This is a genomic window from Aminobacter aminovorans (genome assembly GCF_900445235.1).
Lineage (GTDB): Bacteria > Pseudomonadota > Alphaproteobacteria > Rhizobiales > Rhizobiaceae > Aminobacter > Aminobacter aminovorans.
In genome coordinates this window covers 453,607-510,654 of the sequence record NZ_UFSM01000001.1, presented here as the reverse complement: position 1 = coordinate 510,654, position 57,048 = coordinate 453,607, and the positions used below count along the sequence as shown (strand labels likewise).

Below are 57,048 nucleotides of genomic sequence, written 5' to 3'. Positions count from 1 at the left end.
CAGATTGCGCGGCATCGGCGAAAGGCAGCGGCATGCCCTTGCCAACGATTTGCTCAAGCGTGTCCGCCTCGACGGCCTGGGTGACAAGCCGGTATGGGAGATGTCCGGCGGCATGCGCCAGCGTGTCGGCCTTGCCCGCGCGCTCGCCGCTCAGCCCGAATTCCTTTTAATGGACGAACCGCTTGGCGCACTCGACGCCTTGACCCGCGAGCGCATGCAGACGCTGCTGCTCGATATCTGGACGCCGGGCAATCTCGGCGTGCTGATGGTCACTCACGGTATCGAGGAGGCGCTGCTGCTTGGCACCCGCGTCGTCGTCATGGCGCCCGATCCCGGCCGCATCGCCCACTCGTTCGAGGCTGGTTTCAGTCGCCGCTATGCCCAGGGCGAACCCGTCCGTTCGATCAAGGCCGACCCGGCATTTGCCGAGGCGCGGGCAGAGCTCGCCGACGCGATCTTCGAAGGAGAGCCGGCATGACACTGCTGCATGCCGAACGTGTTCGGCACGAACGGGCTGAACCCGAGATTTCGACGGTGCGCGCGCCACGCAGCGAAACACCCCGCCGCGGGCTGTCGTCGCGCAGCATCAGCGCCATCACCATCCTGGTTGCCCTCTTGACGTGGACCCTCGTCACCAGGCTCGGGCTGGTCGCGCCGCTGTTCCTGCCACCGCCGCAGGATGTGCTTGCCAAGTTCTGGACGGTGGCGTCGCAGGGTTTCGTCGACGCGACGCTTTTTCAGCATCTGGTGGCGTCGCTCGGACGCGTCTTCGCCGCACTCGTGGCGGCCACGCTCATCGGCATACCGGTCGGCCTCGCCATCGGCGCCAGCCGCATCGGCCGTGGCATCTTCGATCCCGTGCTCGAGTTCCTGCGGCCTATCCCGCCGCTCGCCTACCTTCCCCTGATCATCATATGGTTCGGCATCGGCGAAGAGGCCAAGGTGCTGGTCATCGCGATTGCCATGGTGGCGCCGATCGCGCTGTCGACGGCCTCCGGCGTGCGCGGTGTCCAGCAGGATCGCCTCAACGCCGCGCGCTCGCTTGGCGCCACGCGCCAGCAGGTCATCCGCTTCGTCGTCTTGCCCAGCGCCCTGCCGTCGATCCTCACCGGCCTGCGCATCGCGCTCGGCGCCGGCTGGACCACTTTGGTCGCTGCCGAGCTTGTCGCCGCCACAAGGGGGCTCGGCTTCATGATCCAGTCGGCGGCTCAGTTTCTCGTTACCGACGTCGTCGTGATGGGCATACTGGTCATCGCCGCGGTCGCCTTCGTACTCGAATTCGGCTTGCGCTTTGTCGAACGCAGGCTTGTGCCCTGGGCCGGCCGCGAGTAGCGGTCGGCCGAGGCTGCGGCCCGGCACTTATGCCCGCATGGTTTCGCGCATGGCGCTGCGTCCGCGCAGCATGGGTAGCCCCAGCGTCACCAGCACGAAGCCGGCTGTCACGACCTTGAGGTCGCTTGGCTGCAACCCGATCGACAGCGCCAGCGACACGAGCTGATAATAGACCATTGCACCGACGACAGGCGCCAGCAATTGCCGGGTGACGGTCTGCCGCCCGGTGATGGTTTCGCCGATGACCAGCGAGGCGAGACCGTTGATCAGGATGCCGGTGCCCATTCCGACATCGGCATAGCCCTGCAATTGCACGATGAGCGCGCCGCCAAGGGCGGTCAGGCCGGAGGCGACACCCAATCCGACGATCGTGTATGTCCAGATGCTGATGCCGAGCGATGGCGCCAGCTCCGGATTGATGCCGATGACGCGCAGCGCCGCCCCTGCCTGCGTGGCCAGGTACCAGCGCAATGCGACCAGGGCCACGACGATCAGCACGGCGAATGTGGCGACCTGCAGCCGAACGTCGGTCAGGATGGCCGGGTTGATCTGGGTGAAGATGTTGTCGGTGTTGAACAAGGCGATGTTCGAGCGCCCGAGAACGCGCATGTTCACGCTGTAGAGTGCCGTGAAGACCAGGATGCCTGCCAGCAGCGAATTGATGCGAAAGCGCAGATGCACCAGCGCGGTCGCCGCGCCGGCTCCGACACCGGCGAGCATCGCGACAACGGTTGCCAAGAGGGGCGGATATCCCGCCAGCAAAAGCGTGGCGCAGACGCAGCCGCCAAGCGGAAACGCACCTTCGCTGGTCAGATCAGGAAAGCTCAGCAAACGGAACGGGATCATGATGCCGAGCACCAGGAACGAATAGATGAGGCTTTGCGACAGCGTCACCGGCACGAGATTGAGATAGGCGTGGATCACGTCCATTGGTCAGGTTCCGAGCAGCATGCGATCATTTTCGATTCTGAACTTCTCGACGAGATCGGCAGGCGTGAGTCTTGCTTTCTCGGTGCCGCCGATGTCGTCGCGGATGCGGCCGGCATCCATCATGACGAGCCGGTTACCGGTCTCGATCGCCTGGCGCATGTTGTGGGTGACCATCAGCGTGGTCAGCGACTGCTCCGCGACGATCCGCAAGGTCGTCGCCATGATCAGGTCGGCGGTGCGCGGGTCCAATGCTGCCGTATGCTCGTCGAGCAACAGCAGCGAGGGGCGCGACAACGATGCCATGATCAGGGACAAGGCCTGGCGTTGCCCGCCGGAGAGCTGGGCCACCGGCGTCGACAACCGGTCTTCCATGCCGAGCGCCAGACCGGCGAGCAGCGCCCGGTAGCGGTCGCGCTTGGCACCGTCGAGATGACGTGCGAAGCCTCTGCGTTGCCCGCGCTGTTCGGCCAGGGCCAGGTTTTCCTCGATGGTCATGGCCGCTGCAGTACCGATCATCGGGTCCTGGAAGACCCGCGCGATCATGCCCGCCCGCCGATGTGCTGCAAGGCCGGTGATGTCCTGGCCGTCCAGGGCGATCGAGCCGCCATCCGGCTCGATCGCGCCCGCGATGGTGTTGAGCAGCGTCGATTTGCCGGCGCCGTTGGAGCCGATGATCACGACGAAGTCGCCGCGATCAAGCGCAAGGTCCACCCCGTTCAACGCCGGTCGCGCTCCGGCAAGGCCGGCGTTGAAGGTTTTGCGTAAGTCCGCGCAGACAAGCAGGGGCATGCTCACCGCTGTCACTTGAGCAGCCATGGACTGTCCTTGAGCGCTTCCGGAACCGTCAGGCCGACGGCTGCGAGACCCTTGGGGCTGACATAGGCGTCGAAGTCTTCGCCCTTGGGAACATAGGGCGCAATGTCGGCCGGCTTCTCGCCCTTGAGGATGCGGTCGGCGATATCGGCGGCATGCTCGCCATTCTTGCGATAGGAGATGGCGTGGAAACCGGCGAGCTGGTCCTTGAGGTCAGGGGCGTAGACCGAGTTGAACAGCGGCAACTTGATCCTCTGCGCCACCTGGGCAACGACCGGTACCGAGGTCTGCACCACGTTGGACTGGATGAGGAAGATGGCGTCCACCTGTCCGGCGAAGGTCTGGACACGCTGGGGCAGGTCGTTGGGATTGTCGACCGGCACGCCGACGATTTCGATCCCGGCCTTTTCGGCCGCCTTGTGGATCAGCTCCATATTGGAGGTGTCGTTGTCTTCGCCCGGATTGAACAAGGTCCCGACCTTCTTGACGTCGGGCAACACCTTCTTGATGTAGTCGAAGGAAGCATCGAAGTCGGGCAGCATGGACGCGCCGGTGCTCCAGGCCGAGCCGTGCTGCCAACTCGGCACGATGCCCGCCACGACCGGGTCGACGACCGCGCCGAACACGACCGGGATCGACTTGTCGGTAATGCCGCGCACCGCCGCCTGGTTGAGGCCGGTAGTGATGGCGAGGATCAGCGCCGGATGCTTGGCTTCCACCTGCTGCAGGATTTGCGGAACAAGGCTGCGGTCGAAATTGGCGTGCTGGAAGCCGTAGGTGACGTCCTTGCCTTCGACGTAGCCCAGTTCGCTCATCCGGGCCTTGAAGCCTTCGGCGACCTGGTTGAGCGCCGGGTGCTCGCCGAAGCTGGCGATCTCGACCAGCTTCGGGTCAGCCAGGGCTGCGCCATTCGCGGCGGTGAGCAAGGCTGCAGCGAGCAGCCACTTCATCAATTTCACGACACGCTCCTAAGGTTGGGATTACACGATGGAGGGACGCCAGTTCTGTTCGGCGACCCGCAGGAAATTCTCGCCCAGCACGCCAAGTATGGCCGTCTCCGAATAGCCATGGCGTTCCAGCGCTTCGACCAGCTCGGGCAGGACTTCGGGTTTGACATCGGCCCAGGGCGGACGCGGATAGCCGCGCAACGCCATCATCGGACCGGAGTCGTAGAGCTTGGTCATGAAGGGCTGGTAGAAAACGGTGTCGAGGCCGAGGCCGACATGTTCGGGCCCGACGAGCTGGGCGACGTAGTCGATATGGCGCATCAGCGCCGGAACGTCGGAACGGTTGTCGTCGGTCAGGAAGGCGCCGATGGAGTTGATGCCGACAACGCCGCCGCGGCGGGCGAGTGCCTTGATCTGGACGTCGTCGATATTGCGCTCGTGGTTCTTCAGTGCGCGCACGCTTGAATGCGAGAACACCACCGGCTTTTCCGATAGTTCGATGATGTCGAGCGACGTGTTGATGCCGGCATGGCTTGCGTCGAGCATCATGCCGACGCGGTTGGCCTCGGACACGAAGGCACGACCCAGCATGGAAAGCCCGGCATCCGAGGGCTCGTGGCAGCCGTCTCCAAGCGGGTTGCGGGTGTTGTAGGCCACGATCATCCAGCGGATCCCAAGCCGGTACCAGCTGTCGATCATCGCCGGCTCGTGCGCCGCCGGGCCGGCACCTTGCAGATGCAGGCCGATCGCCATCTTGCCCGACTGCTTGGCAGCGCGGATGTCGGCCACGGTTTCGATGAGCTGGTAATCGTGGGCGCGTTGTTCGAACCAGCGCCTTTGTTGGGAGAGATGCCGGAACGTCGGCTCCGGTCGGTCCCAGTCGGCGCCGATTGTGAGCGACAGGAAGGAGAACCCCGCGTCGCGATAGCGGACCAGCATGTCAGGTCCTTCATCGAGACATTCGGGAGTCCAGCCCACGGCACTTTCCCAGACGACAGCCTTGGCGATGAGGTTGTTGGCTGAAACAGTCACGTCGTCTGCACCCGCTGAGCAATGAAGTCCAAGCGGTCAGCTAATCGGCAATCTCGTCGTTGCGCTATTGGCGGGAATGGGTTTGATTGTTTCATACTTGAACCAATCAAGGCTCCGCCATGCCGACAACGCCCGATCCATTCGACCTGATGATCTTTGCGCGCGTTGCGGAAACGGGGAGCTTCAGCGCTGCCGCTGAACGGCTTGGTCTGCCGAAGTCGACAGTGTCCCGGCGTATCACCGTCCTCGAAGCCCAGTTGGGAGAGCGCCTGCTCCAGCGCAGCACGCGGCGCAACTTCCTGACCGAGATGGGCCAGCGCATTCTCATCCCCGCCGAACAGATCATCCACGAGGTGGATGCAGTCATGGCGGTCGCCGAACACCGGCAGGTGACCCCGTCGGGACGGCTGCGTGTCTCCGTTCCCGGCGACCTTGCCGCAATCTCGCTCGCACCGATGCTGGCTGAATTCAGCAAGGCATATGGCGAAATCCAGCTCGAACTGGATTTGTCGCCTCGTTATGTCGACGTCATTGCCGACGGTTTCGATCTCGCCATACGGATCGGTGGCGAAGCGCAGGACCTGAGGTTGACCACCCGGCATCTGGTCGACCTCGGTATCGGTCTTTATGCCTCGCCACAGTACAGGGATCGCGCCGGCCAGCCCGATGCGCCCGAAGCCCTCGCAGAGCATGACGTGCTGGTGCTGCTCGCCGATGGCGTTCCGGTCAACTGGGTTTTGAACAAGGACGCCCAGTCGGTTCCCGCCGATATGTCGGGACGACGGGTCTGCGCGAATTCTTACGAGTTGCTGTTCCGCCTGGCGCGCTCGGGCGCCGGCATTACGGCGATGCCCGATCTTTTCGCGCGGCCTTACCTGGCAAGCGGCGAACTCGTCCGTATCCTGCCGGCATGGAGTCTTGCTCCGGCCATGGTGCGCGCCGTCTTTCCGAGCAGGCAACTGATGCCGCGCAAGACGCGGGTCTTCCTTGATGCGCTTTTGGGCCATCTCAAGCCGCGTCCGCTGAGGACGGCGCAGCCACTCCCGGCCTAGTCGGAAATCGCCGGCACTGCAGGCGGCGTCGCAACAAGCCGTCGGCGTGCCGAAGGCGATGGCGTCATAGTCGGCGAGTTCGCTTGGTGTGGCCAGGGGCGTGTCGTCGTGCCGGATGCCCGCCTTGAGCAGCATCGCTGCTTCGTCCATCAGCTCGGGAACGCGGCAGCACCAGGATCTTGGACGTCGGAATCTCCTTCTGCCGGCCGCAGCCAGAAGAGAAAAAGTTGTTGATTGTCTGGAGGGAGACGCCGCCCGAAGGCGGCGCATTTGTTCAGGCAGTGGCGAGCCTGGCTGGAGCCGGCTTGGCCTGCTGGGCGCGCTGGCTGAGCCAGACACTGCCGAGTACAGCGACCATGCCGAAGATCTGTGCAGCGCTGAGCGACTGGCCGAGCACCAACCAGCCGAGGATCACGGCGGTCATCGGGCTGAGGAAGCCGAGTGGCGACACCACAGACGGTTCCAGCCGGGCGATGCCGCGGAACCACAGAATGTAGGTCAGTGCCGCACCGATCAGACCTAGCCAGGCGAGGCCGAGCAGGTTGGCGGTGGTCAGTGAAGGCAGTGACGGTTCTTGCATCAGGGCGATGGGGAGCAGCAGCAGGCCACCTGATGTCAGCTGCCAGGCGGTGAAGGTCAGCGGCGTGACTGGCGGCTGCCACCGCCGGCTGAGTACCGTGCCAGCGGCCATCGACACGGCACCGGCGAGGCCGGCAGCGATGCCGATGGGGTCGAGTGCCGCATGCGGCGTCAGGATCAGCAGCGCCACGCCAGCCATGCCGGCAAGGGCAGCCACGATCGAAAGCGGGCGGATCGGCGAGCCGAGCAAGGCGCGGGCGAGCAGGATGACGACCAGCGGCTGGATCGCACCGACGGTTGCCGCCACCCCGCCCGGCAGGCGATAGGCGGCAACAAACAGCAGCCACCAGAAGACCGAGAAGTTGAGCGCGCCGAGCACGAACACACGAGCCCACCAGATGCCCTGTGGCAACTGCCGGACGAGCAGCAGAAGCAGCAGGCCGGCTGGAAGCGCCCGCAGCATGGCAACCGTCAGCGGGTAGCCGGCGGGCAGAAACTCAGTCGTCACGATATAGGTGCTGCCCCAGATCGCAGGGGCGATTGCCGTCAGCAGCAGGTCGGTGTTGCGCGTCGTCATGGCTGCATCTCTCTTTACATCGAGTATCTTGATTTCAAGATAATCCATATTCTCTTGACGTCAAGAGAAATAATCGGAATGGTGAGCCATGGATCAGGTTGACGACATTCTTGCCCAGTGGAACCGCGAACGGCCCGACCTCGACGTCGCGCCGATGGGGCTTATCGGCCGCGCCAACAGAGTATCGCAGCATCTCGGCCGCGAGATGGAGAAGACCTTTGCCGCGCATGGGCTGAACTTCGCCAGCTTCGACGTGCTGGCGACGCTGCGTCGTTCGGGGCCGCCTTATGCGCTGTCACCCGGCGATCTCTCGGAGACGATGATGATCACCTCGGGCACCATGACCAACCGCGTCGACCAGCTGGAAAAGGCAGGCCTCGTCGAGCGTCGGCTCAACCCCGACGACCGCCGCAGTCTCATCGTCTCCCTGACCGACAAGGGCTTCGCCATCATCGACGCCGCCGTCACCGACCATGTCGCGACGCAGACGCGCATCGTCTCGATGCTGTCCAAGGAGGAGCGGGCGGCGCTCGACGCGCTGCTCAGCAAGTTTTTGGTCGGATTCGAGAGCGTTTGACATCAGCTACGGCCAGCCTGGAATTAACCCTCCCCACAAGGGGGTGGGAGACCAGGGTGCCGCCACAATATCTCGCCCTTTCGGGCAGGATTTGGCGGGTCACCCCGCCAGCGCCTGCTCCAGGTCGGCGATCAGGTCATCGCCATCCTCGATGCCTGCCGACAGCCGCACCAGCGAATCCGAGATGCCGATCGCGGCGCGCTTTTCCGCCGGGATAGAGCCGTGCGTCATCAGTGCCGGGTGCTCGATCAGGCTTTCGACGCCACCAAGGCTTTCGGCCAGCGTGAACAGCTGCGTGCGTTCGAGAAAGCGCTTGGTGCCGGCGAGGTCACGGTCGAGGTCGACCGATATCATGCCGCCGAAATGATGCATCTGCGCCTTGGCAATTCCATGCTGCGGATGGCTGTCGAGCCCCGGATAGATCACCCGTCCCACATCCTTGCGCCCTTCCAGCCAGCGCGCGATCTGGGCGCCGTTCTGCGAATGCCGCTCCATGCGCAGTGCCAAGGTCTTGATGCCGCGCAGCGCCAGGAAGCTGTCGAATGGTCCGGAGATCGCACCGATGGCATTCTGCAGGAACTTCAGCTGGTCGCGCAGTTCCTTGTTGTCGCCCACCACGACGCAGCCGCCAACCATGTCGGAATGGCCGTTGAGATATTTTGTCGTCGAATGCACGACGATGTCGATGCCGAGCTCCAACGGCCGCTGCAGATAGGGGCTGCAGAAGGTGTTGTCAGCGACCGAAAGCACGCCCTTGCGCTTGGCGAGCGCCGCGACCCCTTCAAGGTCGACAATGCGCAGCAGCGGGTTGGTCGGCGTCTCGACCCACAGCATCTTGGTCTCCGGCCGGATCGCCGCCTCGACGGCGGCGAGGTCGGTGAAGTCCACGAAGCTCACCTGCAGCCCGGCGGTACGCTTGCGCACCCGCTCGAGCAGGCGGAACGTCCCGCCATAGATGTCGTCGGTGGCAACGATATGCGCGCCTGCGTCGAGCAGCTCGAGCACAGTGCCGATCGCCGCCAGCCCGGAGGCGAAGGCGAAGCCGGCGGAGCCGCTTTCGAGGTCGGCGATGGCGCGCTCGAAGGCAAAGCGCGTCGGGTTCTGGCTGCGGGCGTACTCAAAACCCTTGTGCACGCCCGGGCTCTGCTGGCCATAGGTCGAGGTGGCGTAGATCGGCACCATGACGGCGCCCGTCGTCGGGTCGTGGCTCTGGCCGCCGTGGATTGTGCGCGTCGAAAATGCCAGCCGGTTCTTCTGCGTCGTCATTTTGCTCGCCTGAGATGGTTGATGAGGTCGACCCGAGTGATCAGCCCGACAAATTCCTCGCCGTCGAAGATGATCGCCACTTCGTTGCGGTCGAAGATCGGCAGCAGCGCATCGAGCGTCTGGTTTGCCTGCAGCGTGTGCAGGTCCTTTGCCATCGCCGTCGAGACGGGTGCGTTGAAGCGGTTCCAGCGGCTGTCATAGGGTCCTTCGACAACAGCCAGTATGTCGCTCTCGTCGACGATACCGACGAGCTTGCCGTCTTCCAGCACCGGTAGCTGCGACACGTCCCCACGCCGCATCCGGCCATAGGCCGTCAGCAGGCTGTCGCCAGGTCCGACGAACACCGTGCCGCCCTCGCGATGCGAGCGCGCCACCAGGTCGCTGAGATCGCCATGATGTTCGCGCTCGTCCAGCCCCTGTTCGGCCAGCCAGAAGTCGTCGAACACCTTGGATAGATACTTGTTGCCGCTGTCGCAGACGAAGGTCACCACGCGCTTTGGCGTCTTCTGCTCGCGGCAGTAGCGCAGGGCCGCCGAAAGCAGCGTGCCCGACGACGAGCCGGCCAGGATGCCTTCCTTGGCAAGCAGGTCGCGCACGGCCAGCATGCTTGCCTTGTCGTTGACCGTGTAGGCGCGTCTGACCAGCGACAGGTCGCAGTTCGGCGGCACGAAGTCCTCGCCGATGCCTTCGACGGTCCAGCTGCCTGCCTCTTCCATCTTGCCGGTCTTGACCAGCGGCGCCAGCACCGAGCCCAGCGGATCGGCCAGCACCATCTCGGTCTTGGGCGACACTTTGGCGAAGAACCGCCCGAGCCCGGTCAGAGTGCCGCCCGAGCCGACACCCACCACCACCGCATCGACATCGCCTTCGAGCTGTTCCCAGATCTCCGGACCGGTCGTCGTCTCATGTGCAAGCGGGTTGGCCGGATTGGCGAACTGGTTGACATAGAACGAACCAGGGGTCTCGGCGGCGATCTTTTCCGCCATGTCCTGGTAATATTCGGGATGGCCCTTGCCGACGTCGGAGCGCGTCAGCCTGACCTCGGCGCCGAGCGCGCGCAGGTGCTGGATCTTCTCGCGGCTCATCTTGTCGGGCACGACGAGGATGATGCGGTAGCCCTTGGGGATACCCACTTGCGCCAGTCCGAGCCCGGTATTGCCAGCGGTCGCCTCGACAATGGTGCCACCGCGCTTGAGCTTGCCCTCGCGCTCGGCCGCGGCAATCATCGAAAGTGCGATGCGGTCCTTGATCGAACCGCCGGGGTTCTGGCTTTCGAGCTTGATGAACAGCCGGCACAGGCCGGTGTCGAAACGCGTCAATTCGACAACGGGCGTTTCGCCGATCAAATCGAGCACGGACCTGAAGGGCGGATTCAAGCGGCTCATGGCGGCGTCTCCCTCGGCAGGCAGGTTCATCGGAATATCCCATGTCGGGCGGGCGGATACCAGCCGCCCGGAAGCGTGTTGCGGCCGTTTGGCCATCCTGGCCGCATTTACCGGTGCTGCCCCAAACGAACAAAGGCAGGGCTTTTCGTTTCGTACGAAAGCTTGAGAAGGAAATTCTCACGCGCCAGCTTTAGTTCCGTTTGCGGGCAATACATTTCTCTTTCCGGCTGTTGTTGACTCTCCACTTGGTGGAGCACCTAGAAGGGCTGTCATGGACGACAGGATCTACACCATCGGTGAGCTTTCCAGGCTGAGCGGCATCACCGTTCGCAAGCTCCGTTTCTACTCCGACAGGGGGCTTTTGCCCCCGACGGTCAGGGCGGAGAGCGGCTACCGGATGTATTCGGGCGTCGATCTCGAACGGCTCGGGCTCATCCTTGCCCTGCGCGATGCCGGCGTAAGTCTCGCCGACATCGGCAAGATCCTGTCCAACCGCCTCGCCATCTCGGCCGTGCTGGAGCTCAGGCTCAAGGCGCTCGAGGCGGAAATCAAGTCCAAGCGCCGTGTCGCCGCCGCCCTCAAGGCGGCCATCCGGGTTCCCGACCCGACAACAGACGACCTCAGGAGAATATGGACCGTGACAAAGCTCTCCCAGACTGAATTCCGAGCCGCCATCGAGCGCTTCTTCGAAGACGTGGCCTCTGAAGCCAATGTCTCGCCGGAATGGAAGAAGCAGATGATCGACGCTTCGACACCCGACCTGCCCGACGACCCCACGCCCGAGCAGGTCGACGCCTGGACCGAGATCATGGCCTTCGTTTCGGACAAGGAATACGCCATGGAGCTGCGCAACAGCATGTCGTCGATGTGGGACGGCGCGTTCGATCCCGCGGCCTATGCCGAGGCCTCCAACGCCATCTTCGCCCGCGTCCGCCAAGCCATCGACAAGGGCGAGACGCCGGGGTCCGAAACCGGCAAGGCGATCGCCCGAGACTGGCTGGCCAGTTCGGCCAAGGCGATGAACAGGACACCCGACAAGGCCTTCCTCGACTGGCACGACAACCAGTACCGCAAGTACCATTCGCGGTCGGCGCGCTATTACGAACTGCTGCGCATCCTCAGGGGCGACCGCCAGCCCGACACGATCAGCGAAGAGTGGAGCTGGATCAACGGCGCCATGGCCGGGGCGCTGTAGCCAACGAGCGCGTCATCGCCAACCTGTTACCGATACCGCCGGCGGCTACCGTGGTGGCTTGGAAGGCGTGGTGTGCGGCATGACTACAGCCGATACCCAGCGGACTCGAGGGCAAACAGCATCAACACACAAATCCCGAGTAGTACGAATATCGAGAAAGCGAACACTACACGATAGCTAACTCTTCGCCCAACACTGTCGTTAGACAATGTTGGATGGAGTTTTTGTGCCATCATGTTCGCTATCACGTTTAGCGCCACTATAACCACGAAGCCAAAGATCCACATTCCCCAACCGTTCATCTGGGTATCTCCCGCGATTAGCTGCAAATCCCATTAGCAGGTTGGACGGTAGACTACAGTATGCTTCAGCGCCTCGCACCTCGTCAGCGGCTGGAAATTCTCGTCCAGCAATTTGAATCACTAATCCGCACGGCGTTTCTTGATACCATCGACGACATCCGGTCATCATTCTGCGGCTCATCATCGATGGTGGTGCAACGGGCGACATGACCCGCGGGTATTGGTTGCCGCGTTATCCGAGGGGGCCAGGGGCGAACGAGGCGAGATTGTATTCCCGGTCGATGCCGAAGAACGAATTTCATCAGGTGCAGCGGTCGGGCGTAGTCGCCAGCCAAACGAAAAAGGGCCCGCGATGTGGGCCCTTTTGTTGTTCGTCGGTCTCAGGCTATTCAAACTCGCCGAGGTCGCGGACGGCACCGCGGTCGGCCGAGGTGGCAAAGGCGGCATAGGCCTTCAGCGCCTTGGTCACCTTGCGCTTGCGCACTTCCATGGGCTTCCAGCCCTTGGCGTCCTGCTCGGCGCGGCGGGCGGCGAGCGTCGCTTCGTCGACACGCAGGCTGATCGTGCGGTTGGGGATGTCGATGTCGATCATGTCGCCCTCGCGCACCAGCCCGATCGTGCCGCCATTGGCCGCCTCAGGCGAAACGTGGCCGATCGACAGGCCCGATGTGCCGCCGGAGAAGCGGCCGTCGGTCAGCAGTGCGCAGGCTTTGCCCAGGCCCTTCGACTTGAGGTAGCTGGTCGGGTAGAGCATTTCCTGCATGCCGGGGCCGCCCTTCGGGCCCTCGTAGCGGATCACCACCACGTCGCCGGCTTTGATCTCGTTGCCAAGGATCGCCTTGACCGAGGCGTCCTGGCTTTCAAAGACGCGGGCAGGGCCCGAGAATTTCAGGATCGACTCGTCGACGCCGGCTGTCTTCACCACGCAGCCGTCGCGCGCGATGTTGCCCTTGAGTATGGCGAGGCCGCCGTCCTTGGAGAAGGCATGTTCGGCCGAGCGGATGACGCCCTTTTCGCGGTCGAGGTCGAGATCGTCCCAGCGCCGGTCCTGGCTGAAGGCTGTCTGCGTCGGCACGCCGCCGGGGGCGGCGAGGTAGAAGTCGCGCACCGCCTGGCTCTTGGTCCGCGACGTATCCCAATGATCGATGGCTTCGCCGATCGTCGCGGTATGCACGGTCGGCAGGTCGCGGTTGAGCAGGCCGGCTTTGTCGAGCTGGCCGAGGATGGCAAAAATGCCGCCGGCGCGATGCACATCTTCCATGTGCACGTCCGACTTTGCCGGCGCGACCTTGCACAGCACCGGCACCTTGCGCGACAGCGCGTCGATGTCGTCCTGGTCGAAGTCGATCTCGCCTTCATGGGCCGTGGCCAGGATATGCAGCACCGTGTTGGTCGACCCGCCCATGGCGATGTCGAGCGCCATGGCGTTTTCGAATGCCCCCTTCGAGGCGATGGAGCGCGGCAGCACGCTCTCGTCATTCTGTTCGTAATAGCGCTGGGCGAGGTCGACGATCAGGTGGCCGGCCTCGACGAAAAGGCGCTTGCGGTCGGCATGGGTCGCCAGCGTCGAGCCGTTGCCGGGCAGCGACAGGCCAAGCGCTTCGGTCAGGCAGTTCATCGAATTGGCGGTGAACATGCCCGAGCACGAGCCGCAGGTCGGGCAGGCCGAACGCTCGATGATCTTGACGTCTTCGTCCGAAACCTTGTCGTCGGCGGCGGCGACCATCGCGTCGACCAGGTCGAGCGCGACGTTCTTGCCGCCGAGCACCACCTTGCCGGCTTCCATCGGGCCGCCCGAGACGAACACCGCCGGGATGTTGAGGCGCATCGCTGCCATCAGCATGCCGGGCGTGATCTTGTCGCAGTTCGAGATGCAGACCATGGCGTCGGCACAATGCGCGTTGACCATGTATTCGACGCTGTCGGCGATGATCTCGCGGCTCGGCAGCGAATAGAGCATGCCGTCATGGCCCATGGCGATGCCGTCGTCGACGGCGATGGTGTTGAATTCCTTGGCCACGCCGCCGGCGGCCTCGATCTCGCGGGCGACCAGCTGACCGAGGTCCTTCAGGTGCACGTGACCGGGCACGAACTGGGTGAAGGAGTTTACGACAGCAATGATCGGCTTGCCGAAATCGGTGTCTTTCATGCCGGTGGCGCGCCAAAGGCCACGGGCACCCGCCATGTTGCGGCCGTGGGTGGTGGTGCGCGAACGATAAGCAGGCATGGGGGCTCTCTCATACAATAGATGGCTAACAGTGGGATTGAGCCACTATCGCCCTTGCGTCAACCATTTTTCGCCTGAGCAGGTATCTGGCATGACGACAGCGGGCAGCTGCCATGCATGTCGTGCAGTGCAGGCGCGGTTTCAAGCCTTGGAATTGGCCGATTTCCGGCCCTTGCGGCCGCGTCGCAGCTCCGCCACGCCGACGGTCAGGCCCATCGCCAGCGCCATGGTGGCGGCAAGCGAGCGGAAGCCGCCGAAATCGGCTTCGGCCACCTCGAACCACACCTTGGCAAACTGCGCCAAGGGCGAAAACGCGCTGTCGGTGATCGCCACGACAGGCACGCCGTTTGCCGATAGTACCCGCGCCTCCTCGACGGTTGCCGAGGCATAGGGCGAGAAGCTGATGGCGATGACGGCATCTTTCGGTGTGGCGAAGGAAATGATCTCCGGGCTCAGCCCCGAGGCGGATTCGATCAAATGGCTGCGCACGCCGAGCTTGCCCAGCGCATAGGCGATGTAGCTGGCGACCGGGTAGGAGCGGCGGCGGGCCAGGATGTAGATCGTCTCGGCGCCGTTGAGGAGATCGATAGCCCGGTCAAGCGTCTCGTCGTCGATGTTGCGCGACATCACGTCGATAGACTTGCTGGCCGCTGCCAGGAAACCATCGACGATGCGACGATTGCTGGTGCCGTCGTCGGCATCCCCGCGCACCACGGTCAGCCGCTCTTCGTAGGACGTCGTGCGCTCGCGCAGTCGCTCGCGGAAAACCTGCTGCAGGCTGGTGAAGCCGTCATAGCCGAGATGCTGGGCAAAGCGGATCAGCGTCGAGGGCTGCACGCCGGCGGAACTGGCGATGCTGGCGGCAGTGCCGAAGGCGATCTCGTCGGGATTGTCGAGCGCATAGGCCGCCACCTGGGCGATGCGCTTGGGCAGGCTTTCCCTGCGGTCGAGGATCAGCGCCCTCAGCGCCTCGAAATCCCGTGGCAGTGCCTCCGAAACAGTGTCCGCCATGTCGTCCATTCCGCCTCCGCCTATTCCACCATAACGCCGCCACTGCGGGCTGTCCAAATAAAATGAACTGTATGTTCCATTTTAGCCAAAATTCGACTATTCAATCCGCCATGAGCATGATCCCGAAAAATGGGAACCGGTTTTTGGACAAGATCATGCTCCGGCAAGAAAGCTTGAGCCCGTTCCGAGCCTTTGGAATGCGAGCTCTATAAACCGGGAGAGCGTGAAGTGACAGGCGTAGGTCTTATCGGAACCGGCTTCATGGGCAAGTGCCATGCGCTGGCGTGGAATTCGGTGCGCACGGTGTTCGGCGACGTCGACAAGGTCAGGCTCGTCCATCTCGGCGAGGCCAATGCCGACCTCGCTGCCCAGCGCGCTTCCGAACTCGGTTTCGAAAAGTCGTCGGGCGACTGGCGCGCCGTCGTCGCCGATCCGGAGGTCGACATCGTCTCGCTGACCACGCCTAACCAGTTCCATCCGGAGATGGCCATCGCCATCCTCGAAGCCGGCAAGCATCTGTGGTGCGAAAAGCCGATGGCGCCGACATTGGCAGAGGCTGAAGCCATGGCCGCGGCTGCCCGCAAATCGGGCAAGGTAGCCGTGCTCGGCTACAACTACATCCAGAGCCCGGCCATCCGTCACATCAGGCAACTGCTCGACGAAAAGATAATCGGCGACGTCAACCATCTCCGCGTCGAGATGGACGAGGACTTCATGGCCGATCCCGAAGCGCCGTTCTTCTGGAAACACGAGGCCAAGTCAGGCTACGGCGCGCTCGACGATTTCGCCGTCCACCCGCTGTCGCTGATATCAGCCCTGTTCGGCCGCGTCGGCCGCGTCATGTGCGACATGGCCAAGCCCTATGCAGATCGCCAGGTCGCCGGCGGCGGCCGCCGAGCGGTCGAGACCTATGACATCGCCTCCAGCCTGATCCATCTCGAAAACCGCGTTCCCGGCACGCTGCTGGTCAACCGTTCCGCCTGGGGGCGCAAGGGCCGCATCCAGGTCCAGATCTTCGGTTCCAAGGGCTCCATCGTCTTCGATCAGGAGCGCTTCAACGAAATCCAGCTTTATGTCACCTCGGACCGCCCGACCGAGCAAGGTTACCGCACCATCCTCGCCGCCCCCGTCCATGAGCCCTACGGCAAGTTCATCCCAGCCCCCGGCCATGGCCTCGGTTTCAACGACCTCAAGACCATCGAATGCCGCGAACTGCTCGCCCGCATCGCCGGTCAGCCGGCGCGTGTCATCGACTTCGACGAGGGCCTTGAGATCGAGCGCACGGTGCACGCCATGGCGCAGTCCTTTGCCGAGCAGAAGTGGGTGAAGGTAAGGTAGGCAAGTCTCTCAAGACTTGGGTTCCTCGCCCCACACCGTGGGAGAGGTGTCACGGCAAAGCCGTGACGGAGAGGGGCCTTTTTCAGCGCACGCCACTTCGCCGAGCGGCGTTCGGCCATCCCACCTGCACGACATAAGCCGCCAGCAACATCGCGGCGTTCATCTCCAGCACTTCCTCGACGGCGGCGAGCGCGCGTGATGAGGCTGCGATGTCGATCGCCTGCGCCAGCCCGATGAAGCCGACATGCAGAAGGAGCAGCGCATGGCCCGACGGCCATGTCGTTGTCCCCGCCATGCCTTGCCTGATGTGGCGCAAGGCGAGCAACACCAGCCCTGCTGACAGCGCGAGTATCAGAGCGACCAGAAGCCAGGCGAGGCCGTGGCTGACATCGCGCAACATGCGGTAAGCAAGGATCAGGAGGTCGTGGAAACCGTCGAGTTGTCCGCCGCCATAAAGCCCCAGTGGCTGGAAGCCGAACAGGCGGGCGCCGAAGCTGGTCTCGTCGAGCAGCTCGGCAAACCCGATCAGGCCGGCAAGCACGACCGTAATCCTGGGACCACGTCGCAGCGTCGAAGCCGCGGCGCCAAACACGGCGGCAGCCAGGAAGAGCACCGTCCCCGTCTCGACGATACCGTCTTCCATGAGCAACAGGTGACGGATGCCGGGCGCAACGATCACCGCAAGTGCCGCAGCGGTGGTGACGGCGCCGACGAGCGCCAGCGCCACCACGAGAAACCGGATCTGGCCGCTCCGCCGCGGATCCGGCGTTGCGCCGGCAAGTATCGGATGCGCAAATTCTGCCACGGGCCCCTCCTGTCGTAAGACCGTCACCAAAGCGTCACGCTACGCTTCATTCCGGCGAAGCAAGGGCGGGGCCGATCACTCTTGGCGACCGTCTGTGATGAGCCGGCTTCATTTCGCGCAAGTGTCGGCCAGGTCCTTGCGCCACCTTTTCGGAGTGTTGCGATGTTGCCTCGCCCCGCTCCTGCCTGATATTGCCCGGCCTGCCGCGCATGCGGCGCCAAAGGCCGGAACGTAACCGATGATCAAGCTCCCCAACCTGCCGGTGATGGCGGTACTGCCGCAACTTGCCGAAGCGCTTGCGGCCGGCAATAGCGCCGTGCTGGTAGCACCTCCCGGCGCCGGCAAGACCACGCTGGTGCCGCTGGCGCTGCTCGCTGCGCCCTGGCGTGGTGATGGTAAGGTCGTGCTGCTCGAGCCGCGGCGGCTAGCTGCCCGCGCCGCCGCCCGCCGCATGGCTTCGCTGCTCGGTGAGGAGCCGGGTGGCACAGTCGGCTACGCCATGCGCATGGAAAACAAAGTCAGCGCGAAGACGAGAATCCTTGTCGTCACCGAGGGGGTGCTCGCCCGCATGATCCTCGAGGATCCCGAGCTGCCGGGTGTCGCCGCCGTCTTGTTCGACGAGTTCCACGAGCGTTCGCTCGACGGCGATTTCGGCCTCGCGCTGGCGCTCGACGTGCAGGGCGCGCTGCGCCCCGATCTCCGGCTGATCGTTATGTCGGCGACGCTCGACGGTGCCCGCGTCTCGAAGCTGCTCGACGGCGCCGAGGTGATCGAAAGCCAGGGCCGCAGTTTCCCGGTCGACATCCGTTATGACGAGCGCCCGGCGGGCGTTGCCATCGAGGACGCCATGGCCAAGGCGATCCGTGACGCGCTCGCCGACGAACCGGGCAGCGTGCTTGCCTTCCTGCCTGGCCAGCGCGAGATAGAGCGCACCGCCGAGCGCCTCGATGGCCGTGTCGGCGCGGATGTCGACATCGTGCCGCTCTATGGCATGCTCGACGGCAAGGCCCAGGACGCGGCGATCAAGCCAGCGCCGGCAGGCCGCCGCAAGGTGGTGCTGGCGACCGCAATCGCCGAGACCTCGATCACCATTGACGGCGTCCGTGTCGTCATCGATTCCGGCCTGTCGCGGCTGCCGAAATACGAGCCGGCGAGCGGCCTGACCCGGCTTGAGACGGTGCGCGCCTCGCGCGCCGCCGCCGACCAGCGTGCCGGCCGTGCTGGTCGCACCAGCCCGGGTGTCGCCGTGCGCCTGTGGCGTGCCGAGCAGACGGCGGCACTGCCGGCCTTCTCGCCGCCCGAAATCCTCGAGGCCGATCTCTCCGGCTTCCTGCTCGATTGCGCCGCCTTCGGCGTCGCCGACCCGACGACGCTCGCCTTCCTCGACCCTCCGCCGGCGCCCGCTTTGGCCGAGGCGAAGGCGCTTCTCGTCGAGCTCGAAGCCATCGACGCCGATGGCCGCCTGACGGCGTCCGGCCAGGCGATGCGTAAGCTGGCGCTGCCGGTTCGGCTCGCCCACATGGTCGCCGAAGCGGCGCGTCAAGGCGCGGCGCTTGAGGCAGCGCAGCTTGCCGTGCTGATGACCGAGCGCGGTCTCGGCGGCGACAGCGCCGATCTCGAACGCCGCCTGCAGCGCTTCCGCAACGAGCGTTCGCCCCGCGCCAATGCGGCGCGGCAGCTGGCGGAGCGGCTGGCGCGGCAGGCAGGCACTGCCGGGCAGCCGTCAGATGATGCACCCACCCCTGGCGTCCTTCTGCTCTTCGCCTGGCCCGATCGTGTCGCCAAGGCGCGCGGCGAGCGCGGCCGCTTCGTGCTGGCCAATGGCAGTGGTGCTGCCGTCGACGCCGCCGATCCGCTCGCCGGCGAACAATATCTCGTCGTCGCCGATCTGCAGGGCAAGGCGCAGAACGCCCGCATCTCGTCTGCCGCCGCAGTCTCCGAGGCCGACATCCGCACTGTCCTCGGCTCGCATCTTGAGCGGAAGAGCGAGGTCAGTTTCGATAGGGAAAAGCGTTCCGTCCGTGTTCGTGAAACCGTCCGCATCGGCTCAGTCACCCTGTCCGAACGCATGCTGCCGGCGCCCAAGGGCGAAGAAGCCGACCGCGCCATCCTTCAGGCCTTGCGCGCTCACGGCCTTGGCCTGCTCGACTGGGGCAAGGAGGCCGAGACGCTGCGCCAGCGCCTCACCTGGCTGCATCGCGGCCTGGGCGATCCCTGGCCCGACATGTCCGACGGGGCACTGCTCGACAGCCTTGAGGATTGGCTGCTGCCCTTCCTGCGCGGCGAAGCGTCCTTTGCCCGCGTCGGCACCGGCGTGCTTCACGATGCCCTTCTGTCGCTCGTCCCCCATGACCTGCAGCGCAAGATCGGCTCGCTCGCGCCGACCCATTTCAGTGCGCCCTCGGGCAGCCACGTGCCGATCCGCTATGACGGCGAATGGCCGGTCCTTGCGGTGCGGGTGCAGGAACTGTTCGGCATGGACAAGCATCCCTCGATCGCCGGCGGCACGGTGCCGCTGACGCTCGAGCTCTTGTCGCCGGCGCACCGGCCGATCCAGACGACGCGCGACCTGCCCGGGTTCTGGCGCGGCTCCTGGGCCGATGTGCGCTCCGACATGCGCGGCCGCTACCCCCGGCATGTCTGGCCCGACAACCCGCTGGAGGCGCAGGCGACCGCCCGCGCCAAGCCGCGCGGTACCTGAAACATGATCCCGAACCGAAGGTCGGCGTAGCGAAAAGCGGATGCCGGTTTTTGGCCGGGATCAGGCTCAAGCAACTGAAGCATGATCCCGAAAAGTGGATACCGGTTTTCGGACATGATCATGCTCAAACGACAAGCCAGGGCTTGGCGCGGGCGCGCCTTGCAGCGCATATAGCTGGCATGAACTCACTGATGCGCGCCCCCGACCTCCAGCAGAGCCACCGGCTCCGGCTCAACACGCTGATCCGCCTGCGTTGGCTCGCCATCGTCGGCCAGAGCTTTACCGTCGTCGTCGTCGCCTACTGGCTCGAATTTCCGCTGCCGGTCAGCCTGTGTTTCGCGCTCATCGCCAGCTCCGCCTGGCTCAACCTGTTCCTCGCCTTCCGCTATCCGGCGGCGCACCGGCTCAACCCCTTCGCCGCTTTCGGCATCCTCACCTTCGACAGCCTGCAACTGGCCGGGCTGCTGTTCATGACCGGCGGACTGACCAATCCCTTCTCGCTGTTGATGACGGTGCCGGTCGTCATTTCGGCGACGTCGCTGCCGCTGCGGTTGACCGCCATGCTGGCGGTCGTGGTCATCGTTATGGTCAGCCTGCTCGCCTTCTTCCACCTGCCGCTGCCCTGGTATGACGGCATCGTGCTGGCCATGCCCTTCATCTACACAGCCGGCATCTGGATCGCCGTCGTCTGCTCGATCGCCTTCACCGCCATGTATGCCTTCCGCGTCGCCGACGAGGCGCGACTGCTCGCCAATGCCCTTGCCGCCACCGAGCTGGTGCTGCAGCGCGAGCAGCATCTGTCGGCGCTCGACGGCCTCGCCGCCGCCGCCGCCCATGAGCTCGGCACGCCGCTTGCCACGATCACGCTCGTCGCCAAGGAGATGGAGCGTGCCCTCGGCAACGATCCGAAATTCGGCGAGGACGTCACGCTGCTGCGCAGCCAGAGCGAGCGCTGCCGCGAAATCCTGAAACGCCTCACCAGCCTGTCGTCGGAGGGCGAGGAGCATCTTGCCCGGCTGCCTTTGACCTCGCTGGTCGAGGAGGTCATTGCCCCGCATCGCGATTTCGGCATTTCGATCAAGCTCGACCCCGGTGATCGCATCGGTCCCGAGCCGGTCGGCCACCGCAATCCGGGCGTCATCTACGGCCTCGGCAATCTGGTCGAGAACGCCGTCGATTTCGCCCGCAGCCGCGTCACCATCCGCTGGAGCTGGGACGACGAGGACGTCAGCTTCGTTATCATGGATGACGGTCCCGGCTTCCCGCCGGAGATCATCGACCGCATCGGCGAACCCTACATGTCGACCCGCCAGGGTGCCGAACCCGGCGGCGGCCTGGGGCTCGGCCTGTTCATTGCCAAGACGTTGCTCGAGCGATCGGGTGCGGAGATCAGCTTCACCAATTCGAGCGGCCCTGGCGAGGGCGCAGTGGTCGAAATCTCCTGGCCACGCGCCGCCTTCCTGAGCCGGCTGCCGGCCGGCACGACGATGTTCGACACCGCCTGAACGGAGGCCGCGACGGGTGCTCCAGAGCGCTGGAGCCCTTGCGGCAAAACGGTTGCGATCGTCGCAGGAAGGGTCCCGCCATTGGACATCGGCGCTTTGCACCTATATCTGCATGGAAAAACGATAAGAACGACTGGGATCAACGACAAAAAGGATCAAAGGCGATGACCACCCAGGACATTGCATCCGGGTTGCCGGGCGAAGACCACTCACTGCTGCTCGTCGATGACGACAAGCCCTTCCTGACCCGTCTGGCCCGCGCCATGGAAAGCCGCGGCTTTGCCGTCGATACCGCCGAAAGCGTCGAGGAAGCGGTCGCCAAGGTGCGCTCGAATCCGCCGGCTTACGCCGTTGTCGACATGCGGCTGGGCGATGGCAACGGTCTCGATGTTGTGTCGGCCATCCGAGAGCGCCGCGAGGACACCCGCACCGTCATCCTGACCGGTTATGGCAACATCGCCACTGCCGTCACCGCCGTGAAGCTGGGCGCCATCGACTATTTGTCCAAGCCGGCCGATGCCGACGACGTTTATGCCGCGCTGACCAATTCTTCCGGAGAGCGCGCGGCACCCCCGGAAAATCCGATGTCGGCCGATCGCGTCCGCTGGGAGCACATCCAGCGCGTCTACGAGATGTGCGAGCGCAACGTCTCCGAAACCGCGCGCCGTCTCAACATGCACCGCCGCACGCTCCAGCGCATCCTCGCCAAGCGGGCGCCGCGGTAAGCAGACAAGGGAATAGGGGAGTAAGGGAGTAAGGGAGTAAGGAATAGTAAGGCCCGAAACCGATCTCCCTACTCACCTATCACTCGCTTTCCCCCTCCAGCGCCGGCACCGAAACGCCGGCCAGTTCCGCCGCCAGCAGGCGGGCAGCGCCGGCGCGGGCGATGCGCAGCATCAGCGCCTTGCGTGTCGCTGCCACCATCCTGTGCTCGGGCGCGTCGCGCATGATCTCCGCGCCATAGCCGTCCGACAGGATGAAGCCGCATTCATCGGGAAAGATCCCGGCCGGCACCTCGGGATGGGTGGCGAAGAAGAAGCGGTCGGAATGCAGCCGGTAGTCGGGCCATTTGCGGTCGACGCGGAAGTCCTCGATCGACGACTTGATCTCGATGATCCAGATGTCGCCCTGGCGCGTCAGCGCCACGAGGTCGGCGCGGCGGCCCGTCGCCAGCGACAGTTCGGGCAGCACATGGGCGCCCATCTGCATCAGCAGACGCTGCACGCCGCGGCGCACCAGCATGGCCCGCTCGGACTGGCGACCATCGATGAGAGGGTTGGAAGCAAGAGGTGAAATGATCGGCATGGACCAATCATCGCATCATTTGTTCACGTTTTGAACCCGTCAGCTGGATTATTCCAGCCACGCTCCCGCCACGCGTCCGCAAATAGCTACAGGTTGCATCATTGCGGCCTGTCGTTGAATCTGTTGGATTTTCCCGCGATGCGTGTTGCCGAAATGCCATAACCCGTCCCTTACGTTAACCCGGGGGCGGCTTAACCGGCACGCGAGGCTTGGCAAGCAAAACGCCTGCCCGGTAAGAATGGTGGCCAAAATGAGGCCGAATCGGTCCGGATGCGCTCTTGCTTGGGAACCCCTAGATGCAATTGAAGTCTCTTGCCATTGTCGCCGCCCTGGCGCTGACCACCGCTCTGGCGGGCTGTTCGACCGACGGCGTGTCGCGCATGTTCTCCAACGACTATGGCGGTCGCGTCGATGCCGGCTACCAGCTGCCGACGATTCCGATCAGCAAGGTCCCGCGCCAGTTCCATCGCCAGATCGTGCGCTACGAGACCGACGAGCAGCCCGGCACCATCGTTGTCGATACCGCGCAGAAGTTCCTCTACCTCGTCCAGCCCGAAGGCAAGGCCGTGCGTTACGGCATCGGCGTCGGCCGCGAAGGTTTCGAGTGGCAGGGCACGGCCCGGATCGCGGTCAAGCGCGAATGGCCGGTGTGGACGCCGCCCCCCGCAATGATCAAGCGCCAGCCCGAGCTCGCCAAGTGGTCGGGCGGCATGCCCGGCGGCCCCAAGAACGCGCTCGGCGCCCGCGCCCTCTATCTCTTCAACAAGGGTGGCGATTCCGGTTACCGCCTGCATGGCACGCCGGAATGGAGCTCCATCGGCAAGGCCATGTCCTCGGGCTGCATCCGCCTGATGAACCAGGACATTATCGACCTCTACAATCGCGTCGAAGTCGGCGCCAAGGTCATCGTGAAATAACAGCGAGCCGTCCAGGCAACACGGACGACGCAAACGAAAAACCGGGCACTTTGGCCCGGTTTTTTGTTGTCTGATACAAGGCTTCTTGGCTCAGGAAACCTGTTCGACCTGCTGCACCTCGGGCACGAAGTGGCGAAGCAGGTTCTGGATGCCGTGCTTCAACGTCGCCGTCGACGACGGGCAGCCGGCGCAGGCGCCCTTCATGTGCAGGAAGACGGTGCCGTTCTCGTAGCCGCGGAAGGTGATATCGCCGCCGTCCTGGGCAACCGCCGGGCGCACGCGCGTGTCGAGCAGCTCCTTGATCGTCACGACGATCTCGGCGTCGGCCTTGTCGAAGAATTCGTTCTCGTCGTCATGATGACCGCCGCCACCGGCGGCCTGGCCGGCCATAACAGGCACGCCCGACATGAAATGCTCCATGATCGAGCCGAGGATCGCCGGCTTCAGGTGCTGCCAGTCGGGGCCGTCCTTGCTCACGGTGATGAAGTCGTAGCCAAAGAACACGCCTGTGACACCAGGAATGTCGAACAGCCGGCCCGCAAGCGGCGAAGCCGCACGCGCGCTGTCGGCGTCGCGGAAATCGGCCGTGCCTTCGAGTAGGACTTCCTTGCCCGGCAGGAACTTCAGCGTCGCCGGATTGGGGGTCGCTTCGGTCTGGATGAACATGGACGTGTCTCCGTGCCCGCGCGCGCGGGATGTCTCAGTTTGGAATAGTTCTAATTAGGCTTTGCACGGCCGACATTCAAGCCGCTGGCGCGCCACCGCGCCAATATGTTGCGCCCAGTCTATTAGGCCAGGGGTTTATCAAGGCCAGAGGTTCAGGCCAGGCTGTCGATGTCCTCGTCTGACAGGTTCTGTGGCACTACCGTCACCGGGATCGGGAAAGCGGCACCCTTGCCGGCGATCGAGGCGACGAGCGGGCCGGGGCCTTCCTTGCCGGCGCCTGCCGCCAGGACCAGGATAGCGATATCCTGGTCGTCTTCAATCAGCTTGTGGATCTCTTCGGCCGGCCGGCCTTCGCGTACGACGAGCTCCGGCTCGATGCCGAGATTCTCGCGCACCTTGGCGGCATGGCCGTCAAGCGCCGCGTTGGCCGTAGCGGTGGCTTCTTCCCGCATGATCTTTTCGACGCCCAGCCAATGCTGGAAGTCGTCTGGTTCGATGACATAGAGCAGCACCAGCACGCCGCTGGTGCTCCTGGCGCGCTTGGAGGCGTAGGCGACCGCGCGCTCGCATTCTGGCGTGTCGTCGATGATCGCCAGGAACTTGCGCCGGTGGCCGGCTTCCTTGCTGAGGCGTTTGGAGACCATGTGCTACCCGTGTTGCGCAATGTTCCAGAGCATGATCCCGAAAAGTGGAACCCGGTTTTCGGACAAGATCATGCTCCAACAAGAGAGCCCCATTCCGAACTCTTCGGATGGAACAGGCTCCAATCTGCCACCGGCGCCGGCCGCCCGCAAGCAGCCAGCGCCGAGGTTGCTGTCAGTCGCCGAGCAGGCCGATGATGTTGCGTACGTCCTTCATCGTCGTTTCGGCGATGGCGCGGGCGCGGTCACCACCGTCGCGCAACACGGCGTCGATGTGGCCGGGGTCGGCCATCAGGCGGCGCATCTCGCCGGCGATCGGCGCCAGCTTGTCGACAGCGAGGTCGGCAAGGGCCGGCTTGAACACCGAGAATTGCTGGCCGGCAAACTGGCGCAGCACCTCTTCCTTGGTCGTGTCGGCCAGGCCGGCATAGATGCCGACCAGGTTTTCCGCTTCGGGGCGTTCCTTCAATTCGTCGAGCTCGCTCGGCAGCGGCGCCGGATCTGTCTTGGCCTTGCGGATCTTCTTCGAGATCGTGTCGGCATCGTCGGTCAGGTTGATGCGCGACAGGTCTGACGGGTCCGACTTCGACATCTTCTTCGAACCGTCGCGCAGCGACATGATGCGCGCCGCAGGCCCCCCGATGATCGGTTCGGTTATCGGGAAGTAGCCATTGACCGTCTCTTCGCCCACCTGCATCTCGACGCCGATGCCGAGATCGGCGATGCGCGCCGAGAAGTCGTTGTTGAACTTCTGGGCGATGTCGCGGGTCAGCTCAAGATGCTGCTTCTGGTCTTCGCCGACCGGCACGTGGGTGGCGCGATAAAGCAGGATGTCGGCAGCCATCAGACTCGGATAGGCGAGCAGGCCCAGCGAGGCGTTCTCGCGGTCCTTGCCGGCTTTGTCCTTGAACTGCGTCATCCGGTTCATCCAACCGATGCGCGCCACGCAATTGAAGATCCATGCAAGCTCGGCATGCTGCAAAACGCGCGCCTGGTTGAAGACGATGTGCTTCTTCGGATCGATGCCCGAAGCCAGGAATGCGGCGGTGATCGAGCGCGTCTGGCTCTGCAGGTCGTCATGGACGAGCTGAGCGGTCAGCGAGTGCAGGTCGACGACGCAGTAGATGCACTCGTTGGTGTCCTGCAGGGCGACGAACTTTCGGATGGCGCCGAGATAGTTGCCGAGATGGAGATTGCCGGTCGGCTGGACGCCGGAGAAGATGAGCGGTTTGAAGGCGGTCATGATGGATCCCGTGGCTTGTGGAGGGCCGTTTCGCGCGCGGCGAAATTCGAGTGGCGCTTATGAACGATGGCGCCTTTGCTATCAAGAGGGTCGGCGCCAGCTTCGAATCAGGTTTTCAATATGCAGGCCGAGCAGCTTGGCCCGACCGGCGAGGCGCGCCAGCATTGGATCGTTGGGCGATGTCCATCCATCATGGGCCGTGCGGATCGCCTGTTCGAGCGCGGCCCGCAGTTCGGCGCTGTCGCGCCGTTCGAATAGCTCCTTGAGCTCGGTGACGCGTTCCTCGGGCTTCCAGTCGGTGCGTGCCGGCGAAGCGATATGGATCGAAGTGGCTTCCAGCCCCGATCCAAAGCGCAAGCCCGGCTGGCGCAAGAATTTCCGCCACATGAACTGGTCAGTATAGCTCTCCGGCGGTGCCGGGCTCCAGCCTACCGGAAGGGCGCGGTAGGCGCTCATGCGGTGGCCGCCGACGGTCAGGCCGAAGAAGGCCTTCTGGCCATCCCGCACCTTTTGCCAACAGCCGGGCTCGGCGAAACTGCCGCCATAGACCACGAACTCGTTTCTGCTATGTACGTTGATCTGCACCATATGGCCGAAGTCGTACTGCTTCAGCAGTTTGGCCATGCTGGCCAGATGTCCGCGCAGCCAGAGGTCGTCATCGCCGCAATAGGCGACGATCTCACCGCGCGCTTCCTGCAGGGCGGCGTGCCTGTGAGCCTCGCCGTGACGCTGGCCTTTGGGAAAATCGAAATAGCGGATGCGCGGGTCGTTCCGGGCCAGCGCCTTGACGACGTCGCGTGTCTCTGCCGAAGCGCCGTCGCCGACCACGAACAGCTCGAAATCGGAGAAGTTCTGATCCTGGATGCTGCGTATCGAATAGCCGATCAGATGCGCATGGTTGTGCGTCGGCATCAGCACGGTGGCGAAAGGCTTCCTGCTCACTCGGGTAGCCCCGCCATGCGCCTGATGTCACAGACGCGCTCGACGATCAGGGCGCCTTCGGTGACCGAGCTCATCGGCGCTGGCCCGCCGCTGAGATGGCGCAGGAAGGCTGCGAGTTCCGCCTCGAGCGGCATATAGTTTCGAAAGGGCACCTTGATCTCCGGCGCGTTCAGATTGTCCGGGCTTCCCTGGCGCAAGATCAGATGTTCGTCGAGGCTGCCGTTCAGCGTGACCGTGCCGTCGGTGCATGCCAGGATCACCGACCGCCGGTTGACTGGGTGATGCGCCGAGGTTTCGATCACCACGCGCGGTCCGCCGTCGCGCTCGAGCATGGCGACGAGGCCACTGGACGCCGGCCCAAGCCCGTCGGCGAACGCCGTTGTCACCGGCGGCACGTCTCCTAGAACATGCAGGCAGATCGACAGATCGTGTGGCAGCAGGTTCCAGATCGGGTCGACCTCGTTGTGGGTCATTGACCAGCCGAGCCGGTACAGCCTGAGTCCCAGAACGTCGCCGATCTCACCGCTTCTTGCATATTGGGCGATGCGTTCGATGCCGGCGTGGTAGCGCCACTTGTCCATGACGAAGATGCGGTCCGGTGCCGTCCGGGCGAGCAACTGGGCGGTCACACGGTCGGATGTCAGCGGCTTTTCGACGAACAGCGGAATGTTCCGCGGCAGAAGGCTAAGCAACACGTCGCCATGGCTGTCGCTCGGGGTGGCGACGACGGCACCTTCGACCTGCGGCAATTCATCCAGCGTTGAGACGATGAGGTCGGCGCCGTTGGCCACGGCGTTGGCACGTGACTTCTCGCTTGGTGCCACGCATGTCACCCGAGTACCTAGCGCCTTCAGGTCGCGCAGGATCAGCTTGCCCCAGCCGCCGCAGCCGATCAGCCCGACATGCGGCGTATCAATCACGGTCAGCCCTCATTTGCTCACGCACGGTGAGGTACTGACGCGTCATTTCGGCGGCGCTGCCCGGCGTCGTGTCGCGCGGCGAAAGCGCGGGATCGCGAACCTGCCAGTCTAGATCGAGCGCCGGATCGTCCCAGCGGCAGCCGATCTCGTCCACCGTGTTCCAGTAATGCGACACCGAATAGCAAAGGCTGGAAACCTCCGGAAAATAGAAGCCATGGGCGACGCCGGGCGGAATCAGCGCTGCCTGCATCTGCGACCCCTTGAGCGTCACCGTCGTTGCCATGCCATGCGTCGGCGATTCAGGCCGTATGTCCGAAAGCGCGAGCACCAGCGTGCCTTCGAGGCAGACCAGATAGTCGGAGTGGACCACGTGAACATGCACGCCGCGCAGCACGTTGGCTTGGCTGCGCACGAAGTTCCACTGCACGGGCTCGATGCCGGCGTCCCATTCCTGACGGAAGATTTCGGTCAGGTTCCCGCGATCGTCATTGTGGGTCGTCAGGTCGCGAACAACACATCCAAGCGGCAGTCTCATCATCGAATACTCCCCCCTGCGCCTGGCGCAGGCCTTGTCATCCCCTGCCGCGCTTGGCGGCTGCCAGCGCCTGTATCCGTCCGGTCGCCGCAGAAGGCAATGCTGAATTGGACAGCCGCTGTGGAGATGCGAGATCCGGTACCGAAAGCACCGAGACCTTTGGCCAGTTCCCGGCCCCGGCTGTAGGCCTCTTTTCCGTCGCTCGCGCTTCAAGCATCCGCCATGGGTCGAGGTCAGGTGTCTGCGTCACGACACTGCGCCTCGTTGCTGGTGCCGGTTGCGCCTTCTTCCTGCCCGGCAGGCCGACAAACCTGCATCAGGTGCCCATGCCGGAGACGAAGAACAGCAGGGGCAGCCGCCAGACACGCGGAAACATCATCACCAGAGACAGCTCGGGACTACGCTCCGGGCTGCTGACCAGCCAGGAAAGATCGGGGAAGAAGGCGACGGAAGAATGATACAGGATCAGGATGGCAAAGGCTGAGACCCGCAGCCAGTCGATATAGTGAAGCCTCATGCCTTGTTGCATCGGGCCCAAGCCCCATGTCACTGCACACTATGCACGGCCGAAGTCGTTCACATGTCAATATTGCATCCACAGAACGTATCGCCCGCGAAAGCTTAAGAAATCGGCCAAGACGGCACGGCAAATCGTCAGTCGGGTTCGACCGCGGTGGGGCTGGCGGTGGCGCGATTGCGCCTGATGTTGCGCCGGATCATGCCGGCATCCGCGCCGCCGATGCCGAAGACAACCCCGAAATAGACGATCATCGCGCCCGTCACCAGCACGGCGAGCGCCACTGCCTGGGTGTAGACCGGAGCCGCCGACCCAAGCCATTGATCGGCCTGGCCTGTGGCGAACCACAGTCCGCCGGCCATGACGGCGGAGGCGACGACAAGACGCGGAATCCGCTTCATCAGCGCTGCGTCGCGGTCCCACTGGCCACGCCAGACAAGCGTGCCGAGCAGCATCGCCGCATTGACCCAGCCGGCGACGGCGGATGCCGCGGCAATGCCGGGGGCGCCCCAGGACGGAAACAGCGTCAGCGCGACCGAGATATTCACGGCGACCGAAATGGCAGCGAAATACATCGGCGTGCGGGTGTCCTCGCGGGCGAAGAAGCCTGGGGTGAACGCCTTGATCAGCACGAAGGCCGGCAGGCCGAGGCCGAAGATGGCGAGGATCGATGCCACGACCGGCGTGCTGTTTGAGGCAGCGAAGGCGCCGCGCTCGTAGAGCACGCGCACGATCGGCTCTGAGATGACCATCAGGGCTGCGGCTGCCGGCAGTGTCAGGAACAGCGTGAACTCGACCGAACGGTTCTGCAGGTTGGCCGCCTCGACCTTGTTGCCCGACTTCAGCGCCCGCGACAGCTCCGGCAAGAGCACGATGGCGACAGCAACGCCGACGACGCCGAGCGGCAACTGGTAGACCCGGTCGGCAAGGTTCAGCGACGACACGGCACTGTCTTGGCCAGAGGCGATGGCCGTGCCGATCAAGGTGTTGATCTGGGTGATGCCGCCGGTGATCGCGGCGGGCAACGCCAGCCACAGCAGCCGCTTGACGTTGGGCGTCAGCTTCGGTCGGCGGAAGCCGATCGATATGCCGGCATGGCGCACCGCAATCCAGACGATGATCAACTGCACGAGACCTGCCGCCAGCACGCCCCAGGCGAGCGCATAGCCGACCGTCAGTCCGTCATGGCCGCGATACCAGGCATTGCCCAGCACGCCGACGAGGATGATGTTGAGGAACACCGGGGCGATCGCCGCGGCGAAATAGCGGCGCAGCGAATTCAGCATGCCGCTCATCATCGCTGCCAGCGACATGCAGATCAGATAGGGGAACATGATGGTGGCTAGCGCCACCGTCAGGTCGTATTTCTCGTGATTGTCGGCGAAACCCGGTGCCACGACGAAGCGCACGATCAGCGGCATCGCCAGTTCCATGGCGATCGTCAGTACCAGAAGTGCCGAAAACAGCACGCCGAACACTTCCTCCGAAAAGCGCTTGGCACCCTCGACGCCATTGGCCTCGATCTCCTTGGCGAACAACGGCACGAAGGCCGCGTTGAATGCGCCTTCGGCAAACAGCCGGCGGAAGGTGTTGGGAAACTGGAACGCCGCATAGAAGGCGTCGGCCACCGGCCCGGTACCTAGCGCTGCCGCCATCAGCATCTCGCGCGCAAAGCCCAGCACCCGGCTCATCAGCGTGCCCGAGGCAACGGTCGCAAATTTCTTGATCAATGACATGGCGCGCGACGATGCCTTGCGGATGTGGGCGGGATCATGGCTGGCGTCATTCGGCGGCCGCAGCCCTGGCCTTGGTCCGCTCGGCGGTTGCGCCCTCAAGGGTCGCGATCAGCCGGCTGCGGATGTTTTCGAGCCGTGTCGGGTTGTCGATCTTCTGGCCGGTCAGGTCGGTGACGTAGAATGTGTCGATCACCTTCTCGCCGAAAGTCGTGATGTGCGCCGAAGCGATGTCGAGCGACAGGTCGGACAGCGCGCCGGTGATCTCCGACAGGAAGCCTGGGCGGTCGAGGCCCTCGACCTCGATCACCGAAAAACGGTTCGATAGTGCATTGCGGATTTCGGCGCGCGGCTGGATGCGGAAGGTCTTCTGGCCGCGCTTCGGCTTGGCCCGCTTGGCGATCATCTCCGGCAGCCAGGCCCGGCCAGACAGCACGTCCTCGATCAGCTGGCCGACACGCTCGGCGCGTCGCCGCTCGTCCTCGTCGCGGTCGAATTCGCGCGAGATCAGGATGATGTCGAGCGCCCGGCCGTCGGCGGTGGTGAAGATCTGTGCGTCGACGATGTTGCCTCCGGCCGCCGCACAGGCGCCTGCAATCACCGACAGCAGGCGCGGATGGTCCTGCGCCAGGATGGTGATCTCGGTGACCGCCTCGAATTCGTGGGTCCGCACCATCGTCGACAGTTGCTTGCCGGCCGCGTCGGCGCCGCGGATGAACTCGGCGTGGCGCTTCTGGTCTTCCAGGTCGACGGTCAGCAGGTAGTTGTCATAGTGCAGCTTGACATATTTCCGCCGCGCCGCCTCGGGCCAGTCGGCCAGCGCCTCGGCCAAAATCTCGCGTGCCGCCGCCGTGCGTTCCGCTCGCGACAGCTCCGAAAAACCGCCGGTCAGCAGCAACTCGGTTTCGTAATACAACGTGCGCAGAAGCTGGCCCTTCCAGCCGTTCCACACTCCGGGCCCGACGCCGCGGATATCGCAGACGGTCAGGATCAGCAAAAGCTTCAGTCGCTCGACCGACTGCACCACGTCGGCGAAATCGTCGATGGTCTTGCGGTCGTTGAGGTCGCGCGTCTGCGCCGTCATCGACATCACAAGGTGGTTCTCGACCAGCCAGGCGACGGTTTCGGTATCGGTCGGCGACAGCCCCATATGCGGGCAGATGCGGCGGGCGATCTTGCCGCCGGCCTCCGAATGGTCCTCCGGCCGGCCCTTGGCGATATCGTGCAGCAGCACCGCGACATAGAGCACTTCGCGCTGCTTCTTCAGGCCGCCGATCAGCGAATGGCTGAGTGGATGGATCTTGGCGCCGTCGCCATGCTCGATCTCGGAGAGCACGCCGATGCAGCGCAGCAGATGCTCATCGACGGTATAGTGGTGATACATCGAGAACTGCATCATCGCGACGATCTTGCCGAAATCGGGGATCAGTCGGCCGAGCAGTCCGGCCTCGTTCATGCGCCGCATGTTGAGCTCGGGGCTGCGGTCCGAGGTCAGGATTTCAAGAAAATAGCGATTGGCCTCCTCGTTGCGCCGCAGGCCCTTGTCGACCAGCCCGAGCGAGCGGGTCAGAAGCTTGAGCGCATTGGGGTGCAATTCCAGCCCGTGCCGATCGGCGAACCAGAAGAAGCGCAGCATATTGACCGGGTCGCGCGAATACACCTTGTCGTCGGCGACGTTGATGCGCTGGTTGTCGATGATGAAGTCGCTGGTGCCGGCAAGCTTTCGCCGCCGCCTGGAGAAGCCCTGCAGCAGCCCGTGGAAGCCCGGTGCGTCCTTGGCCTGCTCCTCTTCCAGCGCCGCACAGAAGATGCGGGTCAGGTCGCCGACTTCCTTGGCCACCAGGAAGTAGTCCTTCATGAAGCGCTCGACCGCCGATAGCCCCGGCTGGGTGGTGTAGCCGAGCCGCTGCGCGATTTCGCGCTGGATGTCGAAATGCAGCCTCTCCTCCGGCTTGCCGGTCAGAAAATGCATGTGGCAGCGCACCGCCCAGAGAAAATCCTCGGCCTCGACGAACTGGCCGTATTCGCCTTCGGTGAACACGCCCTTGTTGATCAGCTCGGCGCCGGTGCGCACGCGGTAGTAATATTTGGCGATCCAGAACAGCGTGTGCAGGTCGCGCAGCCCGCCCTTGCCGTCCTTGATGTTGGGCTCGACAAGATAGCGGCTTTCGCCTGCCTTGGCGTGGCGGGCATCGCGCTCGGCGAGTTTCGCCTGCACGTATTCGGGGCCCGTGCCCTTCACCAGCTCCTTGTCGAAGCGGTCGATCAGCTCGTCGCAGAGCTTCTGCTCGCCCCAGATGAAGCGCGCCTCCAGAATCGCCGTGCGGATGGTGATGTCGCTGCGCGACAAGCGGATGCACTCGTCGATGTTGCGGGTGGCGTGGCCGACCTTCAGCCCCATGTCCCACAGCATGTAGAGCATGTACTCGACGATCTGCTCGCCCCATGGCGTCTGCTTGTAGGGCAGCAGGAACAACAGGTCGATGTCGGAGCCCGGCGCCAGCGTGCCGCGGCCGTAGCCGCCGACGGCCACCACCGCCATGCGCTCCGCCGAGGAGGGGTTCTTGGCGCGGTAGACGTGGGTGACGGCGAAGTCGTAGAGGACGCGGATGATCTCGTCCATCAGGTGCGAGATCCGCACGGCACAGCAGGTGCCGCCGCCATCGTCCATCAGCATGTTCTCGGCGATCTTCTTGCCGGCGGCGATGTGTTCCTTGAACAGCTGCAGCGCCTTGGCCCGCACCGCGGGGTCGGTGCCGTCGCCATCGCGGGTCTGCGCCGTCAGTTCGCGGCGCAGTGCGTCCGCGTCGATCAGCTCTTCGAGTTTGAGCGGAACTTTGTTCATCTGCCTCGGCTGGCCTCGCCCTTGTGGCGGCGTCTATAGCGCGAATTGTCTGCCATGGGTATGGCCGAGATCGGGGCGCCGCTCAACCGGCAGCAATGCCTTGCTTGGCCATGGCCCGCGCTTGTGCCGCCTGCAGGATCTTTTCCCAGCGCCCGGCGATCGCCGTCTCGTTAAGGAATTTTCGCGAGTTCTCCGTCAGCGGGCTTTGCGCGAAGAACGCCTCGAAGAGGGCCGGGTTACGGTCGGCCGCGACCGTGCGCCGCGCCACCGAAATCAGCGTCAGCGGCGTCGCCAACTTGCGCATGAAATGTGACCGCGCCAGCGGCTGCCAGCCGAATGCAAGTCTGTCGCAGATGCGCTTCTCATGGGCATGCCAGTTGATGAAGCAGCGCTCGTCGAAGTCTTCGGCGACCCGCGGGTTGCCCCAGTAGATCGGCACGCTGCCGGCGAGCATCGCATCGACGAGCTTCTCGGTGGTGTAGCCCGCCGCGCTGCTGTTTTCGAAGGCGATGGTGAAGCGCCTCTTCCTGAGGAACGCCAGCTTGTCGTCGCGGGAGTTGCCGATTGGGGCACAATTGCGCTGCACCCGCCCGGGCGCGTCGACCCTGCGGTAGAGGGACAGCCCCCGGAACAGCCAGCGGCGGAGCTTGGCGCGCTTGTTGCCGTAGATGAAGGCGCAGAAGTGCGGCCGGGCCGCGCGCTGTTCAGGCGTTTCGGACGGCAGTCCCGCCAGCCAGTGCAGGATCGAATCGCCGCCGCTGCTCCAGACATAAAGCGGGTAGCGCATGTAGCGCTCGTTGCCGATATCGGCCTCGTAGTCGAAGGCCAGCGCCCATTCGCAATGGTCCATCAGCGGTGTCGCGTTCTCCCCCGTCAGGAAGACGCGCTCATAGTCGCCGGCCGCTACGTCGGGCATGCGGGTGCCGGCGACATTCTGGTTCTTGGGCGCGAAAGGCCCGATCAACACGAGGTCGGCCTTATCAAGCTCGTCGCAATATTCGATGGCGATGCCGCATGCCCGCGCCCAAGGCGCGACATACGTTTCGACGGCGCGGCGCGGCGGCATGTCCTGCCAGAAGTGGCAGCAATGGACATTCACCACGACCTGGCCGGGCAGGGACGTCGTGCTGGTTACGGCTGCTTCAGTCATGCTGCATCTACTCACGTAAGCCGTCCCGGCATAGCGCAGCCGGACGGCATTCCATCCCGTGGAAGCCTTGACCTTCCAGCAGGTGGAACGTCTACCTTGCTGGCTCGTACCGCTGCATATACTGGATTTTTTCAGATGAAACACACCGAAGATCATGCCGGTCATGCCCATCACGGTCGCGAACTCGCCGCCGAAAAGGTGGTTCGCGACCCCGTCTGCGGCATGACCGTCGACCCTGCAGCCGGCAAACCGTCGCTCGAACATCAAGGCCGCCTGTTTCATTTCTGCAGTGCTTCGTGTCGTGACAAGTTCCAGGCGGCGCCCGACACATATGTGAGCGCCAATGACCCGGTCTGCGGCATGGAGGTCGCCCGCGACACCGCCAAACACTTTCTCAAGCATGAAGATGCCGGCTACTATTTCTGCTCGTCGTCCTGCGAGGGAAAGTTCACCGCCGAGCCGGCAAAATATCTCTCCGGCAGGCCGGCCGCGGCACCCGCGCCCAAGGGCTCGCAATATACCTGCCCGATGCATCCGGAGATCGTCAGGGACAAGCCCGGCTCCTGCCCGATCTGCGGCATGGCGCTGGAGCCGATGATGCCGTCCGCCGACGACGGTCCCAATCCCGAGCTCGTCGATTTCACCCGGCGCTTCTGGGTCAGCGCGGCATTCTCCGTTCCGCTCCTGGTCATCGCGATGGGGCCGATGGTCGGCTTGCCGGTGCGCGACTGGATCGGCGAGCCGCTCGCCACATTGCTCGAGCTTTTCCTGGCAACGCCAGTCGTGCTCTGGGCAGCACTGCCCTTCTTCCATCGCGGCCTGGATTCGTTCCGCAACCGAAGCCCCAACATGTGGACACTGATCTCCGTCGGCGTCGGCGCGGCCTATCTCTTTTCGGTCGTCGCCACTCTGTTCCCCGACCTGTTCCCGCACCAGTTCCGCGGCCATGGCGGCTCGGTTCCGGTCTATTTCGAGGCGGCCAGCGTCATCGTCGCATTGGTCTTCCTCGGCCAGGTGCTGGAGCTCAGGGCGCGCGAGCGCACCGGCTCGGCCATACGCGCCCTTCTCGACCTTGCGCCCAAGACGGCGCGCCGCATAACTGACGACGGTTCTGAAGCCGAGGTGCCGCTGGAAGACGTGGTCAGCGGTGACCGCCTGCGCATCCGCCCTGGCGACGCCGTTCCTGTCGACGGCATCGTGCTCGAGGGCCGCTCCTCGGTCGACGAATCGATGATCACGGGCGAACCGGTGCCGGTCGAAAAGGTCGAGGGCGAACGTGTCACCGGCGGTACGCTCAACAAGAACGGGTCGCTGATCATGCGTGCCGACAAGGTCGGTGCCGACACGGTGCTGTCGCAGATCGTCGACATGGTTGCCAAGGCACAGCGCAGCCGCGCGCCCATCCAGGGCCTCGCCGACCGGGTCTCGTTCTACTTCGTGCCGGCGGTGGTGCTCATTGCCATCGTTGCCTTCGTCGTCTGGGCAATCTTCGGCCCCGAACCGAGCATGATCTTCGCCACCGTCTCGGCGGTGTCGGTGCTGATCATCGCCTGTCCCTGCGCGCTTGGCCTTGCGACGCCGATGTCGGTCATGACCGCCACCGGACGTGGCGCTCAGGCCGGCGTGCTGATCAAGGATGCCGAGGCGCTGGAGCGCTTTGCCAAGGTCGACACGCTGATCGTCGACAAGACAGGCACGCTGACCGAAGGCCGGCCGCAGCTGACCGACGTGGTCGCCGTAGACGGCACAGCCAGCGACGACCTGTTGTCGCTTGCCGCCGGCCTCGAAAAAGGGTCGGAGCATCCGCTCGCCGAGGCCATCGTCGACGGTGCGGCCAAGCGCGGCGTCACCGTTCCAGATGCGCAGGATTTCGAATCGATCACCGGCAAGGGTGTTTCGGGCACCGTCTCCGGCCGCAAGGTGGCGCTCGGCAACGCCGCCATGATGGCCGATCTCGGCCTTGATCTCGCCGAACTTGCTTCCCGCGCCGACACGCTGCGCGGCGACGGCAAGACGGCGATGTTCGTTGCCATCGACGGCAAGCCGGCCGGCATCGTTGCCGTCGCTGATCCGATCAAGGCGTCGGCTGCCGCCGCCATCCGCGAGTTGCACGACCTCGGCCTCAGGATCATCATGGCAACGGGCGACAACGCCCGCACCGCCAGGGCCGTCGCCGAAAAGCTCGGCATCGACGAGGTTCGCGCCGACATGCTGCCGGAAAGCAAGAAGGCGCTGGTCGACGAATTGCGTGCCCGGGGACAGGGCGTCGCCATGGCCGGCGACGGCGTCAACGACGCACCTGCCCTTGCTGCCGCCGATGTCGGCATCGCCATGGGCACCGGCGCCGACGTCGCCATGGAAAGTGCCGGCATCACGCTGGTCAAGGGCGACCTCGGCGGCATCGTCCGGGCCCGCAAGCTGGCCCGGGGCACAATCCGAAATATCAAGGAAAACCTGTTCTTTGCCTTCGTCTACAACGTGTTGGGTGTTCCCGTGGCCGCGGGCGTCCTATATCCGGTCCTCGGCGTGCTCCTGTCGCCGATGATTGCCGCCGCCGCGATGAGCCTGTCGTCGGTGTCGGTCATTGCCAACGCGCTGCGGCTCAGGGCGATCAAGCTCTGAGGCCCTCGTCATCAAAAAGGACGTTTGAATGCTGAGAAAGATCGTGCTCGCCCTGATGGCGGCTGGAATGCTGGTGGCCGTCCTGCTTGAGACGGCACCGGTCTAAGTCGGCCATGCTAAAAGCACAGTACGGCGAGGAGCAGCTGACGACCCGCTCCTCGCCGACAGGTGAGCGCCCTCAGAACTGGGTCGTCAGCCCCACGGTGATGGTCCGCCCACGCCCGGTCTTCTCGCCCATTTCACCTGACACAGCCGGGCTGTAGGCCACGTTGGTCAGGTTCTCGATGTTCATGAACGCCGCGCCGTTCCTGTTGAACTTGTACGAGGCACAAGCGTTGAACAGCGTATAGGCTTCCTTGGTTTCTGTATCTCCGAAGCCGATTGCGTAGCGGCTGCCGCCGATGTGGTTCATCGTCGCGCCGACGGCCAGCGCTTCCGCGAACGCCCGGATTCCCACATCGACAGTGACCTTGGCCGCGACCCACAAGCGCATGCGGACGGCCATATCCGTGACATCCAGCGTGCCTGAGACACTTGCCGAAGACGGACGTATCGGCTTTGTTTCCGTAACTGAGCGGCATCGTTCGTCATCCTGCAAAGCGGCGTGAAAAGACGCGCATCGTCGACGCTGTAGCCAACGGGCCCCGGTGCGGTAAGCTGACACAAACCACCGAGGAGACCGCCATGACTTCACCGTCCGCAACCACGACGCTGCCCTCGGGCGAAGCCGTGCCGACCCTCGGACAGGGCACCTGGATGATGGGCGAGGACCGCAGCCGCGTCGCCGACGAGGTCGCCGCACTTCGGCTTGGGCTCGATCTTGGCGTCACCTTGATCGACACCGCCGAAATGTATGGCAGCGGCGGTGCGGAAAAGGTGGTGGGCGAGGCCATTGCCGGGCGCCGCGACGAGGTGTTCCTCGTCTCCAAGGTGCTGCCGTCCAACGCTTCGCGCAATGGCGTCATCCGCGCTTGCGAGGCGAGCCTCAAGCGCATGCACACGGACCGGATCGACCTCTACCTGCTGCACTGGCGCGGCGGCGTGCCGCTGTCGGAAACCATCGCCGTCTTCGAGGAGCTGCGCCAGTCGGGCAAGATTCGCCACTGGGGCGTCAGCAATTTCGATGCCGATGACATGGAAGAGATGAGCCGACTGTCCAGGGGCGGCAATGCCCAGTCCAACCAGGTACTTTACAATCTCACCCGGCGTGGCATCGAGTTCGACCTCCTGCCATGGAGCCGTGAGCGCGGCTTGCCCGTCATGGCCTATTCACCGGTGGAGCAGGGCGCGCTCGCCGGCAACAAGGGCCTCGCCGGCATCGCTGTCCGCCATGACGCGACCGCAGCGCAGATTGCGCTCGCCTGGGTCATGGCGCAACCAGGCGTCGTCGCCATTCCCAAGGCGACACGCCTCGAACATGTCAGTCAAAACGCCGCCGCGCGCGACATCGCACTGACGGCACACGACCTGGCTGAGCTCGACGGCCTTTTCCCGCCACCGGTCCGCAAGCGTCCATTGGAAATGATCTGAGCCTCAGCTCGCCTTGACGGTGCAGATGCCGTTGGCGCCGCCCTTGCCGCTATAGGAAACGCTGGGCGAGCCATCAGGGTTGATGCTCAGCGAGATCGTCACCCCGACGCCCTTGATCTCGAAGTAGGTGTTGTTGAATTTCTTCAGCGTGCCTTCCTTGCCGTTGATGTAGACCGGCCCGCCCGCGTCGGCGTGGACCTCGATCGCGCCGGGGCAAGTGGCATTGAGCAGCGGGATCGACGCATGCGCCTGCGTCGTAAGTCCAAAAGCGGTCGCAAAGACGGCCATGCCGGCGACAGTCCTGGTATTTCAGCTTCCCCATGTCGGCACGATGCGCGGGCATTGTCGCGCCGCTTTGCCCGTTCGGCAAGCAAGCCGGATCAGCTCGCCAGCGCCACGTCGGGCGTATCGATTCTCGCTTCGAAGCTGCGGCTCTTGATGCCGACATAGTGCTCGCCGAATGGTCGCGGCCTGGCGATGCCAAAGCCTTGCGCATAGTCGACGCCGATATCGCGCAGCACCCTGGCGATGTCGTCGTTCTCGACGAATTCGGCGATGGTGCGCTTGCCGGTCACCTCCCCGATATGCTGGATCATCTCGACCATGGCGCGGTCGATGCGGTCGACCAGCATGTCCTTGACGAAGCCGCCGTCGATCTTGAGGTAGTCGACGGGCAGGGCTTTGAGATAGCTGAACGACGACATTCCGGAGCCGAAATCGTCGAGCGAGAAGCGGCAACCATGCTCCTGCAGCGTGGTGATGAAGCGTGCCGCCCGGTCGAGGTCGGCGATCGCGCTGGTCTCGGTGATCTCGAAGCAGATCGTATCAGGCGAAATGCCGGTGCGGGCGAACTGCTCCAGCACGAAGTCGGCGAAGCTGTCGTCGCCGAAGCTCGTGCCCGACAGGTTGATGGCGCAGGTCGTGATCGGCGTCGAATCAGCACTCTGCCTGGCCAGGATGCCGAAGGCCTGGCGCACCATCCAGCGGTCGATCAGCGGCATCAGTCCGTAGCGCTCGGCCGCCGGAATGAATTCGCCGGGTGCGATCAGCTTGCCCTCGGCGTCCGCCAGCCGGACCAGCAGTTCGATATGAGCGCCGACCGCGGCATCACCATGCAGCGGCACGATCTCCTGGGCAAAGATGCGGAAACGGTTCTGCTCCAGCGCTTCGCGCAGGCGCTGCACCCAGGCCATCTCGCTCAGCCGCTGCTCCACCTCCATGTCGCCGATCTGCTGGATCTGGATGCGGTTGCGGCCACGTTCCTTGGCCATATAGCAGGCGACGTCGACGCTGCGCAGAATCTCTTCCAGCGTCATGCTGGCGTCCGACATGCCGACGACGCCGATGCTGACGCTGATCTTGAAGGCGCGCCCGGCCCAGACGAAGTTCAGCTCGTCGACGGACTTGCGCAGGCCCTCGGCGGTGTCGGCTGCGAGCTCCTCCGGGCAGTTCTCCAGCAGGATGCCGAATTCGTCGCCGCCCAGTCGCGCCAGAAGGTCGGTTGGGCGCAACTGGCCGTGCAGTGCTGCCGAGACCTTGCGCAACAGCTCGTCGCCGGCCGCATGGCCGCAGGTGTCGTTGACGATCTTGAACTGGTCGAGGTCGAGATACATCAGCGCGTGCACCGCCGGGCGCTTGGCCAGGGCTGCGAGCGACGCGTTCAGCCGCGCCTCGAATTCGCGGCGGTTGGCCAGCGAGGTCAGCGTGTCATGGGTCGCCTGCCACGACAGCTGCGCCATGAATTCCTGTTCCTTGGTGCGGTCATGGAACACCAGGACAGCGCCCGCCACCTTGCCGTCGACATAGAGCGGTGCCGCCACCAGCGACACTGCGACGCTCGAAAGGTCCGGCCGCATCAGCTGCTGCGGTACGCCGCTGCCGCCGATCGCCTCGCCTGCAAGCACGCGTGCGATGAAGCCATCGTCTTCTTCGTCGCTCTCCTCGCTGACCAGCCGGAACAACTGGTCGAGCGGCTTGCCCTTGGCACTGGCGCCATGCCAGTCCAGCATCGTCTCGGCCGCCTCGTTCATGTAGTCGAGTCGGCCGTCGGCATCGGTCGCAACGACGGCCTGGCCGATCGAGGCCAGCGTGATCTGGGCGCGTTCGCGCTCGGCGTTCAAGGCGCTTTCGAAGGCCCGGCGCTGTTCGAGAAGATTGCCGGTGCGCCGCATCGCCAGCAGGATCAGCGCCGCCGCCGTCACCACATTGACGCAGAGCAGCAGCACGGTGATGTCGCGCGACCCGCGCCCGAGCGAGACGGAGAAGGCCTCGGCCAGCGGTGCCGTTTCCTCGTGCAGGCGATGGATGTCGTCTTTCCACGCAGCCAGCTGTTGCTCGGAGGCCTTGTCGGTCGAGATGCCGTCATGCATGGCCTCGCCAAGCGCGGCGATCTCCAGGATCTTCGGATCGGCGTCGATCCAGCGGTCGACCGCGTTGGACAGATAGGGCACGTGGCGGAAGTTCTTGAACAGCCAGATCAGGCCGGGATTGTCATTGGGATGGTTGCCGCCGCGAATGAAGCCGTCATAGGCCGCGTCATAGTCGAGCAGCGGCTTTTCCATCGCCAGCCGGGCATCGCGGTCTGCCAGCGGCACCGCGATGGCATTTCGAAACCGTTCGAAATACGCCGCATCGCCGGAATCGGCATAGAGCGTCAGATAATAGATCGCGTCCTTGTGGCCTTTTGACCATGCGCTTTCGCCGGCGGCGTAGGCACGCACGGCCGACAGCGTATAGAGGCTGGCACCGGCAATGACGGTCTGGATCAGGACAACGGCGATGAAGGGCCATAGCAGCCCAAGGAGCTGGAACTTTGATCTGATGTCGCGTTGTCTTGTCACATGTTCGGCGAACGAACTCGCCCCCCAGCTTGTTCTCCTCGCGTTTCCGGCGCGAATAGTTGCAATAGCTATATGAGCAAGCTTTAAAATTCCTTTCCCTGTAATGTTCAAAGTAGATTTCAGAATAATGACGTTGCGGAAGGTCGACTGCCCGAGCGACGGCAGTCCTTCGATCAATAGCCGAGGCAGATGGCGCCTGCGGCGACAACGGCACAGGCGATGACGCGCCGCAATGTCAGCCTTTCGCCGAGCAACAGCCAGCCAATCAAGACCGCAAAAACCACGCTTGTCTCGCGCAATGCGGTGATCGGGCCGGCTGGCCCGAGCGCGAATGCCGCCACAACCGCAGCGTAGCCGACAAGGGCGACAATCCCGCCCGCCAGTGTCTTCCATGTTTCCGGGGATCGAAGATCGACCACGAGCCTGCCGCGCATCAGCATGAAGGTTATGGGCAGCAACAGGCCATAGAGGAGCAGCACCCAGGCTGTATAGGCGCCTGAGTGGCCGGCAAGGCGCACGCCGACGGCATCGACGGTCGCATAGCTGGCGATGATTGCACCCGTCGCCAGGGCCAGCAGGATCGATGATGCGCCGGCTCTGCCCTCGCCTGACGACAGGCTGATGATGCCAGTCGCCACGAGCAACACACCCAGCGTTTGCGATACGCCGAGGCGCTCGCCGGCGAGCATCTGTCCGCCAAGCGTCACCAGCAACGGCACCGAGCCTCGGACGATGGGGTAGACCTGCCCGAGTTCGCCATATCTGTAGGCGGCGACAAGAACGACGCTGTAGCCAACCTGAAGGCAGGCCGAGAGCACGATGTAGAGCCAGGCCGGAGACGCCGGCATCGGATAGGCGAGGGCAAACGGCAGCGCGACAACAGTGCCGGCAAAGCTCATCACCGTGATGGTCCAAAGCCTGTCAGTTCCGGTTCGCAGGAAGGCGTTCCAGCCTGCATGCAGGATCGCAGCGAACAGCGCGAGACCAACGACGGCCGCGCTCATGACGGCGCCGTCGAATGGGCGAAAAGGCCCAGCGCCGCCTTGCGGGCATCCCTGATCGCGGTTTCACCTTGTCCCATCTGTGCCAGCAGTGTTGCGCCTTCGATGAGCATGAGCAGTGCCGCCGCCAAAGTTCCGGCGCGCTCATCGGCCAACACATCGCGGACAATTGCGTGGATGCGCCGCTTCAGGCTGTCCTTCTGGTCTGTGGCAGCCCTGAAAACCGTATGGGCGGGGTCGCCATATTCCGCCAGAGCATGGGCAAACAGGCAGCCGTGAAAATCGGGGCTTTGGAACCAGCGTCCATACCAGTCGAAAATCCTCTCGATCTTGGCTTCAGGCGTGCCGCCGGTCTCGGCGAGTTGATCAAGCTGGTGCTCGAAGCGCTCCATCCGCCAGCCGAGCACTTCGACGATGAGATCGTCCTTGCTGGGAAAATGACGATACATCGTCATCTTGGCCACGTCAGCCTCGGCGATGATCCTGTCTATGCCAGTAGCGTGGAAGCCGTCGCGCTTGAACAGCCCGTAGGCCGTTTCCAGAATGTGCTGGCGCTTCTCGCGATTGCCGTAGGGTGCGGGCATTTGCCGGCCTTTCACCGAAGAGGTGAGACAGGTCTGTATCATTGGGTTTGCAAAGTCAATACGCAAGACTGCTTTCGCCCTGTTCGCTGGCGGCAGGTGTCAACCTTTGTTGACAAGCGTAAGAACGTCAACTAACGTTGACACATGGTTGACCTGAATGCCCTCCATTTGCCCGACGATCCAGACGAAGCGCTGGCCGCGGTGGTTGCCTTGCGGCGGCTGGCCGACACGCTCGAACGGCGTGCCGTAAGGTCGGCCCTCGCTCAGGGATGGTCATGGGCGCGGATCGCCCAGGCGCTCGGCGTCAGCAAGCAGGCAGCACACAAGCGGCTGTCCGACATTGGCGACGGGTCAGAGAGCTAGGAGACAAGAATGTTCGGCCGCATCAAGGCGCGCTTCAACGACATGGGTACTATAGGCACGCTGTGTACCGGGGCTGAGCAGCATGCGCTGCGGGACCAGCAGCGCGAACCGGGTGCGGAGCATTTCCTGCTTTCGGCGCTCGACCTGCCCGACGGCACGGCGCGAAGGGCCTTCGAGGGCGTCGGCGCGAACCCCGCCGCGTTGGAGGATGCCATCGCCCGCCAGTATAGCGACGCCCTTGCCGCCATCGGGCTGGACGTCGGTCCGCCATCGGACGCTTCGACCGGACCGGCGCAACTGGCCACCCGGCCGGGCGCATTCAACGCGTCGGCTTCAGGGCAGGAGGTCATGCAGGCGCTGGCGGCAGATCGCAACGCCCACGGCCCGCTGCTCGGCGCGCATGTCGTCGCCATCGTTGCCGGCATGCCGCACGGCGTCGCTGCCCGCGCATTGCGGGCGATGGGCGTCGACCTCGGCCAGCTCAGGTCCGCCGCCGAGGCTGTCGCCAGGGCCGATACGCAGCGCTGAGCGGAGACGTGTTCACTTCGCCCGGTGAAGTCTCAGCGGTTTGGTCGCCTCGCGCTGGATGATGCCTTGCGCTTCGAGGTCGAGCTGGGCTGCCTTGAGCCACCAGCCGGCCTTGTCGCCGCCGGGAAACAATTCCTCGGACAGGATTGGCAGAACCGCCGCCTTTGTTTCCGCCACCGTCAGGCCCGGGGTCGTTGCCGGCAGCACCTCAAGCAGCGCGTCGCGCATGGCGGTGTATTTCGCCTTGTCGACGCGCACGACATGGTTGGGCGAGACGATGTTGCGGATCTCGATCTTCTCAGCCGCCTTGGACATCGAGCTCTCCCTTTACGTATTCGACCTTGGGGGCGCGAAAACCCATCGCCGCCCAGGCCGTCAACAGCCGCCACATGAAGCGGCCGGAATGCTTGGCATAGCTCGGCAAGCTGTCAGAGAACTCGACGCCCGGCCGGCGGTCGGCGGTCATCGTGCGCATCTCGGGAGGCGGACGATCGGCAGGGTCGATGCGCTCGCGATAGACCGACAGCCAGTGGCCGCCCTTGAACTCCAGGAAAACAGGCGAATTGCAGCATGTCGCCACCACGCGCCGGGTCGGTGCTGTTGGGCTCAGCCGGTGTTCGCGCAAAAGCTCGGCGCCGTGCACGCAGCGAATCCGGTCCTTGCGGTAGAGTGTGTAGTTGGTGCCGCCGTCACCTTCGAGCACCGGCGCCCCGCCGGGCAGCGCGGCAAAAATCCCGCCCGCCTTCTGGCAGCTGGAGCAATAGCAGATCGCGCCGACGATCGGCGCGCCGCTCGCCTCGAACGCTACCTGTCCGCACCTGCAGGCGACCCGTCGCATGTCCTTGTCAGCCATGTCATCACCTCGTCCATCAATTCGAAAATAGACTGGACCGTCCAGTTTGATCTGTCAACGATGTCGGTCTATCCTCCTGCCAGTGGACAGGGACACAGGCCAGTGACATAGGAAAGTGCATCGATGACTGCGAAAACACGCCAGGAACGGACACGCGAAACGATCCTCGATGCCGCCGCCGGCCTGTTTCTCCGCAACGGCTTCCTCGGTGCCAATATGGACGAGATCGCCGCGGTAGCGGACGTCTCGAAACAGACGGTCTATGCCCATTTCCACAGCAAGGAGGCTTTGTTCCTCGACGTCGTCAGGGGGCTGACCGGCGTTGCCGGCGACGTCCATCAGGAGCAGGTTGCAGAGCCGTCGGACGATCGCCCCATCGCCGACTACCTCCAGGAATTCGCCGAACTCCAGCTGACCATCGTCATGACGCCGAAGCTGATGCAGCTGCGGCGGCTGGTTATTGGCGAGGTCGAGCGGTTTCCCGAGCTCGGCAGGGCGCTGCATGCGCTTGGGCCGCAGCGCTCGATCATCCGCCTGTCGCGCGCCTTCGAGCGCTATCGCCGGCTGGGTCAGATCGAGGCCGACGATCTCGAGGCCGCGGCATCGTTCTTCAACTGGCTGGTGATGGGGGCCCCGGTCAACGACGCCATGCTTCTGGGCGACGCCGCCATCCTGCCCGCCGAGGCCTGCCGCGGCCACGCCGCCGAAAGCGTGCGCATCTTCCTCGCCGCCTTCGGCCCCCACGCCAGGCATCATACCTAGGTTACGGCGCCGGCTGGTGGCCGGCGCCGGGCAGGGTCATTGCTCCGGAACCATTAGGTCGCGCACCAGCGCATCCTTCACCAGCCCGATCAGCGCGGCATGCAGTTCGCCGCGCGGCCTGCTCGCCTCGTCCGAACAGATCGGATCGAACTCGCCAAACGACTTGAGCATCTCGGCCGCACCCTCCTTGCACTCCGGCAGGAAGCTGAAATGCGTGGCACCCGCCACTGTGGCGTAGGTCCCTTTCGGTGTAAGCTTCGCCAGCCGGTCGGAGATCACGGCCAGCGGAATGGTGTCGCCCTCGCCGAGATTGATGAAGTGCATCGGGATCGCGATCTGCTTCAGGCTGGCGGCGTCATAGGCCTGGGCGAGCCCGGGATCGGCCAGCACCGCCGTCTTGATGCGGCGATCAAGGTTCGACTGCTCGAAGCGCACCCGATCGATGCTCCTGAGGTCGAGCTTTTCCACGTCCACCTTCTCGTCATCGACGTAGCCTGTGCCGCTCGCAAACCAGGCGCAGTCCCATTTCTTGTAGCTGTCGCAATAGCTGGCATAGGCACCGAGATTGGCGCGCGCGCCCGAAAGCTCCATGGCCGTGGCCCCGCCGAGCGAGAAACCGACGACGCCGATCCTGTCGGCATCGATGACGCTGCTCCACGCCGGATCCCCGGCCAGCGCGTCGATGACGGCCGACAGATCGCCCGTGCGCTGCCACAGCTTCGGCGTTTCGGCCGGGGTGGAAAAACCGCTGGTCGTGCCCGGATGGTTGGGACCGGCAACGACGAAGCCTGCCTTGGCAAGCTCGGTGGCGAGCCAGCCCATCGCCTGCACGCGGCTGCCCGAACCATGCGACAGCAGCACCAGCGGATGGCGCCCCGGCACCACAGGCGCATCGACGCTGGCTGGCGCGCCCTTGAACACCTTGTTGTCGCCGACGACAGTCGGCTTGCCACCCGGGGCGGCCGGATACCATACGGTGACGGCAAGGTCGCGGCCGGACTGCGGCACCGACATCTCTTTGACGCCCGCTTCCGAAGCGAAGCAGGCGGACACGAAGCCGATGAGGGCGGGAATGGTGGTGAGTAGCTGGAGCACGGGAACCTCGCTCTGTTTGCGAATGAAGACGAGCAAGCAATGGCGAAATCGCGCTACATCTTCGTCCTCGATCGTGATTCAGGTCGTGCTCGATCGCGATGCAGGCCATGATCGGCCTTCATCTCCTCCGGTGGGTTAAGCCTTGATCTTCGTGCCCTTGTCCTTCGTCGCCGCCCTGTTGCTGGTCATCCTGCTCGTCGCCGCTTTGCGTGCCCGCGAAACCACCGGCGGCAATACGGCCTTCCTTGTCCTTGTCGCGCTCTGCGCCGTGCAGTCGGTCGTCGTCGGTCTGCGCTGGGGCTATCATGTCGAGGCGGCGCGCTATATCCAGCCGATCCTGGCAAGCTGCCTGCCGCCTTTGGTGCTGTTCAGTTTCCGCACCTTGCTCCAGCGCGACGACTTCGCGGACGGTCGCCTGCGTTGGCTTCACGCCTTGCCGCCTCTGGTGATGACCGCGATCGTCTTGTATGCGCCTGCCCTCATCGATGCAGCACTTGTCGTGCTGTTCGTCGGCTATGCGATCGCCGTGTTGAACCTCGGGCGCAGCGGCCCCGACGCTTTGGTCGAGGCGCGCCTGGACAGTGCGGTCGCGGCCCACCGCGCGCTGGTCATAGCCGCCGTCGCACTCTGCCTGTCGGCCCTGTTCGACCTCGGCGTGCTGCTTGCCTTCGAAAGATGGCAGGGCGCAAACGCCGCCGTCATCGCCAGCAACGCCAATCTGCTTGGCCTGTTCTTCATCGGCCTGACCGCCTTCGTCGCCTCGCGTGCCCATCCTTCCGCGTCGACCCAGCCCAATCAGCCAGAGCCGTCGCCGTCAGAACAGGACCGCGAGGTCCTCGACCAGGTCCAGCGCCTGCTGGTCGAGCAGAAGCTCTACCGCGACGACAATTTGACCCTGTCCAGGCTGGCCCGCCGCGCGGGCGTGCCGGCGCGGCAGATCTCGGGTGCCGTCAACCGTCTCGCCGGCAAGAACGTCTCGCAATACATCAACGACGTCAGGATTTCGGAGGCTTGTCGCCTGCTCAGGGACACCGACATGTCGGTCACATCGGCCATGCTCGATGCCGGCTTCCAGACCAAGTCCAACTTCAACCGCGAGTTCCGCCGCGTCACCACGCTGAGCCCCGCCTCCTGGCGCGAGAAGAACCGGCCCCAGGCTGCGTAGCTGCCTGAGGCCGGCAATTTTGGCGGGTGCTTCGCACCGTTGGAAAGCGTGGAGGTGGCGTCTTGTTCGCCACCTCACGCAACCTAGCTCCGCAGACCGGCAAAGAAGGCCGCGACCTCTTCCGCCCAGACCTCCGGCACTTCCATGGCGGCGAAATGGCCGCCGCTGGTGAGTTCCGTCCAGCGCAGGATGGTGTTGCCGTCTTCGCCATAGCGGCGGATGGCGACCTCGTCGCGGGCGAAGACGGCAACGCCCGTCGGCACACCCGAATTCGGCTTCGGCGACCACGCCTCGGGATCATGCGCGTTCTCGTAATAGAGCCGGATCGACGAGGCCGCGGTGCCGGTGAACCAGTAGACCAGTACATTGGTCAGGAACCGGTCCAGCTCGACCGCATCAGGGCTGTCGCCGAAGCCGGCAAACATGTCGCCCAGCCAGGCGATGAGACCGGCCGGCGAGTCTGAAATGCCATAGGCCAGCGTCTGCGGCCGGCTCGACTGCAGCGCGTTGAAGCCGAAGCGCTCGGCCATGAACTGCTGCAGTCGCTGCAGGCGGCTCTTCTCGGCATCGCTGAACGAGGCGATCTCGCTCGGCTCGATCGGGCCGAGCGGAATGAAGCCCATGGTCGCCGCATTGACATGCACGCCGATGACACGGTCCGGCGCCGCGCGGCCGATGGCGGGCGCGATGATCGCACCGGCATCGCCGCCCTGGACGCCGAAGTGCTTGTAGCCGAGGCGAGACATCAGCTCGAGCATGGCGCCGGCGATGCGGCCGTCATTCCACCCGGCCTCGTGCGTCGGGCCGGAGAAACCGAAGCCGGGCAGCGACGGGATGACGAGATCGTATCCCGCCGCAGTCAGCGGCCCGATCGCACCGAGGAACTCGACGAACGAGCTCGGCCAGCCATGCAGCAAGAGCAGCGGCACCGCATCGGCAACAGGCGACTTCACATGCAGGAAGTGGATCGTCTGGCCGTCGATCTCGGTGACGAATTGCGGGTGGGCGTTGATCGCGGCCTCCTCGGCGCGCCAGTCGAAGCCGTTCTTCAGTCGATCGATCGCACGGGTGACGAAACCGGATGCCATGCCGTAGCTCCAGCCCGCGCCTGCAATTTCGTTGGCAAGGCGCGTGTTGGCGAGACGTGCCTTGAGGTCGGCCAGCTCGGCCTCGGAAATGGTGATCTTGAAGGGGGTGATGTCAGACATTGCCGCGTGTCCATCCTGGTCTTGTGCCTGGTCCCAAACGAAAATCTCTGCGATTTCAGGGCAAGCACGGGGTTGAAAGTGCATCCTTTCTAGCCGGCGGCACGGGTTCAGGGATTGAAGATTTCCGACAATTTCAGCGGCGGGCCTGCCCGGGGGTGACGCCCATGATCGCCTTGACCGAGCGGATCATGTGCGGTTGGTCGGCATAGCCGAGCGCAAAGGCGACGTCGGCCGCCGGCCGGCCCTGCTGCATCAGCGCCACCGCCTTCTGAGCGCGCTCGATCTGGGTGAAGGTCTTGTAGGTGACGCCTGTCGTCTTCAAAAAATGCCGCTGCAGCGTGCGCTCCGACATCGCCATCGGATGCCCCGAGACGATCGACGCAACGACCCGGTTGTCCTCGACGATGGAGTTGCGCACCAGCTTGCGCACGAAGCCGTCGACCGTGTCCAAGGTCGGGATCTCCAGCACGTCGGACCCGAGCCGGAAGCGGTCCTTGCCGATCAGTTCCAGCACCACGCCCTGGTCGCGCATCACCTCGCCCGGCATCAGCGGCATGAAGCTGCTCGGCTTGAAGGCAATCGCCAGGATCTCGTCGCCGGCGGCATAGTCGTGGGTGACGGCGGCGGTGGTCAGGCCGGTGCGCAAAACGGTGGTGGTGTCGGCATTCCTGAAAATGACGACGTCCCAGCAACCGTCCGGCTGCATCCGCATGCTGCCGCCGCTGGCAAACCTGGTCCGCGTCACCTGTTCGACAAACGGCGACGTCCAGCCCTCCAGTGTCACGACCTCATGCATCTTTGCCGCCAGTCTCCCCGCTGGCCAGTCTCGCCGGAGTTGCGGGGGGATGCAATGGTGCCTGGCTGCGAGGGCCGGCTGGACCACAGGCGAATGGTCCGCTTTCAAGTTGGACGGGCTTGAAAGCGGACCAGCGGGTTCGGTGTGGCAACGTCAGCTTCGCGCCTCGGCAGGCCTTGTTTCCTGAAGCATCCATTCAGCCGCGATCAGCCGGCAAGTCGGCCGCGAAACAGGGTGGTGCCGTCCGTCAGGCGGGACCTGGAGATGTCGACCAATCCGGCCTCGGTCATCCACGCGCGATATTGGCCTTCAGTGTACGCCTCGCCGTGGCGATAGAGGTTCAGGAAGGTGAGATTCAGAAAGACGCCCTCGGGCGGGCCGAGACGGTCGTCATCGACGACGCCCCACCCGGCAATCGCGATTTCGCCACCTGATGTGAGGCAACGCGCCGCGTTGAGGATCGCACGGCGGGCCTGATCTGGCGGAAGGACCTGGACGACGGCCTTCAGGATCGCCAGGTCGTGACGACCGATCGATGGCGCGACGGTGATGTCGCCTTCTTCGACAACCACGTCGTCGGCACCATATTCCGACAGGATATCGGGCGCGACCGCTGCCACCGTCGGCAGTTCCATCAGCGTCGCCGCAATATGCGGCCGTCCCTCGCGCAGGCCGACGAGAATCGTTCCCGGCCCGCCGCCGATGTCGATCACCGAACCGACCGCCTCAAGATCGATCTCCTGGGCCAGCTGTCGGCCGAATATCAGGCTTCCCGGTGCGAGCATGCGGCTGAAGGCCGCCGCGGACTCGGGGGTCGCGTCGGAAAAGTCGTGCAGCGCAGCCGGCCGGTTCTGTCGCAGCGATTCCGCTGTCAAAAGGTCGGCGCCCCAGAGCTCGCGCAGCAACGCATGATCGCCGCCGCGATAGGTCGGCTTGGACGCGTCGAGAAAGGCCGCCGCTTCGGCGCCGTTGCGAAACTGGCCATCCTCGACGTCGAGCAGACCGATGCTGGCGAGCGCGTAGAGCAGCCGCGCAAGACGATCGGGAGCGATATCGAGCGCGGCCCCAAGGCTGTGTGCACTCGCCGCGCTGCCGCCAAGTCGGGTGAAGATGCCAAGGTCCAAGCCGGCGCGAAGCGCCAAGGCAGGGGGCACCGCTGCGATCAGTCTGTCGATCCGATCCGAATCCACCATGCCACGGCCCCTTTCGCGATCCGGCGCCGACTTGAGCAGTTCGGGAGAGCGGATTCAACCGGGACGCTGCGGGCAGGGTAACAGGCCGCGCTATTTCTCTCGCTTTTCGGTCTTCAGGTTCGGAAGGTCGGGTCTCCTGGATTTCACCCCGGCCTCCTTCAGGGCGGTGTAGCCTACCTTTTTGAGAAGCTTCTCCGTTTTGGCGCGCTCCTTGTCGAGAGCGCTCTGACCTTTGACCTTGGGCATGCGTCCTCCATCCGGTTGGTTGGCTGGCAAGATTGCCGGCGCGTGCGATGTCAGCATTGGCGCCGCGGCAGAGACGACGTCAATGACCCAAATGGGCCGCCTGCTGCCATCGGTGGCAAATTTGCCCAAGTCGCAGCCTTCGAGGCGGTTCAAACCGCGGATGCCCGGTCGCGCCGGCAAGCTGTTCCGGCAGAACGCCGGCGCTCGAGTTGTGAGGGGCGTCCGGCGCCCGGCTAGATGGCCTGGTTGAACACCGCCTCGATAGGATGCCCGTCAGGGTCGATCACGAAGGCGGCAAAATAGTTCGGGCCGTAATGCGCCCGCAGACCGGGCCCGCCATTGTCTTTGCCGCCATGGGCAAGTGCTGCCGCATGGAACGCCGCGACTGCCTGCCGGTCAGGTGCGGCGAAGGCAAGGTGGAAGCCGGGACCGGGCGGGCGCTGGCCTTTGCTGCGCTGCTTGAGCGCCAGCTTGTCACCGCCGCCTGTTACACCGTAGCCGACGGCCTGGTCGTCAGCGCCAGGCAAGAGGTCGTCCCAGACCCTGACATAACCGAGCGGGGCAAGGGCCGCGTCGTAGAAGGCCGCGGCGCGTTCGATGTCTGAGACGCCAAGCGAGATGTGGTGAAGCATGCCGTCTCCGTTCCTTGTCGCTGCCGGCTATCTAAGCCGTCAACCCTTTGAGCCGGTACAGCGCGTCGAGCGCCTCGCGCGGTGTCATCTCGTCGGGGCTCAGCCCCTCCAGCGCCTTGGTCAGCGCATCGTTGGCGACCGGCCTGGCCGCCTCGCGCTTCACCGCGACGGAGAACAGCGGCAGGTCATCGACCAGCCGGTTGGCTTTACCCGATGTTTCGCCTTCCTCGAGCTGGTGCAGCACCTCCTTGGCGCGCGCCACCACCGCATCCGGCAGGCCGGCGAGGCGGGCCACCTGCACGCCATAGGAGCGGTCGGCCGCACCCTTGCCGACCTCGTGCAGGAACACCACTTCGCCTTCCCATTCCTTGACCCGCATCGTCACATTGTGCAGGCGTTCGAGCTTGCCCGAAAGCGCCGTCAGCTCATGGAAATGGGTAGCGAAGACGGCGCGGCAGCGGTTCTTCTCATGCAGATATTCGACCGCCGCCCAGGCGATCGACAGGCCGTCGAAGGTCGCCGTGCCGCGGCCGATCTCGTCGAGGATGACAAGCGAACGCTCGCTCGCCTGGTTGAGAATGGCGGCGGTCTCGACCATCTCGACCATGAAGGTCGAGCGCCCGCGCGCGAGGTCGTCGGAGGCGCCGACGCGGGAAAACAACCGGTCCACCACGCCTATGTGCGCACGCTCGGCAGGGACAAAAGAACCCATCTGGGCAAGGATGGCGATCAGCGCGTTCTGGCGCAGGAAGGTCGACTTACCGCCCATGTTCGGGCCGGTCAGAAGCCAGATCGCGCCGTTGCGCCCATTCTGCGCCGGCGACAGGTCGCAGTCATTGGCAACGAAGGGGGCTGCCGCGGCACGCCTCAGCGACTGCTCGACGACCGGGTGGCGCCCGCCCACGACCTCGAAGGCCAGACTCTGGTCGACCTGCGGCCGGCACCAGGCTTCGCCCGCCGCAAGCGCTGCCAGGCCGGCAGAGACGTCGAGCACCGACAGTGCGTTGGCGCCGGCGCGGATCGCGTCGGCATGGGTGACAGCCTCCTCGACGAGTGCGTCGAAGGCGGCGAGCTCGATGGTCAGCGCCCGGTCGGCGGCGTTGGCGATCTTGGTCTCCAGCCCGGCCAGCTCGGTTGTGGTGAAGCGCATAGCGCTCGCCATGGTCTGGCGGTGGATGAAGCGCGCCTTGGCCCCGTCGCTGCCGTTCAGCGCCGCCTGATGATTGGCCGTCACCTCGATGTAGTAGCCGAGCACGTTGTTGTGGCGGATCTTCAGCGAGCGGATGCCCGTCTCCTCGATCAGGTCGCGTTCCATGCCGGCGATCACCCGGCGCGACTGGTCGCGCAGCGCCCGCATCTCGTCGAGCTCGGCATGGTAGCCGCCGCGGACAAAACCGCCGTCGCGCTTGAGCAACGGCAGCTCGTCGCCGAGCGCCGCATCGAGATGCCCGGCAAACGCTTTGGGCAGGGCAGAGATCGCCTCCAGCGCTGTGCCGAGTTCACGCGGCACAGCCATGTCGGCGAACAGCCCGGCAATCGTCTGCGCCGCCGAGAAGCCCGAGCGCAGCGCGCCGAGATCGCGCGGCCCGCCACGGTTGAGCGCCAGCCGCGACAATGCGCGCGGCATGTCGGCAACGCTCTTCAGGCTGAGCCGCAGCGCGTCGGCGAGCCTGGTCTCGCCCATGAGGAACGACACCGCATCGAGCCGTGCGCCGATCGCCTCGGGATCGGTCAGCGGCGACATCAGCCGGTCGGCGAGCAGGCGCGCGCCACCGCCGGTCACCGTGCGGTCGATGGCGCGGAACAGCGAGCCGTCGCGGCCGCCCGACAGCGTGCGCAACAGTTCGAGATTGGCGCGCGTCGCCGGATCGATGAACAGGGTCGAGCCTTCCTGCTCGCGTTCGGGATGCGACAGTGGCGGTCGCTCGGCCTTCTGGGTCTTCTCGACATAAGCGATGACGCCGGAGATCGCCGACAGCTCGGCGCGGCTGAACGCGCCAAAACTGTCCGGTGTCGCCACCTCGTAGAAGCGGGCAATGCGCCCCGGCGCCGAGGTCGAATCGAACATCGACGGCGGCTGCGGATTGACGATGCGGCCGACCAGTTCGAAGCTCGGCCTCAGCTCCTCGTCATGGAATGCCGGCTCGGCGACGATCAGTTCGCGCGGATCGATGCGGAATATGTCGGCGGCGAGCTTGTCCGGCGTCGTCTCGGCGACGCGGAACACACCGGTCGAGATCTCGATCCAGGCGAGCGCGAGTGCCGCTTCGCCAGCACCCTTCACCCGCCCCAGCGCCATCAGGAAACTCGATTCCTGCGGTGCCAGCAGCTTGTCTTCGGTTATTGTACCAGGCGTCACCAGGCGGACCACGTCGCGCTTGACCACCGATTTCGAGCCGCGCTTCTTGGCTTCCGCCGGATCCTCGATCTGCTCGCACACCGCGACGCGGTAGCCTTGCCCGATCAGCTTCTGCAGATAGTCGTCGGCGGCATGGATCGGCACCCCGCACATCGGGATGTCCTGGCCCTGGTGCTTGCCGCGCTTGGTGAGCACGATGCCGAGCGCACGCGAGGCCTTCTCGGCGTCGTCGAAGAACAGCTCGTAGAAGTCGCCCATGCGGTAGAACAGGAGCGAATCCGGGTTCGCTGCCTTGATCTCGATATATTGTTCCATCATCGGCGTCGGTGCGGCATGCACAGGCGCTTCGGCCCGGCTTTCCCCCTGAGGTTCCGCAAAGTCAGCTTCCGCAGCGATTATCGGTCGATCGTTCACGCCTGAACCTTCGAAAAAAGGAAATTCCCTCGTCTGCTTGGCGGTTTACAGCGCCGATGTGTAGCCTTAATCCAAAACGCTCCACAAAAAGAAATTTAAGGGACAGGAACGCTTCTCGCCATGGCAACACCAAGGAAACCCGACAATTCCGGCCCCTCTGTTTCCGCAGAGGAGGCGCTCGAGTTCCACGCCATGGGTCGGCCCGGCAAGCTGGAGGTGGTGCCGACAAAGCCGATGGCGACGCAGCGCGACCTCAGCCTCGCCTATTCGCCCGGCGTCGCGGTTCCGGTGAAGGCCATCGCCGAGGATCCCTCACGCGCCTATGACTACACGACCAGGGGCAACATGGTCGCCGTCATCTCCAACGGCACCGCAATCCTGGGCTTGGGCAATCTCGGCGCGCTTGCCTCCAAGCCGGTCATGGAAGGCAAGGCGGTGCTGTTCAAGCGCTTCGCCGATGTCGATTCCATCGACCTCGAGGTCGACACCGAAGACGCCGATGAGTTCATCAACTGCGTGCGTTTCCTGGGCCCCTCCTTCGGCGGCATCAACCTCGAGGACATCAAGGCGCCCGAGTGCTTCATCATCGAGCAGCGCCTGCGCGAGCTGATGGACATCCCCGTTTTCCATGACGACCAGCACGGCACCGCCATCATCGCCGCAGCCGGCCTGATCAATGCGCTCGCCATCACCGGCCGCGACATGAAGACGGCCAAGCTTGTCTGCAACGGCGCCGGATCCGCCGGCATCGCCTGCATCGAGCTGATCAAGTCGATGGGCTTCACGCCTGACAATGTCATTTTGTGCGACACCAAGGGCGTGGTCTACCAGGGCCGCACCGAAGGCATGAACCAGTGGAAGTCGGCGCATGCGGTGAAGACCGAGGCGCGCACGCTGGCCGACGCTATGGACGGCGCCGACATCGTCTTCGGCCTCTCCGCCAAGGGCGCGCTGACACCGGCCATGATCCAGTCCATGGCCAAGAACCCGATCATCTTTGCCATGGCCAATCCCGATCCGGAGATCACGCCCGAGGAGGTCGCCGAGATCCGCACCGACGCCATCATGGCGACCGGCCGTTCGGACTATCCGAACCAGGTCAACAACGTGCTCGGCTTCCCCTATATCTTCCGCGGCGCGCTCGATGTTCGTGCCACCACCATCAACGACGCGATGAAGGTCGCCGCCGCCAATGCGCTGGCCGAGCTCGCCCGCCAGGACGTGCCCGACGACGTCGCCGCCGCCTATCAGGGCAACCGGCCGAAATTCGGCCCCAACTACATCATCCCGGTGCCGTTCGACCCGCGCCTGATCTCGGCGATCCCGATCGCTGTCGCCAAGGCCGCCATGGAATCGGGTGTCGCCGGACGGCCGATCCTCGATCTCGACAAATACGCCAACGAGCTTTCCGCCCGCCGCGACCCGATCGCATCGACGCTGCAGCGCATCTATGACCGCGTCCGCCGCCAGCCCAAGCGCATCGTCTTCGCCGAGGGCGAGGAAGAGCAGGTGATGCGGGCCGCCGTGTCCTACGTCAACCAGAAGCTCGGCACCGCCATCCTTTTGGGCCGCGACGACATCATCAAGGAAAACGCCCGGCACGCCGGCATCGACCTCAACAAGCCGGGCCTCGAGATTATCAATGCCCGCCTGTCGCGCCGCAACGGCATCTATGCCGACTTCCTCTACGAGCGCATGCAGCGCAAGGGCTACCTTTTGCGCGACTGCCAGCGCCTGATCAACAATGACCGCAACCACTTCGCCGCCTGCATGGTCGCCCTTGGAGATGCCGACGGCGTGGTGACAGGCGTCACCCGCAACTACTCGACCGTGCTCGAAGACGTCCGCCGCGTCATCGACGCCAAGCCC

General features: G+C 64.5%; 52 protein-coding genes (2 of these 52 cut by a window edge). 17 read left to right on the top strand and 35 right to left on the bottom strand.

Features of this window, described 5'->3' with window-relative positions; genetic code table 11:
- Window positions 1–478, top strand: partial view of a taurine ABC transporter ATP-binding protein gene (locus tag DY201_RS02500; protein WP_115729839.1) — the 3' portion only. The gene continues 296 nt to the left of window position 1, outside the view; 478 of the gene's 774 nt are visible here — the last part of the coding sequence; the start codon falls outside the window, past its left edge; its stop codon occupies window positions 476–478.
- A complete protein-coding gene (gene tauC / locus DY201_RS02495) occupies window positions 475–1,332 on the top strand; it encodes a taurine ABC transporter permease TauC (protein ID WP_115729838.1) in 858 nt (285 codons plus the stop codon). The genes DY201_RS02500 and tauC overlap by 4 nt, the downstream gene beginning before the upstream one ends.
- Before the next feature lie 27 nt (window positions 1,333–1,359).
- On the opposite strand, the gene DY201_RS02490 is transcribed toward tauC, so the two are convergent.
- From DY201_RS02490 to DY201_RS02475, 4 genes are read right to left on the bottom strand one after another with little or no spacing between them, the layout of a single operon-like run.
- A complete protein-coding gene (locus DY201_RS02490; RefSeq protein WP_115729837.1) occupies window positions 1,360–2,262 on the bottom strand; it encodes an ABC transporter permease in 903 nt (300 codons plus the stop codon).
- Window positions 2,263–2,265: 3 nt separating this feature from the next.
- A complete protein-coding gene (locus DY201_RS02485) occupies window positions 2,266–3,051 on the bottom strand; it encodes an ABC transporter ATP-binding protein (RefSeq protein WP_115729836.1) in 786 nt (261 codons plus the stop codon).
- Window positions 3,052–3,062: 11 nt separating this feature from the next.
- Window positions 3,063–4,025 carry an ABC transporter substrate-binding protein gene (locus DY201_RS02480; protein ID WP_115729835.1) on the bottom strand — a complete coding sequence of 321 codons (963 nt, stop codon included), beginning with the start codon at window positions 4,023–4,025 and terminating at the stop codon, window positions 3,063–3,065.
- Window positions 4,026–4,055: 30 nt separating this feature from the next.
- On the bottom strand, window positions 4,056–5,054 hold the full coding sequence (locus DY201_RS02475) for a dipeptidase (RefSeq protein WP_115729834.1): 999 nt from the start codon (window positions 5,052–5,054) through the stop codon (window positions 4,056–4,058).
- 119 nt (window positions 5,055–5,173) lie between these two features.
- Between DY201_RS02475 and DY201_RS02470 the strand changes: the two genes are divergently transcribed.
- Window positions 5,174–6,106 (top strand): LysR family transcriptional regulator, encoded by a 933-nt coding sequence (locus DY201_RS02470; protein WP_115729833.1) that lies wholly within the window; start codon window positions 5,174–5,176, stop codon window positions 6,104–6,106.
- A 274-nt stretch (window positions 6,107–6,380) separates the two neighbouring features.
- Here DY201_RS02470 and DY201_RS02460 read toward each other — a convergent pair whose 3' ends face one another.
- Window positions 6,381–7,262, bottom strand: a complete 882-nt coding sequence (locus DY201_RS02460) for an EamA family transporter (protein ID WP_207904363.1) — start codon at window positions 7,260–7,262, stop codon at window positions 6,381–6,383.
- Window positions 7,263–7,350: 88 nt separating this feature from the next.
- Between DY201_RS02460 and DY201_RS02455 the strand changes: the two genes are divergently transcribed.
- Window positions 7,351–7,839, top strand: coding sequence for a MarR family winged helix-turn-helix transcriptional regulator (locus DY201_RS02455; RefSeq protein ID WP_115729831.1), 489 nt, complete (start codon window positions 7,351–7,353; stop codon window positions 7,837–7,839).
- 99 nt (window positions 7,840–7,938) lie between these two features.
- Here the strand turns inward: DY201_RS02455 and DY201_RS02450 are convergent, their stop codons facing one another.
- Together DY201_RS02450 and DY201_RS02445 are read right to left on the bottom strand one after the other, a co-directional pair.
- Window positions 7,939–9,105 carry a cystathionine gamma-synthase gene (locus tag DY201_RS02450; protein ID WP_115729830.1) on the bottom strand — a complete coding sequence of 389 codons (1,167 nt, stop codon included), beginning with the start codon at window positions 9,103–9,105 and terminating at the stop codon, window positions 7,939–7,941.
- Entirely contained in the window at window positions 9,102–10,490 is a 1,389-nt protein-coding gene (locus DY201_RS02445) for a pyridoxal-phosphate dependent enzyme (RefSeq protein WP_115733543.1), read from the bottom strand. The genes DY201_RS02450 and DY201_RS02445 overlap by 4 nt, the downstream gene beginning before the upstream one ends.
- Window positions 10,491–10,761: 271 nt before the next feature.
- Here DY201_RS02445 and DY201_RS02440 point away from each other — a divergent pair, with 271 nt between their 5' ends.
- On the top strand, window positions 10,762–11,685 hold the full coding sequence (locus tag DY201_RS02440; protein WP_115729829.1) for a MerR family transcriptional regulator: 924 nt from the start codon (window positions 10,762–10,764) through the stop codon (window positions 11,683–11,685).
- 687 nt (window positions 11,686–12,372) lie between these two features.
- Here DY201_RS02440 and ilvD read toward each other — a convergent pair.
- Window positions 12,373–14,214, bottom strand: a complete 1,842-nt coding sequence (gene ilvD / locus DY201_RS02430; protein ID WP_115729827.1) for a dihydroxy-acid dehydratase — start codon at window positions 14,212–14,214, stop codon at window positions 12,373–12,375.
- A 141-nt stretch (window positions 14,215–14,355) separates the two neighbouring features.
- The gene (locus tag DY201_RS02425) at window positions 14,356–15,234 is read right to left on the bottom strand and encodes a MurR/RpiR family transcriptional regulator (protein ID WP_115729826.1); all 879 of its coding nucleotides are present in this window, start codon (window positions 15,232–15,234) and stop codon (window positions 14,356–14,358) included.
- A 219-nt stretch (window positions 15,235–15,453) separates the two neighbouring features.
- Here DY201_RS02425 and DY201_RS02420 point away from each other — a divergent pair, with 219 nt between their 5' ends.
- A complete protein-coding gene (locus DY201_RS02420; protein WP_115729825.1) occupies window positions 15,454–16,563 on the top strand; it encodes a Gfo/Idh/MocA family protein in 1,110 nt (369 codons plus the stop codon).
- Between the two features lie 82 nt (window positions 16,564–16,645).
- Here DY201_RS02420 and DY201_RS02415 read toward each other — a convergent pair whose 3' ends face one another.
- Entirely contained in the window at window positions 16,646–17,368 is a 723-nt protein-coding gene (locus tag DY201_RS02415) for a hypothetical protein (protein ID WP_115729824.1), read from the bottom strand.
- Window positions 17,369–17,606: 238 nt separating this feature from the next.
- Here DY201_RS02415 and hrpB point away from each other — a divergent pair, with 238 nt between their 5' ends.
- The 3 genes from hrpB (at window position 17,607) to DY201_RS02400 (ending at window position 22,299) form a co-directional block, all read left to right on the top strand.
- On the top strand, window positions 17,607–20,069 hold the full coding sequence (gene hrpB / locus DY201_RS02410; protein WP_115729823.1) for an ATP-dependent helicase HrpB: 2,463 nt from the start codon (window positions 17,607–17,609) through the stop codon (window positions 20,067–20,069).
- 179 nt (window positions 20,070–20,248) lie between these two features.
- Window positions 20,249–21,574: an ActS/PrrB/RegB family redox-sensitive histidine kinase gene (locus DY201_RS02405; protein ID WP_115729822.1), complete on the top strand. Its 1,326-nt coding sequence runs from the start codon at window positions 20,249–20,251 to the stop codon at window positions 21,572–21,574.
- 164 nt (window positions 21,575–21,738) lie between these two features.
- Complete coding sequence (locus DY201_RS02400; RefSeq protein WP_115729821.1) at window positions 21,739–22,299, top strand: ActR/PrrA/RegA family redox response regulator transcription factor; 561 nt, start codon at window positions 21,739–21,741, stop codon at window positions 22,297–22,299.
- Window positions 22,300–22,378: 79 nt separating this feature from the next.
- On the opposite strand, the gene DY201_RS02395 is transcribed toward DY201_RS02400, so the two are convergent.
- Window positions 22,379–22,879, bottom strand: a complete 501-nt coding sequence (locus tag DY201_RS02395) for an MmcB family DNA repair protein (protein ID WP_115729820.1) — start codon at window positions 22,877–22,879, stop codon at window positions 22,379–22,381.
- 296 nt (window positions 22,880–23,175) lie between these two features.
- Between DY201_RS02395 and DY201_RS02390 the strand changes: the two genes are divergently transcribed.
- Complete coding sequence (locus DY201_RS02390) at window positions 23,176–23,796, top strand: L,D-transpeptidase (RefSeq protein ID WP_115729819.1); 621 nt, start codon at window positions 23,176–23,178, stop codon at window positions 23,794–23,796.
- Window positions 23,797–23,886: 90 nt separating this feature from the next.
- Here DY201_RS02390 and DY201_RS02385 read toward each other — a convergent pair whose 3' ends face one another.
- From DY201_RS02385 to DY201_RS02340, 10 genes are all read right to left on the bottom strand, one after another.
- Complete coding sequence (locus DY201_RS02385; RefSeq protein WP_115729818.1) at window positions 23,887–24,462, bottom strand: NifU family protein; 576 nt, start codon at window positions 24,460–24,462, stop codon at window positions 23,887–23,889.
- A 152-nt stretch (window positions 24,463–24,614) separates the two neighbouring features.
- On the bottom strand, window positions 24,615–25,106 hold the full coding sequence (locus tag DY201_RS02380; RefSeq protein WP_115729817.1) for a universal stress protein: 492 nt from the start codon (window positions 25,104–25,106) through the stop codon (window positions 24,615–24,617).
- Window positions 25,107–25,278: 172 nt separating this feature from the next.
- Window positions 25,279–26,346, bottom strand: coding sequence for a tryptophan--tRNA ligase (trpS, locus tag DY201_RS02375; protein WP_115729816.1), 1,068 nt, complete (start codon window positions 26,344–26,346; stop codon window positions 25,279–25,281).
- 81 nt (window positions 26,347–26,427) lie between these two features.
- Window positions 26,428–27,288, bottom strand: a complete 861-nt coding sequence (locus DY201_RS02370) for a glycosyltransferase family 2 protein (protein WP_115729815.1) — start codon at window positions 27,286–27,288, stop codon at window positions 26,428–26,430.
- Window positions 27,285–28,208, bottom strand: a complete 924-nt coding sequence (locus DY201_RS02365) for a Gfo/Idh/MocA family protein (RefSeq protein ID WP_165916086.1) — start codon at window positions 28,206–28,208, stop codon at window positions 27,285–27,287. The genes DY201_RS02370 and DY201_RS02365 overlap by 4 nt, the downstream gene beginning before the upstream one ends.
- Entirely contained in the window at window positions 28,201–28,746 is a 546-nt protein-coding gene (locus DY201_RS02360) for a dTDP-4-dehydrorhamnose 3,5-epimerase family protein (protein ID WP_115729813.1), read from the bottom strand. The genes DY201_RS02365 and DY201_RS02360 overlap by 8 nt, the downstream gene beginning before the upstream one ends.
- Before the next feature lie 313 nt (window positions 28,747–29,059).
- Window positions 29,060–29,260, bottom strand: coding sequence for a hypothetical protein (locus DY201_RS02355; RefSeq protein WP_245431870.1), 201 nt, complete (start codon window positions 29,258–29,260; stop codon window positions 29,060–29,062).
- A 137-nt stretch (window positions 29,261–29,397) separates the two neighbouring features.
- A complete protein-coding gene (murJ, locus tag DY201_RS02350) occupies window positions 29,398–30,996 on the bottom strand; it encodes a murein biosynthesis integral membrane protein MurJ (protein WP_115729812.1) in 1,599 nt (532 codons plus the stop codon).
- Window positions 30,997–31,042: 46 nt separating this feature from the next.
- Window positions 31,043–33,838, bottom strand: a complete 2,796-nt coding sequence (locus tag DY201_RS02345) for a [protein-PII] uridylyltransferase (protein ID WP_115729811.1) — start codon at window positions 33,836–33,838, stop codon at window positions 31,043–31,045.
- Window positions 33,839–33,920: 82 nt separating this feature from the next.
- The gene (locus DY201_RS02340; RefSeq protein ID WP_165916085.1) at window positions 33,921–34,988 is read right to left on the bottom strand and encodes a glycosyltransferase family 10 domain-containing protein; all 1,068 of its coding nucleotides are present in this window, start codon (window positions 34,986–34,988) and stop codon (window positions 33,921–33,923) included.
- Window positions 34,989–35,123: 135 nt separating this feature from the next.
- Between DY201_RS02340 and DY201_RS02335 the strand changes: the two genes are divergently transcribed.
- Window positions 35,124–37,610: a heavy metal translocating P-type ATPase gene (locus tag DY201_RS02335; RefSeq protein ID WP_115729810.1), complete on the top strand. Its 2,487-nt coding sequence runs from the start codon at window positions 35,124–35,126 to the stop codon at window positions 37,608–37,610.
- A gap of 178 nt (window positions 37,611–37,788) precedes the next feature.
- Here DY201_RS02335 and DY201_RS02330 read toward each other — a convergent pair whose 3' ends face one another.
- Window positions 37,789–38,115, bottom strand: a complete 327-nt coding sequence (locus tag DY201_RS02330; protein WP_245431869.1) for a TonB-dependent receptor — start codon at window positions 38,113–38,115, stop codon at window positions 37,789–37,791.
- A gap of 179 nt (window positions 38,116–38,294) precedes the next feature.
- On the opposite strand from DY201_RS02330, the gene DY201_RS02325 reads away from it, so the two are divergent.
- Complete coding sequence (locus DY201_RS02325; protein ID WP_115729809.1) at window positions 38,295–39,140, top strand: aldo/keto reductase; 846 nt, start codon at window positions 38,295–38,297, stop codon at window positions 39,138–39,140.
- 3 nt (window positions 39,141–39,143) lie between these two features.
- Here DY201_RS02325 and DY201_RS02320 read toward each other — a convergent pair whose 3' ends face one another.
- From DY201_RS02320 to DY201_RS02305, 4 genes are all read right to left on the bottom strand, one after another.
- Window positions 39,144–39,428 (bottom strand): hypothetical protein, encoded by a 285-nt coding sequence (locus DY201_RS02320; protein WP_115729808.1) that lies wholly within the window; start codon window positions 39,426–39,428, stop codon window positions 39,144–39,146.
- Between the two features lie 92 nt (window positions 39,429–39,520).
- Entirely contained in the window at window positions 39,521–41,980 is a 2,460-nt protein-coding gene (locus DY201_RS02315; RefSeq protein ID WP_165916084.1) for an EAL domain-containing protein, read from the bottom strand.
- A gap of 173 nt (window positions 41,981–42,153) precedes the next feature.
- Window positions 42,154–42,984: an EamA family transporter gene (locus tag DY201_RS02310; RefSeq protein WP_115729807.1), complete on the bottom strand. Its 831-nt coding sequence runs from the start codon at window positions 42,982–42,984 to the stop codon at window positions 42,154–42,156.
- Window positions 42,981–43,565, bottom strand: a complete 585-nt coding sequence (locus DY201_RS02305; RefSeq protein WP_115729806.1) for a TetR/AcrR family transcriptional regulator — start codon at window positions 43,563–43,565, stop codon at window positions 42,981–42,983. The genes DY201_RS02310 and DY201_RS02305 overlap by 4 nt, the downstream gene beginning before the upstream one ends.
- A 144-nt stretch (window positions 43,566–43,709) precedes the next feature.
- Here DY201_RS02305 and DY201_RS02300 point away from each other — a divergent pair, with 144 nt between their 5' ends.
- The gene (locus DY201_RS02300) at window positions 43,710–43,928 is read left to right on the top strand and encodes a helix-turn-helix domain-containing protein (RefSeq protein ID WP_115729805.1); all 219 of its coding nucleotides are present in this window, start codon (window positions 43,710–43,712) and stop codon (window positions 43,926–43,928) included.
- Window positions 43,929–43,937: 9 nt separating this feature from the next.
- Window positions 43,938–44,456, top strand: a complete 519-nt coding sequence (locus tag DY201_RS02295) for a Clp protease N-terminal domain-containing protein (RefSeq protein WP_115729804.1) — start codon at window positions 43,938–43,940, stop codon at window positions 44,454–44,456.
- A gap of 12 nt (window positions 44,457–44,468) precedes the next feature.
- On the opposite strand, the gene DY201_RS02290 is transcribed toward DY201_RS02295, so the two are convergent.
- Together DY201_RS02290 and DY201_RS02285 are read right to left on the bottom strand one after the other, a co-directional pair.
- Entirely contained in the window at window positions 44,469–44,771 is a 303-nt protein-coding gene (locus tag DY201_RS02290) for a DUF6958 family protein (protein ID WP_115729803.1), read from the bottom strand.
- Window positions 44,755–45,309, bottom strand: coding sequence for a GFA family protein (locus DY201_RS02285; RefSeq protein WP_245431868.1), 555 nt, complete (start codon window positions 45,307–45,309; stop codon window positions 44,755–44,757). The genes DY201_RS02290 and DY201_RS02285 overlap by 17 nt, the downstream gene beginning before the upstream one ends.
- 123 nt (window positions 45,310–45,432) lie before the next feature.
- Here DY201_RS02285 and DY201_RS02280 point away from each other — a divergent pair, with 123 nt between their 5' ends.
- A complete protein-coding gene (locus DY201_RS02280; RefSeq protein WP_115729802.1) occupies window positions 45,433–46,071 on the top strand; it encodes a TetR/AcrR family transcriptional regulator in 639 nt (212 codons plus the stop codon).
- 36 nt (window positions 46,072–46,107) lie between these two features.
- Here the strand turns inward: DY201_RS02280 and DY201_RS02275 are convergent, their stop codons facing one another.
- Window positions 46,108–47,166 carry an alpha/beta hydrolase family protein gene (locus DY201_RS02275; protein WP_115733539.1) on the bottom strand — a complete coding sequence of 353 codons (1,059 nt, stop codon included), beginning with the start codon at window positions 47,164–47,166 and terminating at the stop codon, window positions 46,108–46,110.
- A 151-nt stretch (window positions 47,167–47,317) separates the two neighbouring features.
- On the opposite strand from DY201_RS02275, the gene DY201_RS02270 reads away from it, so the two are divergent.
- On the top strand, window positions 47,318–48,331 hold the full coding sequence (locus DY201_RS02270; RefSeq protein ID WP_342635210.1) for a helix-turn-helix domain-containing protein: 1,014 nt from the start codon (window positions 47,318–47,320) through the stop codon (window positions 48,329–48,331).
- Between the two features lie 83 nt (window positions 48,332–48,414).
- Here DY201_RS02270 and DY201_RS02265 read toward each other — a convergent pair whose 3' ends face one another.
- From DY201_RS02265 to mutS, 6 genes are all read right to left on the bottom strand, one after another.
- Window positions 48,415–49,539 carry an epoxide hydrolase family protein gene (locus DY201_RS02265; RefSeq protein ID WP_115729800.1) on the bottom strand — a complete coding sequence of 375 codons (1,125 nt, stop codon included), beginning with the start codon at window positions 49,537–49,539 and terminating at the stop codon, window positions 48,415–48,417.
- Between the two features lie 133 nt (window positions 49,540–49,672).
- A complete protein-coding gene (locus DY201_RS02260; protein WP_115729799.1) occupies window positions 49,673–50,335 on the bottom strand; it encodes a helix-turn-helix domain-containing protein in 663 nt (220 codons plus the stop codon).
- A gap of 206 nt (window positions 50,336–50,541) precedes the next feature.
- Window positions 50,542–51,528, bottom strand: a complete 987-nt coding sequence (locus DY201_RS02255) for a methyltransferase (RefSeq protein ID WP_115729798.1) — start codon at window positions 51,526–51,528, stop codon at window positions 50,542–50,544.
- Between the two features lie 90 nt (window positions 51,529–51,618).
- Complete coding sequence (locus DY201_RS28900; RefSeq protein WP_165916083.1) at window positions 51,619–51,774, bottom strand: hypothetical protein; 156 nt, start codon at window positions 51,772–51,774, stop codon at window positions 51,619–51,621.
- 233 nt (window positions 51,775–52,007) lie between these two features.
- Window positions 52,008–52,406 carry a VOC family protein gene (locus tag DY201_RS02250; protein WP_115729797.1) on the bottom strand — a complete coding sequence of 133 codons (399 nt, stop codon included), beginning with the start codon at window positions 52,404–52,406 and terminating at the stop codon, window positions 52,008–52,010.
- 31 nt (window positions 52,407–52,437) lie between these two features.
- Entirely contained in the window at window positions 52,438–55,083 is a 2,646-nt protein-coding gene (gene mutS / locus DY201_RS02245) for a DNA mismatch repair protein MutS (RefSeq protein WP_245432097.1), read from the bottom strand.
- Window positions 55,084–55,299: 216 nt separating this feature from the next.
- On the opposite strand from mutS, the gene DY201_RS02240 reads away from it, so the two are divergent.
- Window positions 55,300–57,048, top strand: partial view of an NADP-dependent malic enzyme gene (locus DY201_RS02240; RefSeq protein ID WP_115729795.1) — the 5' portion only. Its footprint extends 540 nt past the window's final position; only the first 1,749 of its 2,289 coding nucleotides appear in the window; its start codon is at window positions 55,300–55,302; its stop codon lies beyond the right edge, outside the window.

Coding starts and splice junctions, on each gene's coding strand:
- DY201_RS02400 (WP_115729821.1), top strand. CDS start 21,739: ATGACCACCCAGGACATTGCATCCGGGTTGCCGGGCGAAGACCACTCA.
- DY201_RS02440 (WP_115729829.1), top strand. CDS start 10,762: ATGGACGACAGGATCTACACCATCGGTGAGCTTTCCAGGCTGAGCGGC.
- DY201_RS02355 (WP_245431870.1), bottom strand. CDS start 29,260: ATGAGGCTTCACTATATCGACTGGCTGCGGGTCTCAGCCTTTGCCATC.
- DY201_RS02380 (WP_115729817.1), bottom strand. CDS start 25,106: ATGGTCTCCAAACGCCTCAGCAAGGAAGCCGGCCACCGGCGCAAGTTC.
- tauC (WP_115729838.1), top strand. CDS start 475: ATGACACTGCTGCATGCCGAACGTGTTCGGCACGAACGGGCTGAACCC.
- DY201_RS02300 (WP_115729805.1), top strand. CDS start 43,710: ATGGTTGACCTGAATGCCCTCCATTTGCCCGACGATCCAGACGAAGCG.
- DY201_RS02460 (WP_207904363.1), bottom strand. CDS start 7,262: ATGACGACGCGCAACACCGACCTGCTGCTGACGGCAATCGCCCCTGCG.
- DY201_RS02360 (WP_115729813.1), bottom strand. CDS start 28,746: ATGATGAGACTGCCGCTTGGATGTGTTGTTCGCGACCTGACGACCCAC.
- DY201_RS02335 (WP_115729810.1), top strand. CDS start 35,124: ATGAAACACACCGAAGATCATGCCGGTCATGCCCATCACGGTCGCGAA.
- DY201_RS02305 (WP_115729806.1), bottom strand. CDS start 43,565: ATGCCCGCACCCTACGGCAATCGCGAGAAGCGCCAGCACATTCTGGAA.
- DY201_RS02320 (WP_115729808.1), bottom strand. CDS start 39,428: ATGGCCGTCTTTGCGACCGCTTTTGGACTTACGACGCAGGCGCATGCG.
- DY201_RS02470 (WP_115729833.1), top strand. CDS start 5,174: ATGCCGACAACGCCCGATCCATTCGACCTGATGATCTTTGCGCGCGTT.
- DY201_RS02340 (WP_165916085.1), bottom strand. CDS start 34,988: ATGACTGAAGCAGCCGTAACCAGCACGACGTCCCTGCCCGGCCAGGTC.
- DY201_RS02345 (WP_115729811.1), bottom strand. CDS start 33,838: ATGAACAAAGTTCCGCTCAAACTCGAAGAGCTGATCGACGCGGACGCA.
- DY201_RS02390 (WP_115729819.1), top strand. CDS start 23,176: ATGCAATTGAAGTCTCTTGCCATTGTCGCCGCCCTGGCGCTGACCACC.
- hrpB (WP_115729823.1), top strand. CDS start 17,607: ATGATCAAGCTCCCCAACCTGCCGGTGATGGCGGTACTGCCGCAACTT.
- DY201_RS02265 (WP_115729800.1), bottom strand. CDS start 49,539: ATGTCTGACATCACCCCCTTCAAGATCACCATTTCCGAGGCCGAGCTG.
- DY201_RS02260 (WP_115729799.1), bottom strand. CDS start 50,335: ATGCATGAGGTCGTGACACTGGAGGGCTGGACGTCGCCGTTTGTCGAA.
- DY201_RS02480 (WP_115729835.1), bottom strand. CDS start 4,025: ATGAAGTGGCTGCTCGCTGCAGCCTTGCTCACCGCCGCGAATGGCGCA.
- DY201_RS02330 (WP_245431869.1), bottom strand. CDS start 38,115: ATGGCCGTCCGCATGCGCTTGTGGGTCGCGGCCAAGGTCACTGTCGAT.
- ilvD (WP_115729827.1), bottom strand. CDS start 14,214: ATGCCTGCTTATCGTTCGCGCACCACCACCCACGGCCGCAACATGGCG.
- DY201_RS02290 (WP_115729803.1), bottom strand. CDS start 44,771: ATGTCCAAGGCGGCTGAGAAGATCGAGATCCGCAACATCGTCTCGCCC.
- trpS (WP_115729816.1), bottom strand. CDS start 26,346: ATGACCGCCTTCAAACCGCTCATCTTCTCCGGCGTCCAGCCGACCGGC.
- DY201_RS02450 (WP_115729830.1), bottom strand. CDS start 9,105: ATGACGACGCAGAAGAACCGGCTGGCATTTTCGACGCGCACAATCCAC.
- DY201_RS28900 (WP_165916083.1), bottom strand. CDS start 51,774: ATGCCCAAGGTCAAAGGTCAGAGCGCTCTCGACAAGGAGCGCGCCAAA.
- DY201_RS02325 (WP_115729809.1), top strand. CDS start 38,295: ATGACTTCACCGTCCGCAACCACGACGCTGCCCTCGGGCGAAGCCGTG.
- DY201_RS02485 (WP_115729836.1), bottom strand. CDS start 3,051: ATGCCCCTGCTTGTCTGCGCGGACTTACGCAAAACCTTCAACGCCGGC.
- murJ (WP_115729812.1), bottom strand. CDS start 30,996: ATGTCATTGATCAAGAAATTTGCGACCGTTGCCTCGGGCACGCTGATG.
- DY201_RS02455 (WP_115729831.1), top strand. CDS start 7,351: ATGGATCAGGTTGACGACATTCTTGCCCAGTGGAACCGCGAACGGCCC.
- DY201_RS02425 (WP_115729826.1), bottom strand. CDS start 15,234: ATGGACGACATGGCGGACACTGTTTCGGAGGCACTGCCACGGGATTTC.
- DY201_RS02385 (WP_115729818.1), bottom strand. CDS start 24,462: ATGTTCATCCAGACCGAAGCGACCCCCAATCCGGCGACGCTGAAGTTC.
- mutS (WP_245432097.1), bottom strand. CDS start 55,083: ATGATGGAACAATATATCGAGATCAAGGCAGCGAACCCGGATTCGCTC.
- DY201_RS02490 (WP_115729837.1), bottom strand. CDS start 2,262: ATGGACGTGATCCACGCCTATCTCAATCTCGTGCCGGTGACGCTGTCG.
- DY201_RS02255 (WP_115729798.1), bottom strand. CDS start 51,528: ATGGTGGATTCGGATCGGATCGACAGACTGATCGCAGCGGTGCCCCCT.
- DY201_RS02405 (WP_115729822.1), top strand. CDS start 20,249: ATGAACTCACTGATGCGCGCCCCCGACCTCCAGCAGAGCCACCGGCTC.
- DY201_RS02285 (WP_245431868.1), bottom strand. CDS start 45,309: ATGGCTGACAAGGACATGCGACGGGTCGCCTGCAGGTGCGGACAGGTA.
- DY201_RS02445 (WP_115733543.1), bottom strand. CDS start 10,490: ATGAGCCGCTTGAATCCGCCCTTCAGGTCCGTGCTCGATTTGATCGGC.
- DY201_RS02250 (WP_115729797.1), bottom strand. CDS start 52,406: ATGCTTCACCACATCTCGCTTGGCGTCTCAGACATCGAACGCGCCGCG.
- DY201_RS02395 (WP_115729820.1), bottom strand. CDS start 22,879: ATGCCGATCATTTCACCTCTTGCTTCCAACCCTCTCATCGATGGTCGC.
- DY201_RS02280 (WP_115729802.1), top strand. CDS start 45,433: ATGACTGCGAAAACACGCCAGGAACGGACACGCGAAACGATCCTCGAT.
- DY201_RS02310 (WP_115729807.1), bottom strand. CDS start 42,984: ATGAGCGCGGCCGTCGTTGGTCTCGCGCTGTTCGCTGCGATCCTGCAT.
- DY201_RS02295 (WP_115729804.1), top strand. CDS start 43,938: ATGTTCGGCCGCATCAAGGCGCGCTTCAACGACATGGGTACTATAGGC.